Origin of the sequence: Rhodococcus sp. 06-1460-1B (assembly GCF_002258475.1) — a bacterium.
In the GTDB taxonomy this organism is placed as follows: Bacteria; Actinomycetota; Actinomycetes; order Mycobacteriales; family Mycobacteriaceae; genus Rhodococcoides; species Rhodococcoides fascians.
Window position 1 is genome coordinate 1 of the sequence record NZ_NOYS01000006.1, and the last position, 57,671, is coordinate 57,671.

The following is a 57,671-nucleotide window of genomic DNA, read 5'->3' on the forward strand; positions in this document are numbered from 1 at the left end:
CGACCAACATCGGAAAATCCCGCTCCGGCAGGCAATCGCCGTACCACGACGACTTCAACGACCCACCCCGGGAAAAGAAATCGATCAACGGCATCTCCAATGTCATCTCCGGCGTCGGCACCCCGACGAGGACAACCGTCCCGGCGAGATCGCGGGCGTAGAACGCCTGCTTCCACGTCTCCGGGCGACCGACGGCATCGATGACCACATCCGCCCCGAACCCACCCGTCAGCTCCTGGATGGCCTCGACCGCATCGACCTGCGAGGCATCGACAGTGTGCGTGGCACCGAGTTCGAGAGCCCAGTCGAGTTTTCCCTTGTCACGGTCGACGGCGATGATCGTCGACGCCCCCGCCAACCGGGCTCCGGCGATCGCGGCATCGCCGACACCGCCGCACCCGATCACCGCCACCGAATCCCCGCGCGAGACGTTCCCGGTGTTCATCGCCGCCCCCAACCCGGCCATCACCCCGCAGCCGAGCAACCCCACCACCGCCGGATCGGAGTCCGGGTCGACCTTGGTGCACTGGCCTTCGTGGACGAGGGTCTTGTCGGCGAACGCCCCGATCCCCAACGCCGGAGAGAGTTCGGTGCCGTCGGCGAGAGTCATCTTCTGCGACGCATTGTGGGTGTCGAAGCAGTACCAGGGGGTGCCTTTCTTGCAGGCTCGGCATTCCCCGCACACCGCACGCCAGTTCAACACCACGAAATCACCGACCTCGACATGAGTGACAGCGTCACCGATGGCCTCGACGGTGCCTGCGGCTTCGTGGCCGAGCAGGAACGGGAACTCGTCGTTGATGCCGCCCTCGCGGTAATGCAAATCGGTATGACACACCCCGCACGCGGCGATGGTGACCACGACATCGTTCGGGCCGGGATCGGGAATGGTGATCGTCTCGATCGAGACGGGCTCACCCTTCGCCTTGGCGACGACGGCATGAACGGTTTGTGACACAAGCACTCCTGGGGTCAGGTGATGTACGGAGGACGATTCACTCGCCGAGCCAGAGCCTGCGGCGGCACACCTCGAGCAACGCTGACATCGTGTCGCGGTCGAGGGTCGATTCTGTGTCGGGTTCGCGAAGCACTGCGGCGAGCCTGGTGAAGTATTCGGTCGGGCTGATTCCGAACCCGACCAGAATGTCCTCGGCCGGCCCGCCGCCGTAGGGCATCCACCGGGTCGCGAAGTCGATCATGCGCTTCGTTTCCGGGCAGCCGAGAGTCGACGCGAGGGTTTCGGTGGTCGTCCTCAACGGTGTTCCCTTCGTCGATGAATCCGATGTCCAGGTTGTCGTCCTACCGCGAGAAAAGAACCACGCACAACGGCTAGCAATCACTGGCCGAACGGACATCACACGACGCCGCTCCGAGCACTAGGATGCGCACGTGAGCAGCTCTGCCCCGTCGACCCCCGCCAGGTCCGAACCGACCGACTCGCTCGCCGCGCTTCGGGATGTCCTGACCGGTCCGCTGGTCGAGATAGCTGCTCGTTTTTCGTGGTGGTCGTCGCAGCGGTATCCGCACTCGGCGATGATCATTTTCACCAGGGAATGCACCGGCCGTCCGAGAAAAGTCAGTGGCGACGAGTCGATGACGAGCCGCGTGACGATCAAGGAGCTCGACGACCTCAAACAGTCGGTGCAGCAGAGTGGGCGCCGAGCTCTGGACGGCCCGGGGCGCCTGGCCGGTGCACAGCGACGTCTCGCGACGCAACTCGACGACACCACCGACACCCTGCTGGTCCTGGTGCCCAAATCGGCTGCGCCGCAGTTCGATCCGGATTCCGATGTTGGCGTTGCCTTCGGAATCGTAGCCACCTCCATCCGCCATCAGGTGGTACAGGCGAGTCCTGCGTATCTCGCCGAATCCCTGGCGGCCTCGAGCGAGCGTGCTCGGGTGATCTCGGAGATGGTCGACGCCCACGTCGATACCCTCACGTCCGTGCTGTCCACGCTGCGCTCGAAGGACCTCGATGACGCGCGAGCACGCGCAACCGCCAGCGATACCGCGTCGGCGGCACTGATCGAGCTTCGCTCCATCGAAGAAGCCAACCGTGAGCTGGGGCAGGAAGCAGTGACCACCGCCTTCGCCAGGCTGCAGGGGGAGCTCGCCACTGTGTTGGACCAGTCCTCGATCGACGTCGAATACGTCGCTCCCCCAGTCGACGGAAGACCGGTCCCCGGCGAGATCGCACGCGCGGCGCGAGCCGTGGTTCGGACCGTCGTACTCGCCTACGTGGCTCAGCCGGATGTTCGACGGGTACGTATCGCGTGGGATTGCGACGGAACCAACCTGCTGCTCGAAGTCCGCAACGACGGCCTGCACGCCTGCGACACCGAGACTCTGACCCAACAGCTCTCCGGACGCGTGCACACCCTCCGGGGATCGATCTCATTCGAATCCACCGCTGGGTGGGGATCACGCGTGAGCATCGCGATTCCTCTCGACCCGCCTCCCGCACGAGCCGACGAACAACTTCTCGCCGGCCTCAACCGTCGCGAGAGAGAAGTTCTCGGCTACCTCGCATACGGCAAGCGCAACAAGGACATTGCCGCGAGCCTCAACATCGGCGAGAGCACGGTGAAGTTCCACGTCGCAAGCATTCTGAAGAAACTCGAGGTCAAGACCCGCGGTGAAGCGGGTGCCGTGGGCATGAAGGCCGGAATCCGAGCATCGTGACGCGTTCGACCACTCGGGTGAACGACGACCCGTCTCGGCGTGGTCCGACCCAGCGTCGGCGCATCGGCATTCTGCTCTTCGACCAGGTCAAGATGCTCGACTTCGTCGGCCCGGCCGAGGTCTTCCTCGAAGCGAACCAGCGAGTCGACGGCTACGACATCGTCTTCCTCTCGATCGACGGCGGTGACGTGGTGACCTCGATGGGAATGACGGTGTCGGTGAACGCCGCCGTCGCCGACAGCGGCGACTTCGACACCCTCATCGTTCCCGGTAGCGAATCGGCTCCGGCCGTCTTCGAGGACCCGGCGTTGCTCGACGCGGTGGCGCTGCTCGCGCCCCGAGCGCGGCGGGTGGCGTCCATCTGCAGTGGGGCGTTCGCGCTGGCGGGATCCGGTCTGCTCGACGGCCGGAGTGCGACCACTCACTGGAAGTTCACGTCGGCTCTGGCGGAACGCTTTCCCGACACGCGTGTCCAACCGGATTCGATCTTCGTTCGCGACGGCGACATCTACACCTCGGCCGGGGTCGCTGCCGGAATCGATCTGGCGTTGGCGTTGGTCGAAAGTGATCACGGTGCCCCGATAGCCAGAACGGTCGCGCAACTACTGCTGGTGTACATGCAGCGCTCCGGCGGCCAGTCGCAGTATTCGGTGTCGCTGAAAGGTCCGCCGCCGCGGACCCAGGTCTCTCGCGCTATCACCGACTACATCCATGCCGACCCGACACGACCCGCGAACCTGAGCGCTCTCGCGGCACACGCCAATGTCAGTGTGCGACATCTCAATCGCATCGTGCGCGAGGAACTGGGCACGACGCCTCTCGATTACGTGACCGCGATGCGTCTCGATATCGCGGTAGCCGCACTCGAGTCCGGCTATTCCGTGGCCCGGGCCGCTGCCGACGCAGGATTCGGCACGCCCGCTGCTTTTCGGCGTGCGTTCGTCACCAAGTTCGGGGTGACACCGTCGGATTACCAGAGAAAGTTCCGCACGACCGATCCAGCCCAGTGATAGTCGGCCCCAACGCTTTCGTTCACCTCGGGAGGATCGAACACCGCCGGTCGAAGGTGGCCCTGGCAGGGTTACCGGACCGGCAACCGCCTGGATCTATGGTCGAATCATGCACAACGTGGAGGCGCTCGAGTCCTGGGCGTATTCGCCTGCGGTACTGCTGGATCGGCATCTGACCGTCGAATCGTCCACGATGCTCGCTCGTGCGGTGTCGCCGAGCTTCGCCGAGGGGGTCAATCTGGCCGTGTTCACATTCGTCGACGCCGGTTCGCTCTGCGGCGATCGAGACGATCCCGCCGCCGACCCGCCTGCCGGGTGGGAATCGTCGGCGGATCAGGTGGTCGCCATGCTTCGTGAGTCGTTGGATCGGCACGAGCCAGACGACTCCTTTCGCCGCATCGTCGGCGAACTGTCCACCCGTAGTTCGGCATTCGCGCAGAAGTGGGCCGGTGAGACCAGCGCGAGAAAAACCGGAACCATGACGATCGAACATGCCGTCGTCGGTCCGTTGATGCTCGACTACCTGTTGATGCCTGCCGCCGAGGACCACGTACTGATGGTGCTGCGGCCCCGAACAGCACAGTCGAGGGCAGCTCTACGTCAACTGGCCGACGCGGTCCGATCGTCCGAATCGGACCGAGGAACAACGAACTGAGTGTCGCGGCTGGGGACTCCGGCAACCAGATGCCGGATCGCCGATGCCGACCGACTACCGGGATCGGCGAAGTAGATGGTGATGAACTGCCCACCCTCGCCGACGATCTCCAAAGTCTGCGAACGGAATTCGACCAGACCGAACGGCTCCACCGGGACGACGGAGATGCTCGACGACAACGGCCGTACGTCGTGCTTGGCCCACATCCTGCGAAAAGCGCGGCTCTCCACCGACAATCTGCCCACCAACTCCGTCAGTCGCGGGTGACCCGGTGCCGCGTGGAATCGCAGCGCCGACACCATTCGCTGCGCCGTGACGGCCCAATCCTCCGGCGAGGCGGCACTGTGCTCGTGCGCGAACACATCGAGCATCAGGTTGGTACCCACTTTCAGGCCCGGCGTCATCAGCGCAGCCGGACCGTTGAGCGCAAGCAGATCGTGATGGCGGTCGGTGATGTACGCCGGCGTGTGGACCCACTGCTCCAACACCCGGGCCGACGCCTCGGTCACTCGCGGCGGAAGCGCCTCGACCACGGCCGGGCCGGACTGCGCGCGCGCCACCCGGTGGAAGTACGCCCGCTCGTCCTCGTCCAAACGCAGAGCCCGACTCAGCGCAGCCAGAACCTGCTCGGAGGGTTGATGATTGCGCCCCTGCTCGAGCCTCAGGTAGTAGTCGGCGCTGATATCGGCGAGCCGGGCGATCTCTTCTCGTCTCAGTCCGCGCACTCGGCGGTTGCCGTCGCGCACCAGACCCACCTGCTCGGGTTGCAGCGATTCCCGGCGCACCCGAAGGAAGTCCGCAAGCAACGAGCGTTCGGCCATCGTCAGGACCTCCTGTCGACAACCATCATCTCCTACCCGCCGTCCCGAATCGAGTACGAATCCGGCCCACTGTCGACCGTTTCAGGACACGACAGCCCGAGACTTGCGCAGATCGATGGTCAACAGCACGAACGCCACCGCCGCGAGCACCGCAATCACGACGGCGAACACCACCCCCGCCGTCACCAGGCCCCATCCGGTCGCCACGGCTCCGGCCCCGATCACCGGTACCGAGATCGCGATGTACAACACGACGAAGAAGGTCGAGGTGACCTCTGCCCGACGGTGCGGAGGAAGCTCGGCACCGATCGTGGACATGCCGTTGGCGAATGTCATGCCCTGACCGACGCCGCAGAGCAGCGCCGCTACCACCAGAACGGCCAACGAGGTCAGCAGCAGCGACGCGGCCAGGAACACCAGACCGAGCAGCAGCAGCGCGCATCCCCACCGCTGCGCCGACGCGGGATCGGCTGCGCGCAAAGCAATCTGGGCTGTCGCCGACGCAGCGAAGACCGTGAACACCACCACCCCGGTGACGGCGTGATTGTCGACTCCCAACACACCGCCGATGAATCCCGGCGAGACGGCAGTGAACAGGCCAAGTACGGCGAACCCCGCGAATCCTCCGATCGAGGCGCGCACGAAGGTGCCGCGCACCTCCGGTGGAACGGACAGCCGCTGCATGTGCGGGCGTGCTCCGCCGTCCACCCGCACCGTCTCGGGTGCGAGGAACACCGCCACTGCTGCCGCAGCCAGCAGAACCATGTCGACGACGAACGTCAGACGCAACGGTTGCGGTAGGTACTCCGCGAGCACTCCGGCCACCAACGGTCCGAGGCCGAGGCCCCCGATGTTCGCTGCGGTAGCGATCGCGGATGCACGGTCACGCCATCGTTCGGGTACCAACTCGATCAACGTCACCGTCGCGGTACCGACGAAGATGCCGGCCGAGATTCCCGACAACACGCGCCCGATCACCAGGGCCGTCAGCGAGCCGGCGGTGACGAACACCACGGCGCTGATCAACCCGAATGCTATGGCCGCCAACAGCATCGGGCGTCGTCCCAACGAGTCGGACCAGCGGCCGAACGCCAACAGAGCTGCGAGCACACCGACGGCATACGCCGCGAACACGAGGGTGACGACGAAGACGGAGAAGTGGAACTCGACCTCGTAGAGCGCATAGAGCGGCGTCGGCATGGTGGTGCCCATCATCGCCACCACGAACGCGAACGCAACTCCGACGAATGCCGTCGCACTCGACACCGACATGCGGGGCGACGACATGCGGGGCGACGACTTTTCGTCCGATCGGGTCACGCTGATCTCCTGTTCTGCAAGGGCCGTCCGTCCTGTGCCGTCGACAAGGAGATCGAACCAGAGCCGGCGAGTACGTGCTCACTCACCGTCCGCCGCCCTCGTAACGAAGGAGTGCGTCCCGCAGCGCGGACCGCGTGGTGATCTGCAATTTGGGAAACACTCGGTACAGATGACCGCCGACAGTTCGAGCCGAGAGATACAGCTGTTCGCCGATCTCCTTGTTGGTCAGACCAGCGGCAGCAAGCGACGCGATGCGCAGTTCCTGCCCGGTCAACCCCGAGCCCGCATCACCCTCACGCGGGTGCGGGCCGGCTCCTGCAGCCCGTAGTTCGTCCTCGGCTCGGCGCAGCCACGTGCGTGCACCCAGTTCTGCGAACAGATCCGCGGCGTATCTCAACCGACCGCGGCTTTCGATCACCCGGTGGTGGCGGCGCAGCCACTCGCCGTAGACCAGCGCAACCCGCGGCGCATCGAAACACCATCCTGCGGTGCGTAGTTCATGCAGACTCGCCTCGAAGAGCGCCTCGGCTCCGGCCTCTGCCAGCATCGCTTCGACTGCAGTCAGCAGCGCACTGTGGCGGGCTCCCCAGAAATCGGGCCGGGTTCGGCGCAGTCGGTCGAGATACGTGCGCGCCTCGTCCGACCGCCGCAGCCGTACACAGGATTCGACGTAGTCAAGTATTTCGAGTGGTCCGTACGGAGTGATCGAACAGTGCTCCGCCGAGAGATCGCGGCGGCGCATCCGCTCGTAGGCGACGTCGAAGCGGCCCAGTGCCACCGATTCGGCTGCGGTACAACTCTTCTCACCACCAGCGACAGCTGCCACCGAGGATTTCAGCAGGCCCTCCTGCGCGTCGAAGAGGCCATCCGGCAGTCCCGAGGAGACGGCCTCGGTGAACGCAGAGAACTGTCCGCGAGCGGCGAGTGCGGCGAGGTGCCGCAGCCGGGTCAGAGACTCGGCGGCCGGAAACCCAGCTGCGTCAGCGTCCAGCACGTCCGATAGCCGACAACTGTCGTTCGGATCCCACAGCAGGGTGGGCAACGCCAGCTGCAGCAGTACCGGTTTCCACGGGTCTCCGGTGCGCAGCGAGGCTCGTACCGCGTCCAGCAGCGCCGGGCTGTCGAGTGCCCTCACGTGCACTCTCGAACCCGAGACGCCGAGAGACCGCGCGACGAGCACGTTGACCGAATCGAGATGCTGTTCGTATTTGACCGCCCATTGCAGGGCCTGCGCAACGAGTTCGCTGTCACCCGTCAGTGCGCTGTACGCCAGAACCGAACCGATCAACTGGTCGACGACGTCCGGGGCGACCGCATCCGGCAATCGATCGAGAGCCTGCACGACGACGCCGAACGCAGCACGGGGGTCGCCTCCCCGGGCAACGCCGGCAAAGGCCCGGGCCGGAACGGTCTCGGACAGGGCCGCATCGGGATGTCCCGACCGCATACGGTCCAAGATCGCTACCGCGAGATCGACGAAGCCGGCGAATGCCGCCATGGACGCCGCCCGCACCTCGAGGGCTCGCGCGCGTCCACGATCGGATTCGAGCGCTACTGCACGGCAGAGCAACGCCACCGCCCGGCGGTAGCGATGCTGCGACGCCAGGTCGTGCGCCCGCTCGTCGAGCGCAGCGACGAGGCGCGCGTCGGGCGCTCGGGCTGCGAGTGCTCGATGCACCAGACGCTCGTCGGGCGTCAGCCGTGTGTCGACAGCCGATTCGAGGTGAACGGAGATGCGCTCCTCGGCGGTCGAGGAGGCAAGAATCCACAGTTGTGCGACAGTGTCGCCATGTGGGTGGGCGGCCACGGAGTCGCCACCGTGCTCGCGAGAGACGATGTGTCGCAACGCATCGCCGAGAATTTGACGCCTGGACTCCTCGTCGAGCCCGGCGACCTCGAACGCGCCGATGTCGGCGAGAGTATCGGTGAGGTGGGCGCGGTCGAGCATCGCACCGCCGACGGATGGATCCCGGTGCCAGATCGGCGCAGCGCGAGCGAGTTCGGTCGCGACGAGGGGGTTCCCTCGCGACAACTCGATGATCGATTGTCGTTGCGCCACTGCCGTTTCCGTGCCGTTCAACAAATCGCGCACCGCGTCGTCGGGCAGGGGTCGCACACGATGGAAGGCGAACTCCCGCCACAACGGCGGCGGGACGGTGTCGACGGTCGTGGCGATACACCGGACATGCGGGCTACGTACCGCCGTCTTCACCGCACGAGCGAGTCGGTCGCGCGAGCCCGCGGGCAACAGATGCAGGTCGTCGATCACCAGCAGCGTCGGCGTCGCGTCGGCCGCCACCAGATCGCCCAACAGCCCCTCGTCGAGTAGTCCCTCGCCACGCGCCCCCGCGGGTGAGTACGCGAGGCACGGCAGATCCACCACCCGGAAACCCAGCGCTGTCGCCTCGTCCGCGATGGTGTTGGCAACCGTGGACTTGCCGATGCCTCGCGCACCCGAGATCACCAGGATCCGCCGGTTCTCCGGCGAAGCGGACAAACACGAGCGGCCCTCACGCAGCACTGCGTCGCGATCCGGTGATGTGGGCATTCGTCCAATATATTTTCACCCGTGTCTGCGCAAGGGTGTTGAATATGGCCCTGGCAGGGACACACTGAACCGGCCGACCACGACTGCGACGGAGGTGACCCGAGCGATGACCGAGAACGCCTCCTCCGGCCCTACCGATCACGGCGTCACCCGCCTCGTCGACTTCGAGCAGCGCGTCGACATCCGAATGTCCCTGTCACCGCTGCGTCGGGGCCGCGGCGATCCCACCTACGAGTCCACGCCGGACGGTGCCGTGTGGCGGACGTCGCGCATGATTTCCGGCCCGGTCACGTACCGATTGGTGCAGGCCTCACCGAGCAGCGTCATGGTGCGAGCCTGGGGACCCGGTGCCGACGAACTGCTCGACGCTGCCCCGGCTCTGCTCGGCCGGGACGACGACCCCTCGAGCTTCGCTCCCGAACACCCGATCCTGCGCGAGGCACACAGACAACTTCCGCACCTACGCCTCGGCCGGACCGGTCTGGTGCTCGAGGCCCTGATACCGGCGATCATCGAGCAACGCGTACACGGCATTTCGGCGTTCGGCTCGTGGCGGTACCTGGTGAGCAAGTTCGGCGACCCCGCACCGGGCCCGACACCGAAGACGATGTTCGTGTTTCCCACCGCCGACGTGTGGCGACGCATCCCGTCGTGGGACTACCACCGCGCCAACGTCGACCCGGCCCGGTCGAAGACCATCGTCCGTGCCGCGCGCGCAGCCGGACGTCTGGAGGAGGCGTCGACGATGACGCCCGAGGATGCGCAACGCAGGCTGCGCGCGATCCCGGGCGTCGGCATCTGGACCGCGGCCGAGACCGCTCAGCGCGCCCTGGGGGATCCCGACGCGTTGTCGGTGGGCGATTACCACCTGGCCGCGGTGGTGGGCTGGTCGCTGTTGGGTAGACCGATCGACGACGCGGAAATGGTCGAGTATCTGCAGCCCTTGGCACCACATCGACATCGCGCGATTCGGCTCCTGTATCTCAGCGGCAAGGCGACCAAGCCGAAATTCGGGCCACGGACCGCGCTGGTGGACCACACCTGGCACTGATCCCGGCCTACTCGTACAGTCGAGTTGTTCGCCGACCTAAGGAGTAGTTCGTGGTTGCTATCGGCACGTCCGATCTGGATATCTTTCCGCTTGCCCTCGGCGGGAACACCTTCGGCTGGACCAGCGACGAGGACACGTCCTTCGACATCCTGGACGCGTTCACCGCAGGAGGTGGCAATTTCGTCGACACGGCCGATTCGTACTCGGCATTCGCCGACGGCAACTCGGGCGGCGAATCCGAGACGATCATCGGCAAGTGGATGACAGCCCGCGGCAACCGCGACGACGTCGTTCTCGCGACCAAGGTGAGCCAGCATCCCGAGTTCCGCGGTCTGGCACCCGACAACATTCGGGCCGCAGCCGACGCATCCCTGTCCAGGCTGCAGACCGATCACATCGACGTCTACTACGCGCACTACGACGACGACAAGACGCCGTTGGTCGAGTCCCTGGCCGCGTTCGACGACCTGGTCCGGGCAGGCAAAGTTCGGCACGTCGCCATCTCGAACTACTCCCCCGCGCGGGTCCGCGAATGGCTGGGCCTGGCGAAAGACAACGGTTTTGCGGCACCGATCGCACTGCAACCGCACTACAACCTCGTTGCCCGTCGCGACTACGAGGGCGAACTGCAAGCCCTCGCCGTCGACAACGGCCTCGGGGTGTTTCCGTACTTCTCCCTCGCCGCCGGCTTCCTGACGGGTAAGTACCGCACCCGGGAGGATCTGGCCGGTACCCAGCGCGAGCGACTGACGACGGGCTACTTCTCCGATGCAGGCCTGGCTGTGGTGCAGGGCCTGCAAGAGATCGCCGACTCCCGCTCGGCCGAGCTGTCGAGTGTGGCTCTCGCCTGGTTGCTCGCTCGACCGGGCATCACCGCACCGATCGCGAGCGCGAGCTCACTCGCTCAGGTACCGGCTCTGCTCGACGCGCCGACACTGCGTCTGACCAGCCACGAGGTGGACACACTCACCGGACTGTCCGACGCGGTGGCATAGAACACGAAAGTTGTAGTCAGCAACGGGAACAGAATCAGCTCCCGCGCTGCTGACCTTCGGGTGGCCCCAGCATCGAACACATCCGTAACCAGCGCGCAGGTGACCGACACGCGCGAGAGCAGCACGTCGGCTCCCACAACCGAGCCGACGTCACGCGAGCGCCTCCGGGTGATCCTCGTACTCGGCGCGCTCATCGCCCTCGGTCCACTGACCATCGACATGTACCTGCCGGCGCTTCCTGCCATCGCCGAGGATCTGAACACCCCGTCGTCTGCAGTGCAGCTCACGCTCGCGGGTACGTTGGTCGGCCTCGCGCTCGGCCAGCTGGTCATCGGGCCGCTGTCGGACATCGTCGGCCGACGACTGCCCCTCATCGTGGGCACCGGAGTGCACATCCTGGCGTCGCTCGCCTGCATCGTTGCTCCCAACATCGCCGTACTCGGCGGCCTGCGTGTGATTCAGGGCCTCGGTGCCGCAGCTGCTGCCGTGGTCGCCATGGCCATCGTCCGAGATCTGTTCAGCGGGCGCGCCGCCGCGACCGTCCTGTCTCGCCTGATGCTCGTCATGGGCGTCGCTCCGGTTCTGGCACCGTCGCTCGGCGGTGCGGTACTTCTCGTCGGTTCCTGGCGGCTCGTGTTCGCCGCGTTGGCGATCATGGGCGTGGCGTTGATGACGCTGGCAATCGTGTCGCTGCGCGAGTCCCTGCCGCCCGAGCGTCGTCGGGCCAGTGGCGTCATGCCCGTTCTACGGACCTACCGATCGCTGCTGCGGGACACGCAGTTCGTCGTCCTCGTCATGGTCGCTGCCCTGGCCATGTCGGCACTCTTCGCGTACGTCGCCGGTTCGTCGTTCGTCCTGCAGGAGGAGTTCGGCCTCGACGAGCAACAATTCGCCATCGTCTTCGCGGCCGGTGCGATCTCTCTGATCGGCGCATCCCAGCTCAACGTCCTGCTGTTGGGACGCTTCGCACCGGTGCAGATCGTCCTGTCGGCGCTGTCCTTCGGCGTCGTCGCCGGCGCGATCATGGTCGTCCTGGCGGTCACCGAGGTCGGCGGCATGGCTGGGTTCGTCGTCCCGCTGTGGTTCGTACTCGGGGCCGTCGGGTTCGTCATGCCCAACGCGCCCGCGCTGGCGCTGTCCCGCCACGGTGAAGCGGCAGGCGGCGCAGCTGCACTACTCGGTGCCGCACAGTTCGGACTCGGGGCGATCGTCGCACCGATCGTCGGTGCACTGGGCAACGACGCGATCGCCGTCTCGACGACGATGGTCGCCACCTCGGCGGCAGCGCTGATCGCACTCGGGTCGGTGACCGTCCTGTCCGCACGTCGGTGACCTCACTCGCGTCATCGTGTGGGCCATGGCGGTCACCCCACTAGGGTGACCGCCATGGCCGAACGCGAGCGCGACCCGCAGGGCAAGCCCCTCAACGCCCGGCCGCGCGACGGCCTCGGCCGCCCGCTGGCCCGCGGCGGCACCGGAACACCCCGGGTTCCCGACGATCTCCGTCTTCCACCGGACGCCGCGCTCACCGAAGCGCAACGATTCTTGGACGCACGTATGCCGTTTCACGCCCACGAGGTACTCGAGGGCACGTGGAAGAGCTGCGTCCCGGACGAACGCGAGCTGTGGCAGGGCCTTGCACAACTGGCCGTCGGATTGACGCACCTGATGCGAGGAAACCGCGTAGGTGCCGCTTCGTTGCTTCGCCAAGGACACGACCGCCTGATCGGTTACGAGGTCGAGCCCCCACACCGGATCGACGTGACGGGTCTGCTCGGCTGGTCCGAGGACCTGCTCGAGGACCTGGAGACGGGAACGCTACCGACCTCACCAGGCGTTCCCGCACTGCGCCGGGCGGTGGAATCGGGATCGGACGGGGGCGTCCTGGCACACCGGCCGGACTCGAGCTAGCCTGAGGGAATTAGGTAAGGCTAGGACAATCTTCACCGGAAGTGGGGTTCCTCGGCGTGACCGTGTTCGCACCGCTGAAACTCGCCCATCGCGAGACGATCAGCCCAGCTCAGCTCGGACGTACCTTCTGCACCGAGGTCGCCGAACAGGTTCCCTATTGGGTCGCTGTCCTGACCCCGGCCGAACGTCCGCTGCAGGTCACGCCGTCTCCACTCCGTGAGCGCACCATGGTCACGCTGTCCGTTCCCACGAACACGCACCGGCTCGACGCTCGGCTGCTCGCCGCGCTCGGATCTGCGGTGTCCACGTGGCAGCGAGACAACCGCCGCGGCTCGTCGTCGGGCGTCCTGGTCGATATCGACGTCGACGACACCGGATTCGTCCATCCCGTCCGGCTCCCCGCCGTTCCGGTCGACGCCCTCACCGAATCCGCCCGCGCCTCGTACCTCGTCGACGACGTCTGCAGACGGCTGGACTCGGCACCTCACGGTGGCCGCGACTACCCGCTGACCCGGAACTACCCCGCGCTGGCCTGCCGCCCGGGAGCGCAGATTCTGTTCCGCCACGATGTATCCGAAGCCGACGCCGGCCATGGCGAGCCCAGCGGCTACGCCATCGACATCGCGATCGGCGAGACGGAATCAGGGCTCGTGTCGGCCCGAATCACCTGGTCCACCGGCATCGAGGGAATGGACGAACTGGTCCGGCTGTGGGCCGCAGCGACCACCGAGCTGACGGCAGTGCCCTCGTAACAGCCGGATTCACTACAGGCTCTTCAGCAGCCTCACGTCGTCGTCGATTCCCTCGGCCGGAGTTTCGAGGATCACCGGTGCATCGGCGGCGAGCGCGACGGCCGTCAGAATGTCCGCGTCGATGGTTCCGGTGCCCAGGTTCGCGTGCCGGTCGCGGGCAGAGTCGAACTCGTCGCGTGAATTGTTCAGATGCACCAGGTCGATTCGTCCGGTGATGGCCTTGATGCGATCGACCACGTCGATCAGGTCTTCGCCGCCGGCCCACGCATGGCAGGTGTCGAGACAGAAACCGGCACCGAACTCCCCGATGGCGTCCCACAACCGCGCGATGTCGTCGAAGCGCCTCGCCATCGCCGAGTCACCGCCGGCAGTGTTCTCGACGAAGATCGGTACGCCGAAACCACCCTGCTCGGCCTGACGCTCGAACAGCTTGCGCCAGTTGTCGATTCCCTTGGCGGTGTCCTCGCCCTCCCGGACGTGACCGCCGTGCACCACCAAACCGATGGCACCGATCTCGGCAGCTGCTGCGGCCTGTTCGACGACCGCCTTGCGGGACGGGATTCGGATGCGATTGTTCAGGCTCGCCACGTTCAGAACATAGGACGAGTGCACCACCACATCGACGTCTCCGGTCAACAGAGCCTCACCTTGGGGGTGCGGGGTGAGCTTGTTCCACTTCTGCGGATCCGTCAGAAACATCTGGACCAGGTCGACGCCGAGCGTCTCGGCCGTGCCCAGAGGGTCGCTGCTGTCGCGGACATGTGCTCCGATGCGCATGACGCCCATCATAGGGGTCGAGTTCAGGGTCTCCCCTGATAGCGACCGGGCCCGAACACTGAAACACTGGCACCCATGAGCGACATTGCCGCACGTGCGGTCGACGTATCGAAGGTCTACGGTTCTGGCGACACCCAGGTGCACGCACTGTCCGGGGTGAACGTCGAGTTCGCCCGCGGAGAATTCACCGCGATCATGGGCCCGTCCGGCTCGGGCAAATCCACACTGATGCATTGCCTGGCCGGGTTGGACACCGCGTCCTCGGGCACGGTCACGATCGGCGACACCGAGCTGACGGCGCTGTCCGACAAGGAGATGACCGGGTTACGAAGGGACCGAATCGGTTTCGTGTTCCAGGCCTTCAATCTGGTGCCCACCCTGACCGCACTCGAGAACATCACTCTGCCGCTCGACATCGCCGGACGCACCCCGGATCAGGGCTGGCTCGATACCGTCGTCGACCGACTGGGACTGCGCGACCGCCTGGGCCATCGCCCGAGCGAACTCTCGGGTGGGCAGCAACAGCGCGTGGCGTGCGCTCGTGCACTGGCCGGTCGACCCGACATCGTGTTCGGCGACGAGCCGACGGGCAACCTGGACTCTCGTTCGTCCGGTGAGGTGCTGTCGATTCTGCGCACGGCCGCAGACGAATTCGATCAGACCGTCGTCATCGTCACCCACGACCCACGAGCGGCCAGTTACGCCGACCGCGTCGTGTTCCTGGCCGACGGAGCTGTCATCGATCAACTGGCGTCGCCCACCGCCGACGCCGTCCTCGAGCGCATGAAGAAGCTGGAAACGGTCCACTGATGTCGCACTCGGTCGCCAAGAAATCGAATCCCGACAAGGCCCCGACGCGGGCCGCGTCGGGCAACCCCATGCGTAAGGTGTCGCTGCGAAACCTTGCCGCCCACAAGGTTCGGCTGGCACTGACAGTTCTGTCCGTCGTACTCGGAACCGCTTTCGTCGCAGGCTCGTTCGTCTTCACCGACACGCTGCAGCGCACGTTCTCGTCACTGTTCGCCGACACCGCACAGGGAGCCGACGTTCGAGTCGCCCCCGAGGATGCGCGATCGAGCGGAGTACCCAACGAGGACATCGCCGCCATCTCGGCGCTTCCCGGCGTGCGTGCTGTCTCTCCGTATGCAGGAGGACAACTCGTTCTGCTGGGTAAAGACGGTGCCGCAGTGCAATCCGGCGGAGCACCGACGATCGGCGAGTCCTACCTGCCGGACGAGCAGCGGCTCGGCGATCCGGCGACATTCGTCTCCGGCTCGGCCCCCACCGCGCCCGGCCAGGTCGCGATCAACGCAGGTGGCGCCGATCGAGCGGGCCTGAAGGTGGGCGACGCGACCCAGGTACTCGTGCCGTCCAAGGGGATCACCGACATCACGATCTCCGGAATCTATTCCACTGCAACAGAATCCGGTGGTTTCATCGGGATTCAGTTTGTGCAGAGCCAGGCGAACGAGTTGTTCACCGACGGTGCGCACGTGCAGTACATCGACGTCGCGGGCAACGATCTCGCCGCACAGGGCAAGACGCAGAGCGACCTCAGGGACGAGATCGCCGCCGCGTTCCCGGATCTGAAAGTGCAGACCGCTGCCGACGTCCAGGCCGAAACCAAGGCCGAGGTCGAGTCGGCACTGTCGTTCATCACGTACTTCCTGCTCGCGTTCGGTGCCATTGCACTGCTCGTCGGCACGTTCATCATCTACAACACGTTCTCGATGATCGTCGCTCAGCGGGTACGCGAACTGGCGCTGCTTCGCGCCATCGGAGCCAGCCGTGGGCAGGTCAGTCGCTCGGTCGTACTCGAAGCGGTCGTCGTCGGCGTCATAGGAAGTGTGCTGGGGTTCGCCGGCGGCGTGGGACTTGCGTACGGATTGCGCGCTCTGCTCAATGCCTTCGACCTCGGGTTGCCGTCGGGCCCACTCGCCCTCGAACCACGCACCGTCGTCGTCGCCTTCGCGGTGGGCATCATCGTCACCGTCCTCAGCGCCTACGCACCGGCGCGGCGAGCCGCCAAGATTCCACCGGTGGCCGCAATGCGCGAGGAATTCGCGTCCGCCGGCGACACCCTGCGAACCCGGACGTTCATCGGCGTCGGACTGGGTATTGCCGGAGCGGCAGCGATAGTCATCGGCGCTCAGTCGACCGGCGGCGCTGCCGCAGCAACCGTCGGCGTCGGCGCGGTGGCGGCGATCGTGGCCACGGCCCTGGCCGCACCGTCGTTGTCACGGCCCGTCGTGGGAGCACTCGGGGCCGTCCTCACCCGACCGTTCGGTGCCATCGGCCGCTTGGCCAGAACCAACTCGGTGCGCAATCCGCGCCGCACGGCAGCCACCGCATTCGCGTTGATGCTCGGCCTCATGCTCGTCACCGTCATCGGGGTACTCGGGTCGACGGCGAAGGCGAGTGTCGATTCGCTCGTCGACACCGGCGTCGAAGCCGACTACATCCTGTCCGGTCCACAGTCGATCGGTGTGCCGGCCGGAGCAACGGCAGCCGCACAACAGGTCCGCGGGGTGGAACGCACCGCTGTGCTGCATCCGGTGTTCGTCACGATCGCCGGAGAAGAAGAATTCGGCGCTGCCATCGACGGCTCCCCGGAAGGACTGCTCGACCTGTCCATGGTTCGGGGCACCGCAGACCTCGAGAGCAACGGCTTCTCGGTGTCCGAGACCGAAGCGTCCACCAAGGGCTGGGACATCGGCACCCAGGTCGTGTTCGACTCCGTCGACGGAGCTTCGGTTCCCGTCACCGTCACCGGTGTGTTCACCGACAACCCACTGATCGGCAGTTGGATCGTCTCGGGCGACATCTACGAGAAGGTGACGCCGTCCATCACGCGGTCGGATCTGCTGGTCCTCGTCAAAGCCGCGCCCGGAACCGACCTCGGTACGCTGCGCACCGACCTCGAGGCTGCGACCAAACCGTCCGTGGTGGTGCAGGTACAGGACGTCGAAGAGTTCAAGGGCAGCCAAGGCCAGCAGATCGACACACTGCTCGCGGTGCTGTACGGACTGCTCGCCCTGGCCGTGGTCATCGCAGTGCTGGGCATCGTCAACACCCTCGCCCTGTCGGTCGTCGAACGCCGACGCGAGATCGGCATGCTCAGGGCGATAGGAATGCAGCGACCGCAGGTGCGGCGCATCATCTACCTCGAGTCGCTGCTCATCGCCCTGTTCGGTGCCATCGTCGGCGTCGCCCTCGGCATCGCCTTCGGGTGGGGCTTCGTCCAGACCCTGCGCGACGAGGGCCTGGGTGCCATGACGGTGCCCTGGGGGCAGGTCGTCGCAATGCTTCTCGGGTCCGCGGTGGTCGGAGTGCTGGCTGCTCTGTGGCCTGCCGTTCGGGCCGCGCGCACCAAACCGCTGGAGGCGATAGCCGACCTCTGATCAGGGTCGCCCCGACACCGGGCATTTCGTAACGACACCCGTTCGTTACGAAATGTCCGGTTTTCGGCTTGCGCGGAAAGACGGCCCGCGTCTACTTTAGGGGTGGTAAAACAGTCTTCAAGTAGGTTTGGGTACCGCAAACGAACCTTTACCTCGTGGGTCGGGCTCGTGCAAGGAGAATCATGACGATTCAGGACGCGTACGCGCCGACCCGATCTGTGCCGACGGTATCTGTGTCGAGCCGAGCTGTGTCGACGGGACCTGTACCGGCACGATCCGCGCTCGCCCCGCTGTGTCGTCCCGACGGCCGCGACACGCTGATGGCGCGCTACCGCGAGGTAGCGCACGCCATGCCGGACGCGGCCGCGTTGCACGCGGCAGGGACGTCCCTGACCTTCGACGAGTTGCTGCATCGCGTGTATTCGCAGGCACGCAAGATCGCTGCCCTGCGCCCGTCCGATCACCGGCCCCTCGCCGTCGAGGCGGACGCGTCGGTCGACTCGATCGTGCTGATGCTGGCCGTCATCGCTGCAGGCCACCCATTGGTTCCGCTGGATCCGCAACTCCCCCGCGAGCGCCGCGACCGCATCGTCGAACAGGCCAAGGCCTCGACCCTCGATTCGATGACCGTCGACGCAGCGGTCGATTCCTGCGTACCGCTGCCGACGGTCTCGGGCGGCCACACCGCGGTGATCAACTTCACGTCCGGGTCCACCGGTACGCCCAAAGGCGTCGTACTCAGTCATCGCATGTGCCTGACCAAGGCGTACGAGGTATCGACCGCGCTGGGGTTGGGCACCCACGATCGCGTCGGCGATGCCCTTCCCGTCAGTTTCGGCGCGGGCCTGAACACTCTGTTCGCCGGGCTGCTCAGCGGTGCCACCGTTCACTGCCGTGACCCTCGATCCGGCACGGTCGGCAGCATCGCAGAGTGGGTAGCGGACCACTCGCTGACTACGTTGCACTGCTCGTCGTCGCTACTGCGCGCCGTTGCGGGCCAAGTCACCGTACCCACGCTGCGCGTCGTCACCACCTACGGAGAATCACTGCACGCCGACGACGCCCGCCGCTTCCGCCTGGCTTCCGACAACCGCGCCACACTCGTCAATTGGTACGCGACCACCGAGGCCGGGGCCGTCGCGTTCAGCGAGTACCCCCTCGACCGTGCGCTACCGTCCGGCTTTCTGCCCGCGGGCACACCCGTCGCGGGAAAGCTCGTCGAGGTCGTTGCTGCCGATGGCTCCCCGTGCGAACCCGACGTCATCGGCGAGGTGCGCGTCACGTCGGCGTGCCTGGCCGACGGCTATCTCGAGGATGTCGGCGTGGACTCGGAGAAATTCGCCGCCCTCGGCGACGGCCTGTTCCGCTACCGCACCGGCGACCTGGGCCGGTTCGATCAGGACGGAACATTGCAGCTCGCCGGGCGCATCGACGACGCAGTCAAGGTACGCGGCTACCTCGTCGAACCGGCCGAGGTGGAGGCAGCACTGCGCGCGCTGCCGAACATCGACGATGCCGTGGTGATCGGCAGGAGATCCGGTGCCGATACCGACCTCGTCGCGTACATCTGCTCCGACCGCACCGTCCGGGCGAGCCAGGCCGACATCAGGGCAGCCCTGCGCCGAACCCTGCCGGAATGGATGGTGCCCACCCACATCGTTGCGCTCGACGCCATGCCCCGCAACGAACGCGGCAAGATCGACCGCAGAGCACTGCCCGAGCCGTCCGACCGACGCGTCGAACGCACCGCGGTCGGCCCCACCGAATACATCGTCGCGGAGGCCGCTCGCACTGCACTCGGACTGGACGCCATCGGGCGGGACGAGGATTTCCTCGAACTCGGTGGCAACTCGCTGACCATGACGGCGATGCTCGCCCACTTGCGCGAGAACCTGAAGATCGACCTCGATCCGCAGGACGTGTTCGCGTCGACCACCGTGCGAACGCTGGCGACCACCGTCGACGCTCGGCTTCGCGACACCGCCGCCGCACGTCGGCGCTCGTCCGGTGTCCACGACGTTCTGGTCCCGCTGCGCACCGGGGGTACCGGAGCTCCGATCTTCCTGATCGGTGGTGCCGGTGTGGGCGCGATGGCGTTTCTCGATCTGGTCAAGCACCTCGACGCCGACCGTCCCGTCTATGCCCTGCAGGCACACGGCCGAGGCACACGCGGGCGACCGGACCGGACCATCAGAGCCACTGCGGCACGGTATGTCGACGCGATCCGCACGGTGGCCCCCGACGGCCCGTTCCATCTTGTCGGCCACTCGCTCGGCGGCTGGATCGCCATCGCGATGGCAGAGAAGATCAGAGATTCCGGCGTCGGTACCCCGCATCTGTTACTTCTCGACACCCGGCTGTTCCGTCATCTCCTGGACCGGCTTCCCGGGGGTACGTCTGTCCCGGCAGCGCCGCCCGCACCGACCAGAGAAGACGCCGGCTTCCATCTGGGCCGTGTCGGTACGGCCGCGCTGTGGCTGCGTATGCAATTCGCTGGGCTGCTGCGGTATCCGACGACCATGGAATGGTTGGTGTTCGCCAGCATCGGGTACGTGGCGTTGAACAAGCATGTGCCGACTCCGTGGTCGGGGTCGATGACTGTGGTTCGCACCACCGAGAACGTCAAGGACCTCCGGTCGTGGCGAGCAGTCGCTCACGGCGAGCTGACGTTCGTCGATATCACCGGCCACCACGCGAACATGTTGCGCGGACCGATGGCGAAGGAACTGGCCGACATCATCGACGACACCGTCGACAACGCGCGCTGACTGGGAATATCACCCGCGACGGCCTGTCGCGGTGGCGGCACAGCTTGTACGTTTGTGCCGGACGGCTAATTAGCCGAGCCACCGGCCCGAACCGAGACAGGGAGGTCGACCATGAGCGCATCGTACGAACTGCAGTCGGTGGAACTACACAAGGACGTCTTGCGGTACGTCGATATCGGCGACGGGCCGCCCGTGATTCTCGTCCACGGGCTGCTCGGATCGCACAAGTCCTGGGGCCCGCAGATCGAGCGACTGTCGGACCGGTATCGGGTCATCGCACCCGACCTGTTCGGGCACGGTGACTCCGACAAACCGTCCGGCGACTATTCACTCAGTTCGCACGCGGCCACCATCCGCGACCTGATGGAGTACCTCAACATCGACTCGGCACCACTGGTCGGCCACTCGCTCGGCGGCGGCATCGTCATGCAGATGACGTACCTCTTTCCCGAACGGGTCGATCGCCTCGTGCTGGTCAGCAGCGGCGGGCTCGGCCCGGAGGTCAGCCTGCTACTCAAAGCCGCGACGCTACCCGGCAGCGAACTGGTGCTTCCGATGTTGGCCTCGGATTGGTTCCGCAGGAACACCGAAGGTGTGCTGGCTCGACTGGGCAAGTGGGGGGTTCCGGTAGAGCCCGGCCCCAGCATGGCCGAGACGTGGCGCTCGTTCCGATCGGTCGCAGACCGGTCGACGCGGGAGGCATTTCTGGCGTCGACGCGGGCCGTCGTGGGTCCTCGCGGCCAAACCGTCAGCGCCAAGCAGCATTTCGAGAAGTTCGAGTCCATTCCCTCGCTGCTGATCTGGGGCGGCAAGGACCGCATGATTCCCGCCAAGCATGCGGACAACATCCGACGCGAGGTACCCAACAGTCGCGTCGAGATCTTTCCCGACGCCGGCCACTTCCCGCAGCTCGACGAGCCGGACTTCTTCTTCCGGCTACTGGACGAGTTCTTGGCCGCCAACCACACCGACTCGAGCGACGCGGACCACAGCGCGCCGACGGAGATCACCCCGGCAGCCATGCCGCTGCAGCGCCCGTGAGCGTCATCCCGATGTTCCCGCTCGGCAGCGTGTTGCTGCCGGGCGAACGTCTCCCGTTGCACATCTTCGAGCCTCGATACCAGGCACTGGTACAGGACTGTCTCAAGATGGACGATCCCCGTTTCGGCGTCGTTCTCATTGCCCGGGGGCACGAGGCAGGCGGCGGCGACGTCCGACACGACGTGGCGACGATCGCCCACATCATCGGTCACGAGGCCATCGGAGACGGCAGGTATCTGCTCGAATGCGTCGGCGGTGAGCGGATCCGCATCGACGCGTGGCTCCCGGACGACCCCTACCCACTGGCCGACGTCCGCGCATGGCCCGACGCAGACGTCGATGCCGTCATCGCCGACACGCAATTCGCCGCTACCTGGACCAAGGTCGAGGATCTGTACGAGCTGATCGGTCGGCTCGAATCCTCCGGGGACATCCTGACGCCGGGCGTTCCGGATTTTCTGAGCCTCCCGATTTCGGCCGTCGAGAAGATCTGGTCACTGGCCTCGTTGATCCCGATGGGCCAGTCCGACCGACTCGACATCCTGTCGGCACCGGACGCCCCGTCGCGCTTGAAGGCACTCGACGACGCGATCGAAAACGTCACGGCCGTCGTGCAATTCAGACTTCAGCCCTGACCGGAGCCAGCCCGGCGAACCCAGAAAAGAAATCAGGCCCGGCACCATCGGTGCCGGACCTGATCTTCGTAGTAGCGGGGACAGGATTTGAACCTGCGACCTCTGGGTTATGAGCCCAGCGAGCTACCGAGCTGCTCCACCCCGCGTCGGGTGATACCCACGGTACATGCCGTCGTGGCAGACTCCCAATCGCCAGGTCAACGCTCTACGGTTCTTCTATGCCCACCGAGTCGTCACCCGTCCTGTCTTTTCCACACCAGGCGGTCGCACAGATCACGCTGAGCAACCCTCCGGTGAACGCCTTGACCCAGCCTGCGACGCGACGTCTGCGGGCGATGCTTCGCGAGCTGGCCGACAACTCCTCCGTCCGGGCCGTCGTGCTCACCGGCGACCGGGTGTTCAGTGCCGGTTCGGACATCTCCGAAATGCCCGCGATGCAGGCGGCAGGCGACGTCCTCGAACGCAAGAGCAATGTCGAGAACGCGACCCTCGAATTACTGGCCGACCTACCGCTCCCGACGGTCGCAGCGATCGACGGCTTCGCCCTGGGCGGTGGGCTCGAGATGGCGCTGTGCTGCGATCTCGTCGTCGCCGACGCGGGTGCCCGCCTCGGCTTGCCCGAGATCGATCTGGGGCTCGTCCCCAGCAGTGGCGGGACCATGCGTGCGTTGCGGCGGGTGGGTCAGTCGCGCGCAGCCGAACTGGTGTTGCTCGGCGAGCCCATCTCTGCCGAGACCGCTCTGGAATGGGGTCTGATCAACAGGGTGGCTCCACGCGGTGGGTCCTTGTCGATGGCACTGGACCTGGCACACGTGCTGGCCGCGAAGTCCCGCTCGGCCGTGCACGCGAACAAACGAGCTCTCGCGCTCACGTTCGGGCAGTCACCACACGAACCGGCACGACGCGCACTGCCGGTGTTCGAGGAAGCCTTCGAGTCGGCCGACGGCCGAGAGGGCGTACGGGCCTTCCTCGCCAAGGAATCACCGAACTTTCGATAGCCGGGCCCGCGCGAGAAGTGCTGCACCGGTGACGATCTCCCATCCGATGATGGTGTAGACGGAAATCCGCTCGAACGCTCCACCGCCGAGGATGCCGGTATCGGCGAGAAACAATGCGAAACCGGCCAGCCCCGCGACACCGGCGACCGCGCTGGCCGTCGTGTACCAGCGAGGTGCGCCGACGCGTCCGCCGTACCGGCCTGCAGCCAGGAGCACCAGGTTTCCACCGATGATCGCCATACCCGCGCCCGCTGCATGGGGAGTCGATGCTCCGTCGACCGAAGCATGCGCGAGCCCGACCACGATGCTGCCGACGCCGTGCACGACCGACGTGCCCAGCACGATCCAGCGCGCTCGACCCTCGAACAACACCGACAATCCGAGGCCGGCAAGAACGAACAGCGTGCCGTCGACCACGAAGCCGGTGTTCATCACCGGGTGCCACGGTGAGATGTCCGGAATCCCGAGGTCACTGATGTTGTTGCGCGCGTAGCTGTACGGTCGGTCGGTCCAGCCCAGCGCCGAAATCGCTTCGGCAGCGAGGTAGGTCACCCCGCCGGCAAGAAAGGCTCCAGCGGCCAGGACGGTAGTTCTCTTCACGACTGCAGTATTCACCGCGCTCTACCCGATGGGTCATTCCGCAGGCTCCACTCCCGGCCACCCCGATGCACCGGGCTTGTACCGATTGGTACAGTACCGGCTCATGAGCGATCGCCACGACGTGGTGCCGATACTCGCAGGAGTGTTCCGCGACCACGGGTTCGACGGGTCGTCCCTCGCGGTCATCAGCAGATGCACTGGACTCGGCAAAGGCAGTCTCTACCACTACTTTCCGCGGGGAAAGCAGGAAATGGCCGAGGCAGTCCTCGACGACGTCGAGCTGTGGTTCCACCACAACGTCTTCGAGCCGCTGCGGCACGGAGACGACGCGGCGTCGACGACCCACGACATGTTCGAGCAGACCGCCCGCTATTTTCGGTCCAATCGCCTGGTGTGCCTGTTCGGCGCGTTCACGCTCGGGCTCGAGCGTGCCACCTTCTCCAGCCGTGTCGCCGCGCATTTCACCCAGTGGATCGAGGCACTCACTCCGGTGCTGCAGCGGCTCGGACACGGCGACGCGGCGGCCGAACTGGCCGAAGAGATCGTCGCCGGGATCCAGGGGGCGTTGGTGCTGGCGAGGGCATTCGACGATGCCACACGATTCGACCGGGTGCTGGGCCGACTCGAAGCCTCGGCCGCACGCGTGTCGGCGGGAGTGCACGCATGACACCTGACGACACGACGCCCAAGCCGGCACCCGAGCTGAAGACCTTCGGGATACGAGAGTTGTTGCGACTGATCGTGATCGGGTCGGTGCTGACGTACTTTCAGTTCGTCGCCATCGGCCGCTGGGTTCGTGCGCCGCGGCGCGGCTGGCCGGTTCACGCCTCCAAGGCCGTCGTCGACGCGTTCTTCGTGCTCGGCCCCACCTTCGTCAAGGTGGGGCAACTGATGGGTTCGTCGCCCGGACTGTTTCCCAAGGTCCTCGCCGACACCTGTCTGCGATGCCTGGACGAGGTGCCGCCGTTTCCCGGGTCGCAGGCCCGCGCGGTGATCGAGGCAGACCTGGGCCGGAGCGTCGAGGAGTTGTTCTCCTCGTTCGACGACGTACCTCTCTCGTCTGCCTCGGTCGCCCAGGTACACCTGTGCGTGCGCCGCGACGACGGCCGCGAAGTGGTTATGAAGGTGCAGCGGCGAGGCATCTACCACCGCATGAAGATCGACCTGCGAATCGCGTATCTCATCGCGCGCGGTCTCGAGAAGTTCATTCCGTTCTTCGCCACGGCCAACGCGTCGGCCATCATCGTCGACCTGCACGCCGCGACGTTCGCAGAACTCGACAGCGCAGTGGAAGCCAAGCGCCAGCACAGCTTTCGCAGTGCAATCGGGGCATTCGGCGACAACAAGCACGTCACCGCACCCGAGGTGTTTCTCGACTACTGCGGTGGACGCGTGATCTGCATGGAACGCATGCACGGCTCGCCGCTGGACCGGTACCGGCCCGGTGAGCAATCGGAGCTGATCGTTCGCCGTGCCGCCAAGGTCTGGATGGAGGCCCTGGTACTGCACGGCCTGTTCCACGGCGACGTGCACGCGGGAAACGTCTGGGTGCTCGACGACGGCAGAGTGGCCTTTCTCGACTTCGGCGTCATGGGCGAGGTGGACGAGCAGTGGCGCGCGTTGTTGCTCGACCTCTTCCACGCCACGGTGATCGACGGCGACTTCACCCGCCTCGCCGGTACCGTCAAACGTCTGGGAATCGTTGCTCCGCAGATGGGTTCGGACGCCGAGGTCGGCGCGATTCTGCAGTCGGTGTTCGCGCCGATGCTCTCGACCACCCTCGCCCACTTCAGCCTGGCGGATTTCATCCGGGCGTTGGTCGGCATGGGCAAGCAGTACAAGACGTCCAGTCCCGAGGAACTGATCCTGGTGGCCAAGCAGCTCGGCTACTTCGAGAGGTATGCCATCGAACTCGCACCGAACTGGGCGTTGGGCACCGACCCGTTCGTGTTCAAGAACGTCTTTCCCGCCGAGATCGCAGCGCTGTCCGAGGCACGGGGCATCGAGCTGCCGGAGTGATCCGGCAGCCCGCGCACCCGATCACAGACTGAAGTCGAGTACCACTTTGCCTGCTGCCGTTCGGTTTTCGAGCGAGGCGATCGCTGCTGCCGCGTCGGAGACGGGGAAGACGGACGGCTCGGGAGCCACGAGCGAACTGTCCGCGAGCAGCGGTTCGATCTCGGCCCACTGAGTGGCCAGGTAGCCGGGGCGCGTCATCCACCACGCACCCCACCCGACGCCGACGACATCGACGTTGTTCAACAGCAACCGGTTGACCTTGACGGTCGGGATCTCGCCACCGGTGAAGCCCAGCACCAGGATTCGGCCCGACGGCGCGAGCGAACGGATACTGTCGGTGAATCGGTCACCGCCCACCGGATCGACGACCACGTCGACGCCACGGCCACCGGTCAGCTCCTTGACCGCGTCCTTCCAGCCGTCGACCAGTACGACGTCGGTGGCTCCGGCGGCTCGCGCGATGTCTGCCTTTGCTTCCGAGCTCACCACTGCGATCACCCGTGCTGCCCCGAGCACCGGAGCCATTCGCAGAGCGGAGGTTCCGATCCCGCCCGCCGCGCCGTGCACCAACACCGTCTCGCCCTGCGCCAAGCGGCCGCGCTCGCGCAACGCGAAGTGCACCGTCAGATCGTTGAACAGCAAGCCCGCGCCCGCAGTGAGCGACACGGACTCGGGCAACGCGAACACCGTGTCGGGCGAGACGACGGCGACCTCTGCCATACCGTCACTGAGCCCCGTCAACGCTGCCACGCGGTCTCCGGCCGAGAAGCCGGAATCCGCCGGAGCCGACCGCACGATGCCGGCGATCTCGCTGCCCGGAACGAACGGCAACTCGGGCTTGTACTGGTACAGCCCACGGGTGAGCAACGCGTCGGGGAACGCGACGCCCGCGGCCCTGACCTCGATGACCACCGACCCATCACGCGCGGTGGGTTCGTCGATATCGGCAACGGTCACCGAATCGGGTCCATCGAGACTGGAGATCTGTACCGCGCGCATGAAGTGTCCTCTCGGTCGGGATCGTTCCCTGCCTGCCACGGTACAAAACTGCCGTACTCACCGCCGCTACCGGCATCCACTCCTGGTGATGTGCTCCAATCGAGGGGTGAACACCACTCCCCTCACCGTCGTCTCGCCCGACGGCACCGCCCGCGGCGGCGTCATCGTCATCCAAGAAGCCTTCGGGGTCACCGACCACATCGTCGACGTCTGCAATCGGGTCGCGGCCGCAGGCTGGGTAGCCGTGGCTCCGCATCTGTTCCACCGGCAGGAGGGTGTGAGCGTGCTCGACTACTCGGACATGGATTCCGCCATGGCGGCCATCGGGAAACTCGAGGCGGACGAGGTGGACTCCGACGTGGACGCGGCGGCGAGTGCGCTGGCCGAACTGGGGTTCGAGCCCTCGTCCATCGCGATCGTCGGTTTCTGCATGGGCGGGACCGTGGCCTTCCATACCGCGGTTCGACGGCAACTCGGTGCGGCCGCCACGTTCTACGGTGGCGGAATCACGAAGGGCCGCTTCGGTTATCCCGCGATGGCCTCGGTGGGCGACGCCCTCCAGACACCGTGGCACGGCTTCTTCGGAGATCTGGACGAGGGCATTCCGTTCCAGGACGTCGAGACACTGCGGGAGATCACCGCCACGGCACCGGTCGGCACCGAGATCACCCGATACCCCCACGGCAAGCACGGCTTTCACTGCGACGACCGCCCTGCCGTGTTCGATGCCGCAGCCGCAGGCGACGCGTGGACCAAGACCCTCGAGTGGTTCGACGCGCATGTCGCACGCTGAGCACCCTCGCTCCGACGCCGAACTCGCGGAGGAGACCGAACGCATCGTCGCGTTCTGGACCGAGCTGGCGTTGCCCGGTCTGTTCGACGTCCACACGCACTTCATGCCGAAGAACGTGATGGACAAGGTATGGAGCTACTTCGACAGCGCAGGCCCGCTGACGGGCAGCGTCTGGCCCATCTCGTACCGCTTCGCCGAAGACCGGCGGCTGCAGGTGATTCGAGGGTTCGGCGTGCAGCGATTCACGTCGATGATCTACCCGCACAAACCTGCGATGGCAGCCTGGCTGAACTCCTGGGGTGCCGACTTCGCGGCCCGCACCCCCGATTGCCTGCAGACTGCGACGTTCTATCCCGAGGACGGAGCCACGCAGTACGTCGAGCAGGCGGTGACGAACGGAACCCGAATCTTCAAGTCGCACATCCAGGTCGGGAACTACTCGCCCAACGACCCGCTGCTCGACGGCGTCTGGGGCACCATTTCGGATGCGCAGATTCCGGTGGTCATCCACTGCGGCTCCGGACCGGCACCCGGCTCGTATACCGGCCCCGAGCCGATCGCCGCACTGCTGCAGCGGTTTCCGACGCTACCGCTGATCGTCGCGCACATGGGCATGCCCGAGTACATCGACTTTCTCGATCTGGCCGATCGATACGAGAACGTACGCCTGGACACCACCATGGCCTTCACGGATTTCTCCGAAGCCGCTGCGCCGTTTCCCCGGCACGAGATGCCGCGGCTGCTGGACCTGCAGGATCGCATTCTGTTCGGGAGCGACTTCCCGAACATCCCGTACCCCTACCTGGACGCGCTGCAGGCGGTGAGCCGTCTCGGACTCGGCGACGAGTGGGTTCGCGCCGTGTGCTGGAGCAACGGCGCGGCCCTGTTCGGCTGAGTCCCGTTCGCGGGTCTCAGCCCACCCAGAATTCGGCGATACGCTCGGCGATGGCGGTGCCCTGCGCCCGGCCCGCTGTTGCCGCCGCTGCGCGCACGGCGATGTCGGTGGGGTCGGGTCCGATCGCAGCCGACGAAGCCGCGTCGGGAACGATCACTTCCACCTTCGAGCCGCCCTTGACCAATTTTCCCCGTTCGACCTCGAAGGGGTCGCCTTCCAGGTCGAGTGCACCGACCTTGAGCACCAGCACCTTCTCGAAACCCACCGCCAGATCGGCGTTCTCGCTCGCACGGATACCGCCGTCGACGTAGCGGTGATCGCCGATCGTCACCGGCGGCCACATGCCCGGGATCGCGCAGCTCGCGGCCACGGCGTCGATGAGCTCGACGCCCGATCCCCGGTCCAGTACTCGATGGCGCCCTGTCAGGGCGTCCACGGTGACGATCCGCAGATCACGGTCGGGCCACGAGTGCTTCGTCAGTCGGCGGGCGATGATGGCTCGTCGTTCCCGTTCGCTGATCGTCGATGTCGCCAGAGCTTCGGCACCGATGCGCCTGCGGGTGTCCAGCGCACTGCCGTCCGAGTTCTGGGCTGCTCGGGCCAACATGGTGACGAGCTCGTCGATGGTGGCCTCGGCGTGTGGCTCGTTGTCCTGCTTCGACTCGTCCGCCTGACGCTCGAAGAACTCCGACACCGGGGTGCCGCTCGAGATCTGAGCGGCCACCGAAGAACCGGCCGACGTTCCGAGCAACATCTCGGCGTCGCTGACATCGGCCCCGGCCTCGGCCAGTCCCAGAAGGACGCCTGTCTGCCACGCAATGCCCGCTACACCGCCGCCGCCCAATACGAGCGCTCGTCTGGCCATGGTCGTAACCCCGTTCTTCCGCTGGACCCGTCAGGAACTTACAGCCCCGCCGCCGACCCGCGGACGTAACCACGTGATCAGGTCGTCGAGCACGCGTTCCTGCTCCGGCTCGTTGAAGACTTCGTGGAACAACCCGTCGTAGGTTTTCAAGGTCAGGTCCTCGGATCCCGCCAGTTCGACGATCAGCTCGCTGCCCGAGACATCGGCCAACCGGTCCGCGGTTCCGTGCTGCAGCAACACCGGAATGGTCAGCGACGGCAATCTGGCGGGATACGTACGACTCTCCTGCAACAGTGCTGCCGCGAGCCCGGCCGTGACGCTGCCGTGATAGCCCAGCGGATCGGCGACATAGGCGTCGACGACGGCCTTGTCGCGGGAGACGTCGTGGGGGTCGAGTTTCAGCACCGGCAGCGACGGCACGAACCTGCCGAGGACTGCACCCACCGCGACCAACGCTTTCGGCTGGCCCACGGACGGGTTGACCGCAGGCCCGGACAGCATCAGTGCGTCCAGATCACCCTGATGGTCCAGGGCGTAGGACAGTGCGATGGCACCGCCCATGCTGTGTCCGAGGAGGAAGGTGCGGCTGCCGGGGTGCTGCTCCGCCGCGATGCCGAAGAGTGTGTGCAGGTCGTCGGTGAAGTCCGACCACTTCGCCAAAGAGACTCGTTTGCCGCCGGATCGCCCGTGCCCGCGGTGGTCGGGTGCGTAGACGACGAGGCCGAGCGAGCCGAGCCGCTCGATCACGTGTCGGTACCGACCTGCGTGCTCGGCCAGGCCGTGGGCCAGCACCAGAACGCCGGTAGGCGAATTATCGGCGGCGACGTCCGGGGTCCAGACGTCGTAGACGATACGAGTTCCGTGTACCCCGGCGAACGACGACTCGACATGCTGCATTCGGTCACCGTACAAGGACCGCGACGCCTTCGACGGCCCATCGCTCGAACCCCACAGATTCGTCTAGGTAACTATCCTCAGAGGCGTGGCGATGTACTTGTGACAGACCACCACCGCACCCCCTCGTACCGCGTGGGCAGCCTCGAAGATCAGGAGTGAGTTCACGCATGCCCGACAAGGACGCCGCAGGGGCCTCGCCGACGTGGCGCGATCCCAAGCGTTATCTCTGGCCGCTCGGCCTGACGATTCCGCTGAGCCCGTTCCTGGCGTGGGGCTTGGTGACACTCCTCGGACCCGGCGCATTCTGGGCACTCGGGCTGATGATCATGGGCATCGCGCTGCCCCTGGTCGACAAGTTCGCGGGCGTCGATCGCAGCAATCCACCCGACGAGGCTCTCGCAGCACTCGACAAGGACAAATACTACCGGTGGTGCGTCTACCTCTTCCTCCCGCTGCAGTACGCCGGCCTGGTGGCCGCGTGTTACCTGTGGGCCCACGGCCCACTCGGCACACCGGAGAGGATCGGTCTGGCCGTCACTGTGGGCGTCGTCGGCGGCGTCGGCATCAATGCCGCGCACGAACTGGGGCACAAGCGCGAGAACGTCGAGCGGTGGCTCTCCAAAGTCACTCTGGCGCAGACGCTGTACGGCCACTTCTACGTCGAGCACAACCACGGCCACCATCTGCGCGTCGCCACCCCAGAGGATCCGGCGTCGGCGAAATTCGGTGAATCGTTCTGGAAGTTTCTGCCACGCACGATGATCCACGGTCTGCATTCGGCCTGGGATCTCGAAACCCGTCGACTCGCACGGTCGGGCTCGTCACCGTGGACGCTGCGCAACAACCTTTTCAATGCGGCCGCGATGAGCATCGTTCTGTTCGGGGCACTGATCGCAGTGTTCGGTTGGATCGTGTTGCCGTACCTACTGATTCAGGCCGCCATCGCCATCGTCCTGTACGAGGCTGCCAACTACCTCGAGCACTACGGCCTGATGCGCACCAGGCGTCCGGACGGTCGCTACGCCAAGCCCTCGCACCGGGACAGCTGGAACAGCGATCACCTGTGGAGCAATCTATTTCTGTACCACCTGCAGCGCCACAGCGATCATCACGCGAATCCGGTGCGCCGCTACCAAGCACTACGAACCGTCGACGAGTCCCCGCAACTCCCGGCCGGATACGCGGTGATGATCTTTTGCGCGATGGTTCCGCCCTTGTGGCGCAAGGTGATGGATCAGCGCCTGATGGACTTCTACGACGGCGACCCGAGCCTCGTCAACGTCGACCGCACCGATCGCACCGCGGTCCGCCGCCTCGAGAAGCTGACCGGGGCGCGAGCGCAGTCGTAGCGTCGACGCCTCAGACCGCGGCGGGCTCGTCGGTTTGCGCTCTCAGGTAGCGCCCGAAATGCGGCACCGTGAACGCGATCGTGCCGCGCTCGGCCGAGTAGATCAGGCCCTTCTTGATCAAGCCGTCGCGGGCAGGCGACAGTGATGCCGGCTTGCGTTTGAGCTCGGTGGCCACGGCCGAAGTCGGCACCGAACCGTCGTCCACCGACAGTTCGGCCATCGCGCGCATGTATTCGCGTTCGGCGGGCGTCGCGCGTTCGTAGCGCGAACCGAAGAATCCGACCGCCAATTCCTCCTCCGCTGTCGGAGCGGCAACACGCACGTCCTCGGCGGAAATCGGGCTGTCGGCGGCGAGATCCCAGGTCGCTTTGCCGTAGGCCTGCACGAAGTAGGGGTAGCCATCGGCGGCTGCGTAGAGCGCGTCGAGTGCCTCGGGGGTGAATTCGACGTCCTCGCGGTCGGCCGGCGCGATCAACGCGAGGTCTGCTGCGGCACGCTCGAGCCTGCCGATTCGGTGGTAGCTGAACAGGCGCTCGGAGTAACTCTTGGATGCCGACAACACAGCCGGTAGGTGCGGTAGTCCGGCCCCGACGATGATCAGCGGCGCGGTGTCCTGACTGAGTTCGTGGCAGGCCGCGCACAGTGCGGAGATGTCAGCGGGCCCGAGGTCCTGCATCTCGTCGATGAAGATGGCGATACCCACACCCACGTCCCCGGCCAGTGCGGAAGCGTCGAGCAGCAGTTCGACGAGGTCGATCTCGATGTCGCCGGAATCGGCGCGGCCGGTCTTGGCCGGGACGTCGATGCCCGGCTGCCACCGCTCGCGCATCCCCTTGTCCGCGGTGGCGCGCAGCGCGAAGGCCTTGAGGACGCCGAGAAACTCGTCGACGCGTTCGGGGTCTCGATGCGAGGCCGCGATGCCGCGTACCGCCATGTGCAGCGCCGACGACAGGGGCCGGCGCAGTTCCTGGTCGGGGCGAGCCTCGATCTTGCCGGTGCCCCAGCCGCGCGCGATGGCCGCGGATCGGAGGTGGTTGAGCAGCACCGTCTTGCCGACGCCGCGCAGCCCAGTGAGCACGACGCTGCGTTCCGGTCGGCCGCGGGTGATGCGTTCGAGCACGACGTCGAAGGCGTCGAGCTGCTTCTTTCGACCGGCGAGCTCGGGTGGGCGCTGGCCTGCGCCGGGAGCGTAAGGGTTACGCACGGGGTCCATGGGGCCAAAGTTACAACGAATCGTGCGATATATGCGGACATCTAGCTCGTGTCCTAGAGATCCGTATTCGTTCGATACTTGCGGGACGCCCGAGGCCGGGGCTACTGTCGGCTCCGTGAAGCGCATTCTCGTAGTACGCCGCCGTAGCGGGGTCTGATTCGGACCGACCCCTCGCTGCGGGTCGTCGTGCTCTCTCGGTCCTCCCTTCACATTCGCCAGGACCACCTTCATGAATTCACTCGCTTCGACTTTCGCCACAGATCCGTTCCATGCTCGCTTCGGCTGCGCCCTGCCGCGCACGATGCGCGACGAGATCTCCGGGCAACACATGTCGTGGACGGCCTTCGTCGACCGCTTCTCGCCCACCACCGGGCCCCTCCGGCTGGGCTCTTGGTCCGGCACTGGGGCCACCGGGGGCAAGATGTCGTTCGACGCCACCTTCGGCATCGGTGACACCATCTTCGCTTGTGCCGCAACAACATACGGACCGATCGAGGCGTTGACGTCGATGCTCCACGACGCCGGATTCCGCATCGAGATCCTCTCGTTCCACCAACAGCGCATCGGCGACGAGACCGCCACCTTCGTCCTGGCCGAGCACGACGGTCGCCGCGAATGGTCGATGTCCATCGAGCCCGACGCAACCCTGTCGTCGATCCGGGCCATCGTCGCCGGGGCCAATCTGCTGCATCGGTAGCCCCGACCAGTGCCGAGTTCGCAGTTGTGTAGGCCGAAACGCCCTCATCGCCTGCACAACTGCGAGCTCGACACGCCCCTCGCGTTGGTAGCGCTCTCTTCGCCTCTCTACCGTCCAAGCAATACAGGCGAAGATCTCACTAGGGCATCTCCACTGTCTGCGCGCGGTGAATTTCGGCCAGTGCGCGGCGCACATACGTTTCGGCGCGGCTTCGACGAATCGCGAGCAGATCCGCCACCACCAGCAGGGCGTGCGCAGGCCGCGGCCTCGAACGTGATTGTTCGTCGACGTCCGTCACACCCAGCGCGCCGGTGAGCACCTCGACGAATCCGGCGATGTCCACGCTCGGGAGCCACTCGGCTCCGCGGACGGTTCGGCCGAGTACTTCCTGGACGTTCTCCCCGGTCAAGCCATCGCTGTATACCTCTTCGAGCAAACTCCGTACCATCTCCGCATGCACGTTCCCGGCCTTGGCCGCGTCCGAGCGGTCCAACAGTTCGACGGCCTCGTCGAACGCGATCGGATCCTGCGCCACGACAGCAGCAAGGGCATCGACTGTGGCGTCCGCGATTCGACGCACATCGACGGGCCACTCGGTGGGCCAGGCCACGGGCACGCTGCTCGGGGGAACAGCCACTGGGGAGGGGTCGGTCATCACAGAAGTCTCTCACTGTCCACCGACATGGTTCCTTTTACCTGTAACCGATGTTTATACTAAGTCGCGCACTGTGGCAGCGGCCACATCGTGGACGTGGAGGAGGTCGACTCGATGAACGAGCGCAACGCCGTCGCATCGGACCCGGGCGAAGTGATGCTTCAGGCCAGGAACGTCAAGTTCGACTGGAGCGATCTGCCGATGCACTGGGTGCCCGGCGATCCGTACACCACGCACGTCCTCAACGTGCTGCATCTACTACTCCCGGCCGGCGAGCACTGGTTCGTCGACACGTTCAAAGAGGCCCTGCCCTACATCGACGACGAGAAGCTGCGCGACGACGTCATCGGCTTCATCGGGCAGGAAGCCGTGCACGCCGAGGCCCATACCGGCGTTCTCGTGCATCTGCAGAACAACGGACTCGACCCCACCCCGTTCACCGATCAGATGGAATGGGCCTTCGGCAAGGTCCTCGGATCGGATTCGGTGACGAGTCTGCGTTCGAAGAACAACCTCGTCGAGCGGCTGGCCCTCATCGCGGCCATCGAGCACGTGACGGCGTTCCTCGGTGATTGGGTACTCAATGCCGACGGTCTCGACCGCGCCGGCATCCATCCGACGATGCTCGATCTGCTGCGGTGGCACGGTGCCGAGGAAGTGGAACACCGCTCGGTCGCGTACGACACCCTTCGTTACTTCGACAAGCGCGAGGTACGTCGCCTGCGCACGTTCGTCGTGGTCGTTCCGTTGATGGGGTACATCTGGATGCGCGGCATCATCTTTCTGATGAAGAACGACCCCGAGCTGCAGAGCGCCCCGAAGTCGGTCCGCAAGCCCCGATCGGCCCTGTGGCGCAAGTCTGTTCGCCGCGGCACGCTGCCGGCGCTGACGCACGTCGGCCGCAGTATGTCTCGCTACCTGAAGAAGTCGTATCACCCGAGCCAGGAAGGCTCGACGGCTCAGGCCGTGCGCTACCTGGCGTCGTCCCCGGCCGCGCAGGCTGCGGCGCGGTGAAGCTCTCGACGGGTCGCGTTCCGCGGCTGTTGCCCAAGGACGCGCCACCGGATCTCCGCGGACGCCCCCGCGCCGATCGCTCGATGCAGATGCTCGGAACGTTCCTCAACGGCTACATGCATGCGACTGCCGGCAAGGAGTACGACGACGCGGTAGCCGGCCACAATCCCGATTCCGCGCTGCGGCTGGTGGTCGTCGACCGCGAGATCATCGCCGAGGACGAGAACGTCGCCGCTCTGACCCTCGCCTCGCCGACGGGGGAGCAGCTGCCGAACTGGCATCCCGGCTGCCACCTCGATCTACATCTGCCGTCGGGTCGCCGTCGGCAGTACTCGCTGTGCGGCGATCCATCCGACCGTAGTTGCTACCGTATCGCCGTGCGCCGAATCCCCACCGGCGCAGGTGGATCCATCGAGATGCATGCACTCGAGCCCGGAACCGAGGTCATCGTACGCGGCCCACGGAACGGCTTTCCCTTCGTCGCCGAGGGCAGCGCGCTGTTCGTCGCCGGCGGCATCGGCATCACCCCCATCATCGCGATGGTCCGTGCCGCAAGGATTCTCGGGATGGATTGGCAGTTCGTGTACTGCGGTCGCTCCCGGGACACGATGCCTTTTCTCGACGAGATCGAGAGCTGGGAATCGGATCGCGTGTTCGTCCGGACCGACGACGTGCACGGGTACCCCACCGAGGGTGAATTGCTCGAGCGCGCACCCGCAGGCGGTGCGGTCTACTGCTGCGGTCCTACCCCCATGCTCGACGCCGTCCGCCGCGACTTCCGCCAATGCGCCGCCACCGCATTGCATTTCGAACGCTTCGGCCCGCCGCCGATCCTCGACGGCACACCGTTCGAGGTGCAGCTGATCAGCAGTGGAGCCGTGCTCGACGTCGCCGCCGACGCCTCCGTGCTCACGGCCGTCAAGCAGCAGAAGCCCAATATCGCGTACTCGTGCCAACAGGGCTTCTGCGGTACCTGCAAGGTGCGGGTGCTCGCCGGCGAGCCCGAACACCTGGAATCGCGATTGACCCCGGAAGAGCAGCGCGACCACATGCTCATCTGCGTCTCGCGCGCTCGAAGCGCCCGTCTCGTACTCGATCTATAGAACGGAAAGACAGTGAGCAGCAACGCAGTTCGCATGACGGTCGTCAACGAAGGCATTCGGCTGGCGGTGTTCGAGAGCGGAAACCCCGAGGGCGAACCCATCGTCCTCGTTCACGGGTGGCCCGATACTCACGAACTGTGGAGCCACATCGTCCCGCAACTCGAAGACCGTTTTCGGGTGATCAGCTACGACTCGCGCGGAGCCGGCGAGAGCACGGTGCCGGTCGAGCAGTCGGCGTACAAGTTGGCCCGGTTGGCGGCGGACTTCTATGCCGTGGCAGATGCGGTCAGCCCCGACGCTCCCGTTCACGTGCTCGCGCACGACTGGGGCGCCGTCGAAGTATGGGAGGCTGCAGCCCAGCCCCAGGCGAAGGATCGAATCCGTTCGTACACATCGATTTCGGGACCCAACCTCGATCACCTGGGTAAGTGGTCGCAGTCGCGCCTGCGTCGTCCCACTCTTGCCGGAATCAAGCAGGTTCTCGCCCAGACCCGAGCGTCCTGGTACACCGTCACCTTTCACATCCCCGGCCTGTCGACGCTGCGCATCAAGCGACAGTTCGCCAAGGGCTGGCCGGCATTTCTACAAGAATTTTCCGGCGTCGATCCGAAGCTCGTCACCCAGAACCCCACGCTGTGGTCGGACGCAACCAACGGCACCAACCTGTACCGCGCCAACATCATTCCGATTCTGACCAATCCGCGAGATCGGTACATCGACATCCCCGTGCACCTCATCGTCAACACCGAGGACGTCGCGGTGCGGCCGTACCACTACGACGACACCGGCATGTGGGTGAAGAACCTCACGCGCAACGACATTCCGGCGGGTCACTGGTCGCCGATCTCCCATGCGGACGACATCGCACGATTGACGACAGAATTCATCGACTCGCTGGACTGAACCTTCAGGTCATACGGTCAGATGCCCGCGCAGCGTGGACGACGTGTATTCGGATCGAAAGAGGCCGCGCTGCTGCAGGATCGGGACCACGTGTTCGACGAAGTCGGCGAGTGAGTCCGGGTAGCGCGGGCACATCAGGTTGAAGCCGTCGGCACCGCGGCCGATCCACGATTCCATCTCGTCAGCGATGGACTCCGGTGTGCCGATCATCGTGGCGTGCCCACCGCCGGCCGCCAGCGTGCCGAGCAACTCACGCACGGTGGGGTCATCCTTCTCGACGATGCGCAGAATCGTCTCGTAGCGGCCCTGCGGTCCGGTGAACTCTGCTGCCGGCGGTAGCGGGGGCACCGGTTCATCGAGTTCCCAGGCAGCACAATCCTGCCCGGTGAACGTCGAGAGCATCGCCAGGGATTGTTCCGTCGGCAGCAAGACGTCCAGTTCGGCCTTCTTGCGACGGGCCTCGTCCATCGTCGAGCCGATGTACGTCACCAGTCCCGGCATGATGCCCACTGTCGCACTGTCGCGACCAGCACTGTCGATGCGAGACTTCACATCCTCGTAATAGCTCTGCGCGGCAACGAGATCGTAGGCGACGGCGTAGATCGCCTCGGCATACTTCGCCGCCAGGTCGCGGCCCGGGCCCGACGCCCCGGCCTGAAACAGAACCGGCCTGCCCTGCGGCGACCGCGGCACCGTCAGCGGGCCGTCGACTCGAAAGTGTTTGCCGTCGTGGTCGATCGAGTGCACCTTGGCCGGGTCGGCGTACATCCCGGTGCGATCGAGCGTCAGGGCATCGGGCTCCCACGAATCCCAGAGTGCCAGTGCAGTATCGACGAACTCTGCTGCGCGTGCGTAGCGCTCCTCCCGAGCCGGGATGGCGTCCATTCCGTGATTGCGTGCTTCGGCGTCGAACATGGAGGTGACGACGTTCCAGCCGGCCCGTCCGCCGCTGATGTGGTCCAACGACGCCAGCATGCGCGCGGCATGGAACGGTGTGTAGAACGTCGACGACACGGTGGTAACCAGACCGATGTGTGTGGTCGCTCTGGCTATGGCCGACAGCGCCGTGATCGGTTCGAGAAACCAGGTTCCTGCGCCGGCCGGATCGCGAACGGAATGCCCGTCGGCAAAGAACACCGCGTCGAACTTTCCCCGTTCGGCCAGCTGCGCAAGTTCCTCGTAGTACGCGATGTTGCCCAGGTCCTCCACTCGCGAATCGGGATGCCTCCACGCTGCGCTGTGATGTCCGCAGCCGTACAGAAACGCGTTGAGGTGCATATCAGTTCTTGACCAAACCGCCGTCGACAACGAGGTTCTGACCGGTCACCGACCGCGCCCACGGGGAGGCGAAGAACAGCAGAGCATCGGCGAATTCCTCCGGCGTGGTGACGCGTTGCAGCGGGGTCGAGGCCGCGATGAAGTCGAACACCTCGGCCGGGGTCGCGGCACTGGCATCGGTGGTGCGCAGCAGTCCGCCCGAGACCATGTTGACGGTGATGTTGTCCGCGCCCAGGTCCACGGACAACGTGCGCGTCAGCGAGAGCAGGGCGGCCTTGGAGGCAGTGTAGTCGTGGTACGGCACCACTGGATTCTGGAACAAGTTGGTGCCCACGTTGATGATTCGGCCGAAGCCCGCCTCACGCATTCCCGGCAGGGCCGCCTGCGTGGTGAGCAGTGCCGCGCGAACGCTGCCCCGCAGTTGAGCGTCGAACCGATCCCAGGTGATGGTGTCGGCCTTGGGGCGGGCATCTCCGTCGAAGGAGAAGTCGGCCAATGCGTTGTTGACGACTGTGGTGATCGGAGTGCCGAAATGCGCACGGGCCGAGTCGAACACCGAGGCCACCGCGCTCTCGTCGGTCACGTCGCCCTGAACCGCGAATGCACGGTCGCCGAGCCTTTCCGCCAACGCCTCCGCTGCCTCTTTGCTGGTGCGGTAGTCGATCACCACACGTGCGCCCTCACCGGCGAACGCCGCGGCGATCGATGCTCCCAGTCCGCGGCCGCCGCCGGTGACCAACACTGTCTGCTCGTCGATCTTCACGTGCATCGCCTCTCGTTCGAGGTCGGGACCGTCGCGAGGGACAGGAAATACCGAAACGTCACGACATTCCCTTCGCTGGTCCTAACCAGATCAGGTTCGACGGGTGTGATCTCAGCCCTGACGGGCACCCCGTGTCGCGGTCGACTGTACCTGTAGGTCTCTCTACTGCTTTCTTGCGCTCGACGTAGATAGCCGAATACAGCCGTATGCAGCGATCAGCCGATGACAGCCCAGCCGTGGGGAGGAACGCTTACCCGTCCGTCGTTCAGGTGCGCCTCACCGGCCAGCACTTCGCTGCCCTGGGCCGGGTAGTCGATGGCCTCGTCGCCGAGGTTGAGCGCCACCGTCATCGAATTGTCGTCCGCGTACACGCGGTAGAGCAGTGCGGTGTTGGTGAGCTCGAGTGTCTCGGTGCGCGCGGAGTACAACCACGGATTGCGACGCCGAACTGCGATCAGCTCCTGATGCACTCGGTAGACGGGCCAGCCGTACGGGGCGAGATCCTCGGAAGTGTCCGGGTATTCGGGACGCACCTCGTCATCACCGCCGACGCGATCTTCCTTGATACCGCGGAATGCCTGCTCGTCGCCGTAGTAGATCATCGGCATCCCGCCCACGGTGAACAGAACCACCAACGCGTGCAGCAGATGTCGCTCGTCCTCGATGACGCTGGCGATGCGATTGACGTCATGATTTCCCACGAACGTGGCGGGCACGAATGCGTCGAGCCAGCCGTTGTGACGCTCCAACGCGTGCGAGAGCTCGAAGAAGTTGAGCTCGCTCAGGCCACTCCAGATCGCCTTCCACAGTTCGTACTGGGTCACCGAGTCCAACGTGGACGCCGAGACGATCCGGTCGTAGTCACCGTGAATGACCTCGCCGAGAAAGTATGCTGCCGAATGCTTCTCGCGAACCTTCGGCATCACCGCAGCCCAAAAGCGCGGCGGTACCGCGTAGGCCGCGTCGAGCCGCCAGGCGTCCACGCCGCGTTCGAGCCAGTGCGACAGCACGTCCACCACGTACTGCTGCACGTGCGGGCTCTCGTGGTTGAGCGCGACCAGTTCGTCGTGGCCCTCGAAATTGCGATGCGTCGGCTCGTCCCCGGACCAGTCGAGGTGGAACCACTCCGCGGCCTCGGAATCCGGGCCCTCGGCCAGAGCCTCACGGAACTTCGGGAAGCTCTGCGCGACATGGTTGAAGACGCCGTCGAACATGATCTTCAGGCCGCGGGAATGCGCCGCAGCGATCAGCGAATCGATGTCCTCGTCGGTGCCGAGCCGACCGTCGACGTGGTAGTAGTCGACAGTGTCGTAGCCGTGCTTCTCCGACTCGAAGATCGGACCGAGGGCGATGCCCGACGCACCGAGCTCGAGGGCGTAGTCGAGCCACTTCTCGATTCTGTTCAGCCGGTGCAGATCCGACTGCGATTCACCGTCCCATCCGTGTACCGGAGCGCCGGTGAAGCCGAGCGGGTACAGGTGCCACCAGATGGCGTGCTTCGTCCACTCCATCAGGACGCCTCGATCGAGTCGCGACCGAGCTCGCCCGCGCCGGTATGGCCGGACAGGCTGGTCACCAAGTCGAATTCGGCCAGCAGGCAACGTAGTACGTGTGCAACACCCTCCTGCCCGCCGAGGGCGAGACCGTACAGGAACGGGCGGCCGAGAAGAACCGCATCGGCACCGAGCGCCAGCGCCTTGGCCATGTCGGCACCGGTGCGCACACCGGAGTCGAACAGGATCGTCAGTTCGTCACCGACGGCCTCGACGATGGACGGCAACGCGTCGAGAGACGGCCTGGCACCGTCGATCTGACGGCCGCCGTGGTTGGAGACGACGATGCCGTCGACTCCGTGGGCGGCCGCTTCTCGGGCGTCGCCGACGGTGCAGATGCCCTTGAGCACGATCGGGCCGTCCCAATGCTCTCGCAGGAACGCCAGGTTCTTCCACGACAGCCCCGGGTTGGGGAACATCTGCGCCCAATGCATCGCGGCTGCAACGGGATTCTCCTCGACGGGCTGAGCGAGTCCGGCTTGGAACGCCGGATCGCTCAAATAGTTCTCGATGCCGAGGTTCGCCAAGAACGGGAGGTACCCGCGGTCGAGATCGGCGGGCCGCCAGCCCAGCAACGTCGTGTCGAGCGTCAGCACCAACGTGGTGAATCCGGTGTCCTTCGCGCGCTGCAGGAAGCTCAGCAGAACCGATTCGTCCGTCGGCCAGTACAACTGATACCAGCGCGGCGCATCTCCGCCCGCCTCGGCGATCTGCTCGAACGAATGCGACGCCTGCGTCGAATGTATGTACGGCACACCGAGTTCCGCAGCCGCGCGAACCGTCGCGAGTTCACCGTCGGGATGGGCGAGAGTCTGAATACCCACCGGAGCGATCAACAGCGGTGCAGGCATGTCGGTGCCGAGCACGGTGCACGCATGATCACGCGAGGCCGAGCTGCGCAGCATCCGCGGCGTGATGGCCCACCTGTCGAAGGCGGCCCGGTTCGCCCGCGCCGTCGAGCCACTGCCCGCGCTGGCGACGATGTAGCCGAGCGCCTCGGGCGAGAGCTTCTCGGCAGCCTGGTCCTCCAGCCGCGCCAGATTGGTGGTGATCGACGGTGTCTGCTGGGCGAACATTCCGGCGGCGTAGATGCCGAGTTGGTGATCGCTGAAGTTGCTGGGCCTGGCCTCGGTCATCGTTCGACCCTACCGGGGCACCGCCGAGGATCGGGCGAGAAATGCGTCCAGCAGGGCCGAGCACCGCTTGCGAGCTGCTGCTTCGGAGTCGGCAATGTCTTGCCTGATCTGGTGCACGTCCACCGCGTGTTCGACGCCGTCGCGCTGCCACGCGGCCGCCCATGCATCGTAGGTATCGAGGTCGATCTCGGGGTGGAACTGCAACCCGAGGTGTGGACCGAGAACGAAGGCCTGTTGCGCTGCCTCGTTGCGGGCGATCACCGTCGCCTCCGGCGGTGCGACGAACGTGTCACCGTGGAATTCCATCCACGGGCCCGGGGCGATGAGCTCGGGATCGGACGTCTCGACCTCGACGAATCCGTATTCGGGATGCTCGGACTTGCGTACCGATCCACCGAGCACCCGGGCGAGCAACTGGCCGCCGAAGCAGACGCCGAGGATCGGAACACCTGTGTCGATCGCGTCCCGCACATACGCGATCTCCGGCGCGAGCCACGTCAGCGTGTCGTCGTACGCGGCGTCGGGTGAGCCCATGACCACCACCACCTGCGCGTCGGACAGCGTCGGTGGTGCGACATCGGGACTGTGGTCGAAGGAATGCACGTCCAACCGGAAACCCCTGGTGTGCAATTCGGCGGCGAGGGTGCCGATGTCGCGACGCGCCAGGGACGGGTCCCGGTCGTGGACGAGAACTACGGCGCGCGGGTTGTTCGGGTATGTCACAGGGCTCCTTTACGGTGTTCGTGCACACCGTACGACAGACTGGATCCGATGCCACCTCGTAAACGCACTGCCCGATCCACCACTGCCCGCACCGTCAAGGCCGGGCAGAGCAGCGCTGCGCGAAAGTTCGCGGCTGCGAAGAACGGTGAGCCTGCGGCGAAGAAAGCTGCCCCGAAGAAGGCCGCACCTCGCAAGAGAGCAGCCCCGCGCAAGACCTCGCCCCGCAAGTCCGCCGCCCCCGATCTTCGGGTGCCCGATCCCGGCGAGCGCGTGTGGGTGTTGGACGTGCCGTTCGAGGATCGGTCCGCGGCGGGCGCAGCGGGAGCGCGCTGGTACCCCGGACCGCGCGTGTTCGCGTATTACGGAACCGAACTGCCCGAGTACCTGCAGCCGTACGAATCGATGCCGTACAGCCTGCAGCGGTGGCTCGAGGACGACGCGAACGACAGTTGGCGCGACGAAGAGGTGCGCGAACGGGCGATGCAGCCTCGCGACACCCAACTCGAATCGGTCCGACGCCATCTGGCCGCGCTCGACGCCGGCTTCCCGTACTTCGCGCAGATGGATTCGACGGGTCTGGGTAAGACGTTGGCCGTGTGCGAGGCCGTGCGGCAGATGTCGGCCGCCGAGATCGGCACGGTTCTGGTGGTGGCACCCAAGGGTGCGCTGCCGGGGTGGCGTCGCACCATTGCAGACAGCGAGGCGGACATCGAGCCGTCCGACCGCAAGCGTTGGTTGCTGATCACCTATCAGTCCACCAAGAAGCTGCTGTCGGTTCCGCCCGAGACCGATCTGGGCAAACGTAAACGGACGCAGAACAAGCGGACCATCTCGCTGGGCGAGCTGCGGTTCGACATCGACGTGGTGATCGCCGACGAGTCGCATGCGTTGATGAACATCGAATCGCAGCAGTCGCAAATTCTGTGGCGGTATCAGGAGGCGGCCCGATCCGTCGTGTGGATGTCTGCCACTCCCGGCTATCAGCCGCTGCATTTCGCGTACATGGCCCGTGCCGTGGAACGCAGCCGCGGCGTCGAGATCCTCGGTGACGACGAGTATCTCGGGTATGCCGTGACGATGAAGTGGGCGGAGTTCCTCATCGAGTCCGGGTTCGCCGTCAAGGCAGGGAAGGCGACGACGGGGTTGACCACGTGGCGGTGGGAGCCCGAGGACGCGACGACGCGAGCCCGCGACATCGCGTCTGTGCACGGTTGGTTGTCGGGAGGCGCTGTGCCGTGGTCTATTTCGCGGCCGTCCCCACCGACTCCGCGGGAGCCCCTCGGCCAGGAACTCACGGCCGCGCAGAAGCGGCTGTACAACTCGGCGTGGGTGGACTACCGCAAGGAAGTCGGCCTGCCGATCTGGAAGGCCGTCGGCGGAAAGAGAGTGCTGCAGAAGAATCCGAGTACTCGTGCGGCGACGCTGCGATTTCGCCAGAAGTGCTCGTACCTGCGCATTCCCGCGTCTGCGGATCAAGTCCGGACGTGGGTCAAGGCAGGCAATCAGGTGTTCGTCTCGATGTTCTACCGCGAGTCGGTCGCTGCTCTGGCCCAGACACTTCGAGACGAGGGGCTCGAGGTCGCCGTGGTCGACGGGAGCATGAGCAGTCCCGAGCAGGAGGCGTCGATCCGCCGTTTTCAGACCGGCGACGCGTCGGTCATCGTCTCGACCACCACGAGCGCGATCAACCTGCACACCAACGAGTTACTGCTCCCGGAGGGGACGGTCTCCACACTCGCACCGCGCGTGACGCTGATTCACGATCCTCGGTGGACACCCATCGACATCAGGCAGATCGAGGGCCGCGCCAATCGCATCGACAACGACCACAACCACACCACGTCGACCTGCTACTACGGCTACGCCGAGGGCACCGTCGAGGAGGAGATGGTGCTCACCGGGATCGAGCGCATCGCGGATCTGGGATCGATCGTGGGGCAGGCGGATCTGATCGATCCGGAGGCTTTCCTCGCGGCGAAAGTGGATGCCGGAAAATAGCGACAATTGTGAGCAATCGTCCACGCGCCCGAGTAGGTTCGGTCCCATCGACAATTCGTCGATAGTGGGCTCACTTTGGCACCAGGAGTAGTCATGATCGTTCTCGGAATCATCCTCGCCCTCATCGGCTATTTCGCCGGCATTTCAATTTTGACGACTATCGGCATCATTCTGGTGGTCGTCGGCGCGGTACTGACGTTGCTCGGTTCGATGGGGCGCGCAGTCGGTGGCCGCAAGACGTGGTTTTGACATCCACGTTAGAACATACGTTCGATTTCTGTTAGTCTGAGCGGGCCCCCGGAGTTGGCGATGCGGCCAGCGGAGCCACTTCGGGCGGTCCATATCGGACGGTAGACAGTGTCGAAGGCGGTTGCGCGCGATGGCATCCGACGAGCGCGACACCGACCCGGTTGCCGGGTCGCTCTACCGCGTCGGCGATCGGTGGGCAGAACGAGCACCTACTCACTGCACCAACGGCCATCCGCTTGTCGCCGGTTCGGTATTGGTGGGTTCACGTGCTTGCTCGTGTGAGCGGGGGCATCACCGTACCCATCAATGCCAGAGGTGCAATCTCGTGCGGTTCACCCCAGAACTCGGTGCCACGTGCAGCGACGCCAGCTTCGATTCTCGCGCGGCGCGGTCACGTCCGGCGATCGTGGACAATCGGGGGCATGAGCAACAGTGAAGCCGTCGTCGACCTGGTGCAGCTGAGGCACGATTTCACCCGCTTCATGATGAGTTACAAGTTCGGAATCGACGAACTGATCACCAAGATCAACATCCTGAAGCAGGAATTCACTCACATCCACCGCTACAGCCCCATCGAGCATGTCTCGTCGCGACTCAAGACGCCCGAGAGCATCGTCGACAAGGCTCAGCGCAAGAAGTGCGCACTGACGCTCGACGCCATTCGCGAGAACATCTTCGACGTCGCAGGTGTCCGCATCACGTGCAGCTTCATCTCCGACACCTACCGCATCGCGGACATGCTCAGTAGTCAGACCGACGTTCGAGTCGTCGAGGTCAAGGATTACATCGCGAACCCGAAAGCCAACGGCTACAAGAGTTTGCACCTCATCGTCGAAATTCCGGTGTTCATGTCCGATCGCGTCCAACCGGTCTTGGTCGAACTCCAGATCCGCACGATTGCCATGGATTTCTGGGCGAGCCTCGAGCACAAGATCTTCTACAAGTACCGCGGCCAGATTCCGCCCACCCTGTTGGCGGAACTGACCGAGGCCGCCGAGACGGCCAACACACTGGACGAGAAGATGGAAAGCCTGCACGACGAGGTGGAGGAACTGAACGGCGATTCCGACAACTCGATCACCCTCGGCGCGATGCCTCCGATGGCATTGCCTCCCGAGCTGCTGCACATGTTGCTCACCGCGCAGGCCGAAGCAATCGACCCGGACTGACGATGCCTTCGAAGAACGTCAACCCCGCTGCTCGACGGCTGAGCAGCGGGGTTGTCGGTTCGTGCCTGCGTTATCCGATATGTACCGGGGTGTCGCCGACGGGCAGGTCGTCTTTCTTCGCGCGGACGAGCAGCAACACGACCGGGCTCACCAGCGCTACGAGGATCGCGGCGGTACCGAATGCCCAGGCGTAGCCGGAGACCTCGGCCGAGAACGCGTGGTCGATGGTCGCGAGCACGAAGTTGCGGATCGGCTCCGGCAGCGCGGCCAACATCTCGTCGCTGGGCACTTCCTGGCCGGCGAGAGCTTCCGCAGGAACTCCGGCGGGCGGAGTCGGTGCCGGATTCTCGGCCAGGTACGAGGTCTTCGACGAGGTGTAGACGGTGGTGAACACCGCAGCACCGAGTGCACCACCGACCTGCAGGGTGGCGTTGATCAGCGCCGATGCGGCACCTGCGTCGTGATCGGGAACGCCGATCAGTGCGACGTTCTGCATCGGAACCATCAGCAGACCGAGGCCGAGGCCGAGCAGCACGACGCCCGGCAGGACGTGCGTGAAGTACGAGGTGTCGACGCCGATCTGGGTGAGCAGCAGCAGGCCGACTGCGGAGACGACCGGACCGACGGCCATCAGCGGCTTGGGTCCGATCTTCGGCACGAGTGCAGAAGCGAGCGCGGCCGTGATCAAAATGCCGCCGGTCATCGGGAGCGACGCGACGCCGGCGATCACCGGGCTCATCTCCAGCACGATCTGGAAGTAGAACGTGAGGTACAACGTGCCACCGAGCAGGGCAGCGCCGATGACGGCCGAGCCGATGTACGCGGCACCGCGGTCACGGTCGAGCAACACACTCAAGGGGAGTAGCGGGTTGGCGGACTTGGACTCGACGACGACGAACGCGGCCAGCAGAGCGAGGCCGAGCGCGATGAACGAGATGGTGGGTACCGTCGCCCAGCCGTCTTCGGCCTCGGTGAAGCCGTAGACCAGCGATGCCAGACCGAGAGCGACGAGGATCGCGCCGGGCAGGTCGTAGCGGGTGTCTCCGTGAGCCTTGCTCTCCTTCACCAGCGGCACCGCTGCGGCGATGGCGAACACTGCGACCGGGATGTTGACCAGCAGGCACCAGCGCCAGTTCGCGTATTCGGTGAGCACTCCGCCGAGGAGTAGGCCGACCGCTGCGCCGCCACCGGCAATGGCGCCGAAGACGCCGAACGCTTTGGCGCGTTCCTTGGTGTCGGTGAACGTCACCGTCAGGATGGCCAGTGCTGCCGGGGCGAGCAGCGCAGCGAACACACCCTGGCCGGCGCGCGCGATGAACAGCTGCCAGCCTTCCTGAGCGAGTCCGCCGATAGCGGAGGCAACGGCGAAGCCTGCCATGCCGACGATGAACGAGCGCTTGCGTCCCCAGTAGTCGGCGATGCGTCCGCCGAGCAGCAGCAGTGCGCCGAACGACAACGCGTAGGCAGTGATGACCCAGGCGCGGCTGCTGTCGCTGATGCCCAGGTCCAGCTGAGCCTGCGGCAGCGCAATGTTGACGATCGTGCCGTCGAGCACGATCGTGAGCTGCGTGATGGCGACGATGCACAGCACCAGCCATCGGCGCTCGTAGTTCGGATTCAGATCCGGCGCTTCGCGCTCGGAGAGCTGCGACATGTTTCTACCCCACTCGTACTCGTTGATTCTGGGCACGAAAAATGTCCCGAGCAAAAAGGTAGGCGACCCAGAACCAATAGTCAAACGAACTAGTTGGTTGGGGGTATGGTGACCGCCATGAAACCTGACGCCATTGCGACCCGCGCCCGCATCGTCGTCGCCGCCCGGGACGAGTTCTCGGTACACGGGCTGGCCGGGGCCCGCGTCGATCGGATCGCGGCCGCGGCCAAGGCCAGCAAGGAACGTCTGTACGCGTACTTCGGGGACAAAGAAGCCCTGTTCCGGGCCGTCGTCGAGGACGGGTTCGCGCGGTTCATCGACGAAGTACCCTTCGCCGTCGACGACCTCGGCGGATACGCAGCGCGCGAATACCTGCACCTCGCTGCGCATCCCGAGGAGCACCGCCTCCTGCTGTGGACTCAGCTTCAGGGCGGTATGGCGACCTCGGGCACCGACGACATCCACTCGGTCATCGCCGAGCGACACAGGGCCATGGCCGACGCCCAGCGAGACGGACTGATCTCCGACGCCTTCACCGTCGAGGATCTGATCACCATGATGTTCGGCATCACCTCGGCGTGGATGACCGCGCCGAGCCTGCACTGCGAGCCTGCCGACAACGCCGAAATTCAGCGTCGGGCGTCGAAAATCGAAGCCGCCGTGCGTCGACTCTGCGCTCCGTAGCGCTGTCTATCCATATCTAGCATTCGTGCAAGAGTGCGGAATACTGGGGTAGCGGCCCCCACTTCCGCAAACGCGCGCGCGTTTGCCAGACGCGCACAAAGTAGACACCGATCACGTCGCTATTCTGCGCGCATCTGGCAAGTGCGCTCGCGTTTGTCACCCCGGTCGGCGCGTCCTCGACCGCACACACGCGGGACGCCCCACCACGCCGAGTGCACGTGGTGGGGCGAGTCTCGAACTATGGACGGCATCTACGCCGCACTACACCGGGAGTTTCTCGCGTCCGGTTTCCTTGATGGTCAGCACCGTGAGCACGCCGATCACGCAGACACCCATGACCCAGTAGGCGGGTGACATGGCGTTGCCGGTCGACTCGACCAGTTGAGCTGCGACGTACGGTGCTGTTCCGCCTGCGGCGATGGTGCCGATGTTGAAGCCCAACGACACTCCGGTGTATCGAACTGCCCGGGGGAACAGCTCGGTGAACAGTGGGAACGCGGGTACCTGCACGACTCCGTTGAGAACCATGTAGACGAAGTACACACAGCCCACCACGATGATCGACGACGTCGCGCCGAGGATCATGAACACCGGCAACGCAATGACGACATACGCAACGTAGCCGCTGAGCAGTACCGGTTTGCGCCCGAATCTGTCTGTGAGCATGCCGCTGAGTGGGAAGGTCGCACAGGCCAACGCAATTGCGATCGCCGATGTCCAGTAGACCGAGTCCTTGGAGAATCCCAGGTCGTTGATCAGGTACACGCTGAAGTACGTCAGACCGATGTAACCGGAACCGTTCATCGCAATGGCGATACCGACGACACGTAGCACCGACCACGGCTGCTTCTTCACGACATCGCTGAGCGGGCTTTTCGCAACCTCGTTCTTGGCTGCCATTTCCTCGAACTCGGGGCTGTCTTCGAGCTTCAGCCGCACTCGCAGACAGACGAATGCCAGCGGGAGAGCAAGCAGAAACGGAATGCGCCAGCCCCACGACGACATCTGGTCGTCGGTGGTGATGAGGGCGACCACTCCGACAACGGCTGCGGCGACCGCGAATCCGAGGGTGGAACCGACCGGGGTGAACGACCCGAAGAAGCCGCGACGGTTCGGCGGTGCAGACTCTGCGATATAGGTTGCTGCACCGCCGATTTCACCTCCTGCAGAGAATCCTTGGGCGAGTCGGATGATGACGAGCAGAATCGGTGCCAGCACGCCCACACTCGAGTGTGTGGGCAGCATTCCCAGGACTCCGCACGCGATGCCCATGCAGACCACCGTCACGACCAGAGCCTGTCGACGACCCTTTCTGTCGCCGAGGCGTCCGAAGAAGATTCCACCGAGCGGACGTGCGACGTATGCGACTCCGAATACCGCCAGGGTCGCGAGGATGGACACGCCGGGGCTGGTGGACGGAAAGAACAGTGGCGCAATGACTACGGCGAGAAATCCGTAGACGGCGAAGTCGTAATACTCGATGAGCGTGCCGACGCCACCGGCGAGCGCGGCACGGCGCGCGGTGGTGGTGTCGGCTTTCGGTGCGCTGGTGACCGCAGAAGGCTGGTCGACGTTCGTCATCGCGCTGTTCCCTGTCCTGTGAGTGGTTGCTTGCTTCGGTGTTCGGCCAGAAGTAGTTCGTACGATCCGCCGGCCTCGATGACTGCGACAGTACGAGGGCTGGGCGCACTACCTACCAGGGATCGCCCATCGGCAGTGGTCAATGCTGCTCGTCGCCAATCGAGTTCGACGGCATCACCGGTGACGACCGCGCCGGAGACATCCGGAATGGTGATGAGGGGTACTCCGTTGAACGTCTCTCCGCGCCAGAATCCCGGCGAGAACGACTCGGCCACGATGGCCTGGATACCGGCGTTGCGCAGAGCCACCATCGGCGGATAGTGCGGGTGGCCGTAGCCGAAGTTCCGGCCGCCGACGATGATGTCGCCCGGCCGAACGCGATCGACGAAACCCGGATCGTATGCGGTCATGCAGACCGACTTCAGATGCTCGGGATCGTACGACTTGATATTCGCTACGCCGACAACGAGATCGATGTCGAAGTCGTCGCCGAAGACCCAGGCAACTCGGCCGGAGATGACGTCGGGCGGGGGTGGGTAGGCGCTCACGAGCCCACCTGCTGGATCGTGCCGGCCAGCGCGCTGGCGGCGACGGTGTACGGAGAACCCATGTAGATGTTGGCGTCCGAGCTACCCATCCGGCCGGAGATGTTGAGCACGCCGGTCGATATGCAATTCTCGCCCGCCGCCAACGGCTTCTGATAGCCGAAACAGAAGTCGCAGCTCGACACTGCAATGTGCGCACCAGCCGCGCGCAGTACGTCGAGCAGCCCCTCTCGCTCTGCCTGATCGTGCACCTTCTGCGACGTGGGCACGACATTGAGCTCCACACCGGGAGCCACGGTGCGTCCGTCGAGCACGAGTGCCGCGGCCCGCAGATCCTCGATTCGTCCACTGGCACATGATCCGATGAACGCCTTGGTGATCGGAGTGCCGGCGAGTTCGGCTGCAGTGTGGGTGTTGGCTGCACGCGCCGAGCCGGGCTGCACGACCTGCGGCACGATCTGGGCGAGGTCGATGGTGTGCCGAGCTGCGTAGGTCGCATCGGAGTCTGGGTGGACCGGCGTGAACGACTGTCGCGCAACATCGTTGGCGTAGGCGAGTGAGGTTTCGTCCGGTTCGAATATCGCGGACACGGCTCCGGTGAACATCGCCATGCCGCACAATCCCTGCCGGTGATCGATTTTCATCGACCGGGCACCGGGGCCACCGAATTCCATCACCTGGTGTGCGCACCCGTCGGCCCCGACGAGGTCGATGATGGTGTGCACCAGATCGCGACTGTCCACTCCCGGCGCGAATTCTCCGTACAGGTCGAACCGCGTCGTCGCTGGGATATCCACGTAGAGTTGGCCGGTCACCCATGCCTCGATCAGATCTCGGCGGATACCCCAGCCCAACGCACCGAACGCCCCGATTCCGCTGATGTGGCCGTCGAAGTGGACGAGGAAGTCACCGGGGATGGCCAGGCCGAGTTCGGCGGTGAGTTGGTGCCCGATGCCGCGGCCCTCGTGCAGCTCGATTCCGTAGTACTCGCACCACTCTCGGGTGACCTGGTGTACTTCTTGTTCCCGGTCGTTGCGCTTGGTCAACATGTGATCGATGAAGACGACGTACCGAGACGGGTCCTCGAGTGAGGTGATACCGAAGTCGTCGCGCATCTGCCGGAACATCACATCGGTGTACCCGGGAAAGTCGTACGCGATCATCCGCGCCGGTCGTACCGCATGGTTCTCACCGGCACGCACTGGGTCACCGCCACAGGTCCGACCGAGGATCTTCTCGACCATCGTGAACGCGGCCGATGTCATCGGTTCGCCTCTGCAGGAAGGTACTTACGCTGCTGCGCTTCGACTTCGGGAAAACCGATGAGGTCCACGAACTCGTGGTGCTGCAGCGCGTCGGCACTGACGTCGGCGGGAGCTTCGCCTGCGGCCAGGCGACGCAGAGTCTCGCGTGCGGCACCGGTTGCGGCCATCAGCACCTGAGTGGGCAGCAGGGCCAGCCGCACTCCGATCTGTGCCAGAACCTCCGGAGTGAACTCCCGCTCGGTCCAGGTCGACGCGGTGAGCGTGGCCATCAGCGGAACCCCGACCGCTCGGTGACAGTTCTCCCACTGCTCGACGGTCTCGAACGTCTTCGTCACCGGCATGATCATGTCGGCTCCGGCGTCGACGTAGGCCTGTGCGCGCATGATCGCCTCGTCGCCACGTGCGTCGGTGCGTGCGATGAGCAGAACGTCGTCCGGCATGGAATCACGCACCGCCCGAACCTTGCCCGACGCCTCCTCGACGGAGATCAAGTCCACCGGCTCGCCGACGCAGATCGGGCATTTCTTCGGCGACAGCTGGTCCTCCATGAACACACCCTGGACGCCGGCCTCGGCGAACCGCGTCGCGGTGCGCGCGGCGTTGACGGCGTTTCCGTAGCCGGTGTCGATGTCCGCGACGAGGGGCAGAGACGATGCCTCGCGAATGGTCCGGACGGCCTGCAGGTTCTCGGTCATGGTGTACAGCTCGGCGTCGGGCAGTCCGAGCGCAGCCGATACGGCGAAGCCGGACGCGCACAGCGCCGAGAAGCCCGCCTGCTCGGCCAGCTTGGCCGTCAACCCGTCCCAGACGCCGGGCGCATACACCAGGCCTTGTTCGGTCAGGCCTCTCAAAGTCATCGTCACGAGCACTCTCCGTTTCGTATTGCGGAACGCCTTCCGAATTTAGAGTGGCTCGGATCACAAGTCAATACCCGTGGATCGATAGCGCATCGCGCGTCGGTTCGTAGGATGGCGACGACGCTCCACCCGACCGGAAGGAACAACTCGTGGCAGTTCCCACCGAGTCCGACGCCCAGGCCGGCCGCGACATCGTCGGTGCCGTCGTGAAGGCATGCGCTCTGCTCGACCATTTCGACACGACGCATCCTGTGTGGACGCTCAACGACCTGACGACGGCGAGTCGAATGAACAAGACGACCGTGCATCGTCTGATGACGACGTTGATCCATGCCGGCTGGGTGGACAGAACAGCGGAGGGTTCGTACCGGATCGCCATGCCGGTGTTCGAGATCGGATCGTCCGCGTTGACACAGCTCGACATCCGCGGTGCCGCCCAGCCGTATCTGTCGGACATCGCCCAAAAGTTCGGCGACACCGCCTATCTGATGGTTCCCGCTGACGAGGGCGCGGTGTGCATCGACCGCCACGAGGGCAGCAATCCCCTTGTGGTAGCTGGCATTTCGATTGGATCCGTTCTTCCGTATCACGCCACGGCCGGGCCGATGGCGATGCTCGCGTTCTCCGCTCGCATTCGCGACCGCTGGCTCGGCGGAGAGCTTGCTGCATACACGAGCCGAACACTGACGTCACCAGACCAGTTGATGGATCATCTCGACCGGATCCGAACGCAGGGATACGCGCTGAGCAACTCCGACTACCTGGCCGGCGTCGCGGCGGTGGGCGCACCGATTCTCGGACGCGACGGGGTGGTCGTCGCGTCGATCAGCGTCGGTGGCCGCGTGGAGACCTTCGAGGGCGACGCCTTGGCGGACAAGGTGGAGACAATTCTCGCGGCGGCGCGCAGCCTTTCACGTGTCGCAGAGGCTCTACCTGCATCGAGTCAGTAGCTACACGAGTATTCGCTCCTCTAGATTCGATCCTAGAGAGACGAATACTCAGCTACCGACGCGCTCGATGAGTTTCATGGCGTCGAAGGGTGCGTAGCCCTTGATGTCGTTGTCGAAGTACACGAAGACGTCCCGGCCCGCCGACGTCCACTCGGAGATCTTGGTGGCCCATCGATCGAGAGCGTCGTCGGTGTAGCCGCTGGCGTACAACTCTTCGTCTCCGTGCAGTCGCGCGTACATGAAATCCGCTGTGGGGGTGTCGATGTACGGGTACTTTCCGGCGGTGTCGGCAACCACGATCGCAATATCGTTCTCGCGCAACAGTTCCACTGCCTCGTCGGAGGCGAAGCTTGCATGTCTGGCCTCGATACAGTGCCGCAGTGGCCGAGACGACGCAGCCGGCAACAGCACTCGATCCTCGGCCAGTTTGTCGTCCCGCGACTCCGCCAGAGTTACTGCGGCAGAGACAGTTCTGGGCAACAGCGCGCAGAAGTCCGTCATCTTCTGCGCGTCGAACTCGAGATTGGGTGGGAGCTGCCACAAGAATGGCCCCAGCTTGTCACCGAGGGTGAGGACCCCGGTGGCGAAGAAGTTCGCCAATGCCGACTCGACGCCGACGAGCCGCTTGATGTGCGTGACGTACCGCCCACCCTTGATGGAGAACACGAAGTCATCCGGCGTTTCGTCGTGCCACTTGGTGAAGCTCGACGGCTTCTGCATCGCATAGAACGTGCCGTTGATCTCGATCGACGTCAGGTGCTCGGACGCGTACCCGAGTTCCTTGCGATGCGCGAGACCGCTCGGGTAGAAATCCCCTCGCCACGGCGCGTACGTCCAGCCGGAGATACCGATCAGAACCCGAGGGCGATGCTGCGCGGACATGAGCCGACTGTAGCCGGGCAGCCCTGCGGTTTCCGCGGCTCCGGCGCTGGTATCGGTAACCTCGATGGCATGAAGCGCCCATCGGCATTCGGCTCCTTGGCGCTGACCTGTGTGCTGCTCGCCCTCACCGGTGCCGATGCGGCTGCCGAGCGCCGCGACCAGCCGACGCCTCGCCAGGCGGCTGCGGTACCGGGGATCGGTTTGACGACGGTGCCCGCGGCGATCACCACGTCCATGGTCGCGGGTGTCGCAGACGCGCCGAATCCGCCGACTCACGAGGTCGGTGTCGAGTCGTCGACGACGGAGATGCGAACCTCGGGGTGGGACGAATATCCCTATCTCCGCTACACCGCGACGTTCGCGCCGGGTACGGACACGGCGACGCTGACGTGGTCCGGCAGATCGGTGAACACCAACGATCTGGCGTTGCATGTATGGGACCAGTCGGGCAACACGTGGGGCCCGGCCATTGCCACGGCCGACCCGGTTGCGCCCGGCGGTCAGGTGGAATTGAGTGCCGAGATCTCCACCGAGAGAGGCACTGTCGAAGTACTGGTCATCGACAACCCGCGTGCAGATCGTTCTTTCGCAGAAACCAACGCGCGCCCCGACAGCAGCTTCGCCGATCCGAGCACGTACGATTTCGCGCTTCAGCACATCACCGACACGCAGTACATAGCCCGCGACGATCCCGGTGTGTATTCGGAGATGACGCAGTGGACCGCCGACAACGCCGACGAGCTGAAGATCGACTACAGCATGCACACCGGCGACCTGATTCAGAGCTGGATCAGCCCGGGGCGTCCGGATACTCAGGCGCGCAAAGAGTTCGAGGCCGCCAGCGAATCGATGCAGATCCTCGAGGATGCCGGCATCGCCCACGGGGTTCTGCCCGGTAACCACGACAACATCTGGAACGTCGCAGGCAAGTTGGTCCCGGGGGAGCACGAGAAGAACCACGCGCTCTACAACGAGTACTTCGGCCCGCAGCGTTATCGGGATCAACCCTATTGGGGCGGTTCGTTCACCGACGAGGACAATTCGGCGCACTACGACCTGGTCGATATCGCCGGAGCCAAGTTCTTGATGCTGTACATCGGCTACAACCCGCCGGAGAAGGTCATGCAGTGGGCCGAACGAGTTCTCGACGAGAACCCCGACCGCAATGTCGTCATCGGCACGCACTACTACCTCGACGAACTCGGCGAGAAGAAACTGATGGGGTTCGGCGACATCGGGTCGAGCTCCGGCCAACAGATCTGGAATCGACTGGTCGTTCCACACGAGACCGTCTTCCTCGTCCTGTCCGGGCACGTCGACGGCCAGGTCGCGGTCGTGGACGAGCATGTCGGAGAGACCGACCGCTCCGTCGTGCAGCTGCTGGCCGACTATCAGTACTTCGAGGTCGACGGCGAACGCAGCACCGGCTTCCAACGTCTGCTCCAATTCGACATCGACGGTGGCTCGATGGCCGTCACCACCCATTCGCCGTCACTCGACGCGTTCGACGTCGAGAGCTACGACATCAAGAATCGATACGGGCCCGAAGACGGCGAATTCGTCACCGACTTCACGTTGCGCGCCGACGTTCCCCGAGCGGTGATCGCAGACTGACTGGCACGGCGCTCGGCATCGGACCATAATCGATTTTCATGCAGTCGGGTGGGCGAGCGTGGGTACTGACGCTGGTCGCCGCCGGTGTCTGGTTCCTCGCCACGCCGCTGAGTCCCGGAATTGTCGGCACCGACGTCCAGCTGCAGGCCCCCGAGGTCACGCCTGTCCCCGTCGTCGAGCCGCCCCCGCTCACTCTCGAGGACCTCTCGGCGCGAGTGAACCCCACCGTCGTCACGATCTCCGCCACCGCCGGCTACTCCGGCGTCGCAGGTACCGGCTTCGTCGTTGCCCCGGACGGCCTGGTGCTCACCAACTTCCACGTCGTCGAAAACGCGACCGAGATCAGCGCGGTGCACATGGGCAACGGACTGATCTACGACGCCACCGTGCTCGGTTACGACAAATCTCGTGACCTGGCGGTCATGCAGTTGCTTTCCGCGGCCGACCTGCCGGTGGTCGAGTTCGCTCCGGACTCACCTCCCGAGGTGGGGGATGCGGTCACCGCCGTCGGGAATGCCGCTGGCGCAGGTGTTCTGGTGCCTGCGCCGGGTGCGGTGACGGCTCTGGATCAGCAGGTGCGTACCCGTAGTTCGGTGGACGGTTCGCGGAACACTCTGGATCGGATGATTCGAGTCGATGCCGATGTGCGAGCGGGTGATTCGGGTGGCCCACTGTTCGATGCCTGGGGTCGTGTGGTGGGCGTCAATACAGCGGGCCTCTCGGACGAGGCGCGCACCGGCTCCGAGAGCAGGCCTCCGCAGGCCCCCGAGGCGTATGCGGTTCCGATCACGGAGGCTGCTGCCGTGCTCGATCAGGTCGTCGCGGGGCAGTCCGGCGGGACGGTTCATGTGGGTCCGACCCCGTACTTCGGGGTGTCGGTGCGAGATGTGTCCGTGTTCGACAACAAGCCGGCGATGGGTGCCGAGGTGGTGACGGTGGCTACCGATTCTCCGGCCTCGGCAATCGGACTGTCCGGCGACGATGTGATCGTCGCCTTCGACGGTGCCGGTGTCGGTTCGTCGTCGGATCTGGCCCAGGCCCTCATCGGACGTCACCCCGGTGATGTCGCCGTCGTCGAGTGGGTCGATCCTCAGGGCGTACGACGTTCCGCGACAACGGCTTTGGCGGAAGGAACCCCGGCTGCCTGAGCGGTCGAGTTCAGTCCTGCAGCACCGACAACACGTTGCCCGCGGGATCGGTGAACCAGGCGATGAGCGGTCCGCCGTGCCGGAAGATCCCCTTCTCGTCGGTGCCCATGTCCGGATACTGTTGGAACACCACCCCTTTGGCGATCAATGCATCGACTGCGGCCTCGATGTCGACCACCGGGAAGTTGAGGATGGTGTACTGCGCCGGCACGTGACCGGGCCGGGGATAGATGAGTACCGTCGCCGCTCCCAGGT

Annotated in this window: 54 protein-coding genes, 1 tRNA gene and 1 riboswitch (1 of these 56 running past the window's edge); of the genes, 30 read left to right on the forward strand and 25 right to left on the reverse strand. The window is 65.3% G+C overall.

Annotated features, from left to right (window positions below):
- Together CH268_RS01805 and CH268_RS01810 are read right to left on the reverse strand one after the other, a co-directional pair.
- Positions 1-958 (reverse strand): S-(hydroxymethyl)mycothiol dehydrogenase (locus CH268_RS01805; RefSeq protein WP_094662216.1); only part of this gene is annotated, 958 nt, incomplete at its 3' end.
- Between the two features lie 37 nt (positions 959-995).
- Positions 996-1,256, reverse strand: coding sequence for a DUF3263 domain-containing protein (locus CH268_RS01810; RefSeq protein WP_230074136.1), 261 nt, complete (start codon positions 1,254-1,256; stop codon positions 996-998).
- A 133-nt stretch (positions 1,257-1,389) separates the two neighbouring features.
- Between CH268_RS01810 and CH268_RS01815 the strand changes: the two genes are divergently transcribed.
- The 3 genes from CH268_RS01815 to CH268_RS01825 all read left to right on the forward strand — a co-directional run bounded on the left by CH268_RS01815 (position 1,390) and on the right by CH268_RS01825 (position 4,347).
- Complete coding sequence (locus CH268_RS01815; RefSeq protein WP_255182267.1) at positions 1,390-2,682, forward strand: LuxR C-terminal-related transcriptional regulator; 1,293 nt, start codon at positions 1,390-1,392, stop codon at positions 2,680-2,682.
- Positions 2,679-3,692, forward strand: coding sequence for a GlxA family transcriptional regulator (locus CH268_RS01820; RefSeq protein WP_255182268.1), 1,014 nt, complete (start codon positions 2,679-2,681; stop codon positions 3,690-3,692). The genes CH268_RS01815 and CH268_RS01820 overlap by 4 nt, the downstream gene beginning before the upstream one ends.
- 109 nt (positions 3,693-3,801) lie before the next feature.
- On the forward strand, positions 3,802-4,347 hold the full coding sequence (locus CH268_RS01825) for an MmyB family transcriptional regulator (protein ID WP_094621896.1): 546 nt from the start codon (positions 3,802-3,804) through the stop codon (positions 4,345-4,347).
- Here CH268_RS01825 and CH268_RS01830 read toward each other — a convergent pair.
- The 3 genes from CH268_RS01830 to CH268_RS01840 all read right to left on the reverse strand — a co-directional run bounded on the left by CH268_RS01830 (position 4,293) and on the right by CH268_RS01840 (position 9,036).
- Positions 4,293-5,168, reverse strand: a complete 876-nt coding sequence (locus tag CH268_RS01830) for a helix-turn-helix transcriptional regulator (RefSeq protein WP_094662218.1) — start codon at positions 5,166-5,168, stop codon at positions 4,293-4,295. The two genes, CH268_RS01825 and CH268_RS01830, sit on opposite strands and share 55 nt — an antisense overlap.
- A gap of 81 nt (positions 5,169-5,249) precedes the next feature.
- Positions 5,250-6,488: an MFS transporter gene (locus CH268_RS01835; RefSeq protein ID WP_255182269.1), complete on the reverse strand. Its 1,239-nt coding sequence runs from the start codon at positions 6,486-6,488 to the stop codon at positions 5,250-5,252.
- Between the two features lie 82 nt (positions 6,489-6,570).
- Positions 6,571-9,036 carry a LuxR C-terminal-related transcriptional regulator gene (locus CH268_RS01840; protein ID WP_094662220.1) on the reverse strand — a complete coding sequence of 822 codons (2,466 nt, stop codon included), beginning with the start codon at positions 9,034-9,036 and terminating at the stop codon, positions 6,571-6,573.
- Between the two features lie 106 nt (positions 9,037-9,142).
- Between CH268_RS01840 and CH268_RS01845 the strand changes: the two genes are divergently transcribed.
- The 5 genes from CH268_RS01845 to CH268_RS01865 all read left to right on the forward strand — a co-directional run bounded on the left by CH268_RS01845 (position 9,143) and on the right by CH268_RS01865 (position 13,745).
- Complete coding sequence (locus CH268_RS01845) at positions 9,143-10,087, forward strand: DNA-3-methyladenine glycosylase family protein (RefSeq protein ID WP_048318792.1); 945 nt, start codon at positions 9,143-9,145, stop codon at positions 10,085-10,087.
- Positions 10,088-10,137: 50 nt separating this feature from the next.
- Positions 10,138-11,082, forward strand: a complete 945-nt coding sequence (locus CH268_RS01850; RefSeq protein WP_094662222.1) for an aldo/keto reductase — start codon at positions 10,138-10,140, stop codon at positions 11,080-11,082.
- Positions 11,083-11,181: 99 nt separating this feature from the next.
- Positions 11,182-12,414 carry a multidrug effflux MFS transporter gene (locus tag CH268_RS01855; RefSeq protein ID WP_027495206.1) on the forward strand — a complete coding sequence of 411 codons (1,233 nt, stop codon included), beginning with the start codon at positions 11,182-11,184 and terminating at the stop codon, positions 12,412-12,414.
- Between the two features lie 54 nt (positions 12,415-12,468).
- Complete coding sequence (locus CH268_RS01860; protein WP_045841731.1) at positions 12,469-12,993, forward strand: DUF309 domain-containing protein; 525 nt, start codon at positions 12,469-12,471, stop codon at positions 12,991-12,993.
- Between the two features lie 56 nt (positions 12,994-13,049).
- A complete protein-coding gene (locus tag CH268_RS01865; RefSeq protein WP_141215075.1) occupies positions 13,050-13,745 on the forward strand; it encodes a hypothetical protein in 696 nt (231 codons plus the stop codon).
- Positions 13,746-13,757: 12 nt separating this feature from the next.
- Here the strand turns inward: CH268_RS01865 and CH268_RS01870 are convergent, their stop codons facing one another.
- Entirely contained in the window at positions 13,758-14,522 is a 765-nt protein-coding gene (locus CH268_RS01870; protein ID WP_027495204.1) for a deoxyribonuclease IV, read from the reverse strand.
- Between the two features lie 75 nt (positions 14,523-14,597).
- Here CH268_RS01870 and CH268_RS01875 point away from each other — a divergent pair, with 75 nt between their 5' ends.
- From CH268_RS01875 to CH268_RS01895, 5 genes are all read left to right on the forward strand, one after another.
- Positions 14,598-15,332 (forward strand): ABC transporter ATP-binding protein, encoded by a 735-nt coding sequence (locus CH268_RS01875; RefSeq protein ID WP_032367760.1) that lies wholly within the window; start codon positions 14,598-14,600, stop codon positions 15,330-15,332.
- 68 nt (positions 15,333-15,400) lie between these two features.
- On the forward strand, positions 15,401-17,923 hold the full coding sequence (locus CH268_RS01880; RefSeq protein WP_094662435.1) for an ABC transporter permease: 2,523 nt from the start codon (positions 15,401-15,403) through the stop codon (positions 17,921-17,923).
- Between the two features lie 182 nt (positions 17,924-18,105).
- Complete coding sequence (locus CH268_RS01885; RefSeq protein ID WP_094662226.1) at positions 18,106-20,691, forward strand: alpha/beta fold hydrolase; 2,586 nt, start codon at positions 18,106-18,108, stop codon at positions 20,689-20,691.
- A 111-nt stretch (positions 20,692-20,802) separates the two neighbouring features.
- Entirely contained in the window at positions 20,803-21,732 is a 930-nt protein-coding gene (locus CH268_RS01890; RefSeq protein WP_027495200.1) for an alpha/beta fold hydrolase, read from the forward strand.
- Entirely contained in the window at positions 21,729-22,367 is a 639-nt protein-coding gene (locus CH268_RS01895) for an LON peptidase substrate-binding domain-containing protein (RefSeq protein ID WP_094662228.1), read from the forward strand. Before CH268_RS01890 ends, CH268_RS01895 begins: the two co-directional genes overlap by 4 nt.
- A gap of 72 nt (positions 22,368-22,439) precedes the next feature.
- On the opposite strand, the gene CH268_RS01900 is transcribed toward CH268_RS01895, so the two are convergent.
- A tRNA-Met gene (locus tag CH268_RS01900) sits at positions 22,440-22,513 on the reverse strand.
- A gap of 72 nt (positions 22,514-22,585) precedes the next feature.
- Between CH268_RS01900 and CH268_RS01905 the strand changes: the two genes are divergently transcribed.
- Positions 22,586-23,365, forward strand: a complete 780-nt coding sequence (locus CH268_RS01905; RefSeq protein ID WP_027495198.1) for an enoyl-CoA hydratase/isomerase family protein — start codon at positions 22,586-22,588, stop codon at positions 23,363-23,365.
- On the opposite strand, the gene CH268_RS01910 is transcribed toward CH268_RS01905, so the two are convergent.
- Positions 23,348-23,965 (reverse strand): DUF998 domain-containing protein, encoded by a 618-nt coding sequence (locus CH268_RS01910; RefSeq protein ID WP_176457822.1) that lies wholly within the window; start codon positions 23,963-23,965, stop codon positions 23,348-23,350. The genes CH268_RS01905 and CH268_RS01910 overlap by 18 nt on opposite strands.
- Positions 23,966-24,068: 103 nt before the next feature.
- On the opposite strand from CH268_RS01910, the gene CH268_RS01915 reads away from it, so the two are divergent.
- Together CH268_RS01915 and CH268_RS01920 are read left to right on the forward strand one after the other, a co-directional pair.
- Positions 24,069-24,632 (forward strand): TetR/AcrR family transcriptional regulator, encoded by a 564-nt coding sequence (locus tag CH268_RS01915; protein ID WP_176457823.1) that lies wholly within the window; start codon positions 24,069-24,071, stop codon positions 24,630-24,632.
- Positions 24,629-25,984 (forward strand): ABC1 kinase family protein, encoded by a 1,356-nt coding sequence (locus CH268_RS01920; RefSeq protein WP_094662232.1) that lies wholly within the window; start codon positions 24,629-24,631, stop codon positions 25,982-25,984. The genes CH268_RS01915 and CH268_RS01920 overlap by 4 nt, the downstream gene beginning before the upstream one ends.
- 21 nt (positions 25,985-26,005) lie before the next feature.
- On the opposite strand, the gene CH268_RS01925 is transcribed toward CH268_RS01920, so the two are convergent.
- Positions 26,006-26,983 carry an NADPH:quinone oxidoreductase family protein gene (locus CH268_RS01925; RefSeq protein ID WP_094662234.1) on the reverse strand — a complete coding sequence of 326 codons (978 nt, stop codon included), beginning with the start codon at positions 26,981-26,983 and terminating at the stop codon, positions 26,006-26,008.
- A gap of 106 nt (positions 26,984-27,089) precedes the next feature.
- Between CH268_RS01925 and CH268_RS01930 the strand changes: the two genes are divergently transcribed.
- Together CH268_RS01930 and CH268_RS01935 are read left to right on the forward strand one after the other, a co-directional pair.
- Positions 27,090-27,776, forward strand: coding sequence for a dienelactone hydrolase family protein (locus tag CH268_RS01930; RefSeq protein WP_048318810.1), 687 nt, complete (start codon positions 27,090-27,092; stop codon positions 27,774-27,776).
- Positions 27,763-28,671 carry an amidohydrolase family protein gene (locus tag CH268_RS01935; protein WP_094662236.1) on the forward strand — a complete coding sequence of 303 codons (909 nt, stop codon included), beginning with the start codon at positions 27,763-27,765 and terminating at the stop codon, positions 28,669-28,671. Before CH268_RS01930 ends, CH268_RS01935 begins: the two co-directional genes overlap by 14 nt.
- A 16-nt stretch (positions 28,672-28,687) precedes the next feature.
- On the opposite strand, the gene CH268_RS01940 is transcribed toward CH268_RS01935, so the two are convergent.
- On the reverse strand, positions 28,688-29,536 hold the full coding sequence (locus CH268_RS01940; RefSeq protein WP_094662238.1) for a patatin-like phospholipase family protein: 849 nt from the start codon (positions 29,534-29,536) through the stop codon (positions 28,688-28,690).
- Positions 29,537-29,566: 30 nt separating this feature from the next.
- Complete coding sequence (locus tag CH268_RS01945; RefSeq protein ID WP_094662240.1) at positions 29,567-30,433, reverse strand: alpha/beta hydrolase; 867 nt, start codon at positions 30,431-30,433, stop codon at positions 29,567-29,569.
- 167 nt (positions 30,434-30,600) lie between these two features.
- Between CH268_RS01945 and CH268_RS01950 the strand changes: the two genes are divergently transcribed.
- Positions 30,601-31,782, forward strand: coding sequence for an alkane 1-monooxygenase (locus CH268_RS01950; RefSeq protein ID WP_094662242.1), 1,182 nt, complete (start codon positions 30,601-30,603; stop codon positions 31,780-31,782).
- Positions 31,783-31,792: 10 nt separating this feature from the next.
- On the opposite strand, the gene CH268_RS01955 is transcribed toward CH268_RS01950, so the two are convergent.
- A complete protein-coding gene (locus CH268_RS01955; RefSeq protein ID WP_032367752.1) occupies positions 31,793-32,995 on the reverse strand; it encodes an ATP-binding protein in 1,203 nt (400 codons plus the stop codon).
- 229 nt (positions 32,996-33,224) lie between these two features.
- On the opposite strand from CH268_RS01955, the gene CH268_RS01960 reads away from it, so the two are divergent.
- The gene (locus CH268_RS01960) at positions 33,225-33,692 is read left to right on the forward strand and encodes a 2-isopropylmalate synthase (protein ID WP_094662244.1); all 468 of its coding nucleotides are present in this window, start codon (positions 33,225-33,227) and stop codon (positions 33,690-33,692) included.
- Between the two features lie 139 nt (positions 33,693-33,831).
- Here CH268_RS01960 and CH268_RS01965 read toward each other — a convergent pair whose 3' ends face one another.
- Positions 33,832-34,347, reverse strand: coding sequence for a hypothetical protein (locus CH268_RS01965; RefSeq protein WP_094662246.1), 516 nt, complete (start codon positions 34,345-34,347; stop codon positions 33,832-33,834).
- Positions 34,348-34,461: 114 nt separating this feature from the next.
- On the opposite strand from CH268_RS01965, the gene CH268_RS01970 reads away from it, so the two are divergent.
- Genes CH268_RS01970 through CH268_RS01980 form a run of 3 tightly spaced genes read left to right on the forward strand, consistent with a single transcriptional unit; the run spans position 34,462 to position 37,367 of the window.
- Positions 34,462-35,361 carry a metal-dependent hydrolase gene (locus CH268_RS01970; protein ID WP_027495186.1) on the forward strand — a complete coding sequence of 300 codons (900 nt, stop codon included), beginning with the start codon at positions 34,462-34,464 and terminating at the stop codon, positions 35,359-35,361.
- Positions 35,358-36,464, forward strand: a complete 1,107-nt coding sequence (locus tag CH268_RS01975; RefSeq protein WP_094662248.1) for a PDR/VanB family oxidoreductase — start codon at positions 35,358-35,360, stop codon at positions 36,462-36,464. Before CH268_RS01970 ends, CH268_RS01975 begins: the two co-directional genes overlap by 4 nt.
- 12 nt (positions 36,465-36,476) lie before the next feature.
- Complete coding sequence (locus CH268_RS01980) at positions 36,477-37,367, forward strand: alpha/beta fold hydrolase (protein ID WP_441346959.1); 891 nt, start codon at positions 36,477-36,479, stop codon at positions 37,365-37,367.
- 9 nt (positions 37,368-37,376) lie between these two features.
- Here CH268_RS01980 and CH268_RS01985 read toward each other — a convergent pair whose 3' ends face one another.
- From CH268_RS01985 to CH268_RS02005, 5 genes are all read right to left on the reverse strand, one after another.
- On the reverse strand, positions 37,377-38,645 hold the full coding sequence (locus CH268_RS01985) for an LLM class flavin-dependent oxidoreductase (protein WP_094662250.1): 1,269 nt from the start codon (positions 38,643-38,645) through the stop codon (positions 37,377-37,379).
- A 1-nt stretch (position 38,646) separates the two neighbouring features.
- The gene (locus CH268_RS01990; protein WP_094662252.1) at positions 38,647-39,414 is read right to left on the reverse strand and encodes a 3-oxoacyl-ACP reductase; all 768 of its coding nucleotides are present in this window, start codon (positions 39,412-39,414) and stop codon (positions 38,647-38,649) included.
- Between the two features lie 43 nt (positions 39,415-39,457).
- A riboswitch (TPP riboswitch) is annotated at positions 39,458-39,550 on the reverse strand.
- A 73-nt stretch (positions 39,551-39,623) separates the two neighbouring features.
- A complete protein-coding gene (locus CH268_RS01995) occupies positions 39,624-40,919 on the reverse strand; it encodes an alpha-amylase family glycosyl hydrolase (protein ID WP_094662254.1) in 1,296 nt (431 codons plus the stop codon).
- On the reverse strand, positions 40,919-42,097 hold the full coding sequence (locus CH268_RS02000; RefSeq protein WP_057474506.1) for an alpha-hydroxy-acid oxidizing protein: 1,179 nt from the start codon (positions 42,095-42,097) through the stop codon (positions 40,919-40,921). The genes CH268_RS01995 and CH268_RS02000 overlap by 1 nt, the downstream gene beginning before the upstream one ends.
- A gap of 9 nt (positions 42,098-42,106) precedes the next feature.
- Positions 42,107-42,820: a type 1 glutamine amidotransferase gene (locus CH268_RS02005; protein WP_094662439.1), complete on the reverse strand. Its 714-nt coding sequence runs from the start codon at positions 42,818-42,820 to the stop codon at positions 42,107-42,109.
- A 48-nt stretch (positions 42,821-42,868) separates the two neighbouring features.
- On the opposite strand from CH268_RS02005, the gene CH268_RS02010 reads away from it, so the two are divergent.
- The 3 genes from CH268_RS02010 to CH268_RS02020 all read left to right on the forward strand — a co-directional run bounded on the left by CH268_RS02010 (position 42,869) and on the right by CH268_RS02020 (position 46,236).
- Positions 42,869-44,818: a helicase-related protein gene (locus CH268_RS02010; protein ID WP_255182270.1), complete on the forward strand. Its 1,950-nt coding sequence runs from the start codon at positions 42,869-42,871 to the stop codon at positions 44,816-44,818.
- Positions 44,819-44,911: 93 nt separating this feature from the next.
- Entirely contained in the window at positions 44,912-45,067 is a 156-nt protein-coding gene (locus CH268_RS27690) for a DUF6131 family protein (RefSeq protein ID WP_094611554.1), read from the forward strand.
- Between the two features lie 422 nt (positions 45,068-45,489).
- Positions 45,490-46,236 carry a GTP pyrophosphokinase gene (locus CH268_RS02020; RefSeq protein ID WP_027495176.1) on the forward strand — a complete coding sequence of 249 codons (747 nt, stop codon included), beginning with the start codon at positions 45,490-45,492 and terminating at the stop codon, positions 46,234-46,236.
- 70 nt (positions 46,237-46,306) lie between these two features.
- Here the strand turns inward: CH268_RS02020 and CH268_RS02025 are convergent, their stop codons facing one another.
- Positions 46,307-47,926: an MFS transporter gene (locus tag CH268_RS02025; RefSeq protein WP_230591034.1), complete on the reverse strand. Its 1,620-nt coding sequence runs from the start codon at positions 47,924-47,926 to the stop codon at positions 46,307-46,309.
- An 81-nt stretch (positions 47,927-48,007) separates the two neighbouring features.
- On the opposite strand from CH268_RS02025, the gene CH268_RS02030 reads away from it, so the two are divergent.
- The gene (locus CH268_RS02030) at positions 48,008-48,574 is read left to right on the forward strand and encodes a TetR family transcriptional regulator (RefSeq protein ID WP_176457824.1); all 567 of its coding nucleotides are present in this window, start codon (positions 48,008-48,010) and stop codon (positions 48,572-48,574) included.
- Between the two features lie 261 nt (positions 48,575-48,835).
- Here the strand turns inward: CH268_RS02030 and CH268_RS02035 are convergent, their stop codons facing one another.
- From CH268_RS02035 to CH268_RS02050, 4 genes are read right to left on the reverse strand one after another with little or no spacing between them, the layout of a single operon-like run.
- Positions 48,836-50,155, reverse strand: a complete 1,320-nt coding sequence (locus tag CH268_RS02035) for an MFS transporter (protein ID WP_094662258.1) — start codon at positions 50,153-50,155, stop codon at positions 48,836-48,838.
- Positions 50,152-50,703 (reverse strand): 3-isopropylmalate dehydratase, encoded by a 552-nt coding sequence (locus tag CH268_RS02040; protein WP_094662260.1) that lies wholly within the window; start codon positions 50,701-50,703, stop codon positions 50,152-50,154. Before CH268_RS02040 ends, CH268_RS02035 begins: the two co-directional genes overlap by 4 nt.
- Positions 50,700-51,965 (reverse strand): 3-isopropylmalate dehydratase large subunit, encoded by a 1,266-nt coding sequence (locus tag CH268_RS02045; protein WP_371828224.1) that lies wholly within the window; start codon positions 51,963-51,965, stop codon positions 50,700-50,702. Before CH268_RS02045 ends, CH268_RS02040 begins: the two co-directional genes overlap by 4 nt.
- The gene (locus CH268_RS02050; protein WP_027495170.1) at positions 51,962-52,822 is read right to left on the reverse strand and encodes an isocitrate lyase/PEP mutase family protein; all 861 of its coding nucleotides are present in this window, start codon (positions 52,820-52,822) and stop codon (positions 51,962-51,964) included. Before CH268_RS02050 ends, CH268_RS02045 begins: the two co-directional genes overlap by 4 nt.
- 149 nt (positions 52,823-52,971) lie before the next feature.
- Between CH268_RS02050 and CH268_RS02055 the strand changes: the two genes are divergently transcribed.
- Entirely contained in the window at positions 52,972-53,772 is an 801-nt protein-coding gene (locus CH268_RS02055; RefSeq protein ID WP_027495169.1) for an IclR family transcriptional regulator, read from the forward strand.
- A 48-nt stretch (positions 53,773-53,820) separates the two neighbouring features.
- Here CH268_RS02055 and CH268_RS02060 read toward each other — a convergent pair whose 3' ends face one another.
- Entirely contained in the window at positions 53,821-54,654 is an 834-nt protein-coding gene (locus CH268_RS02060; RefSeq protein ID WP_032367739.1) for a DUF72 domain-containing protein, read from the reverse strand.
- A gap of 69 nt (positions 54,655-54,723) precedes the next feature.
- Here CH268_RS02060 and CH268_RS02065 point away from each other — a divergent pair, with 69 nt between their 5' ends.
- On the forward strand, positions 54,724-56,268 hold the full coding sequence (locus CH268_RS02065) for a metallophosphoesterase (protein ID WP_094662262.1): 1,545 nt from the start codon (positions 54,724-54,726) through the stop codon (positions 56,266-56,268).
- A gap of 38 nt (positions 56,269-56,306) precedes the next feature.
- Complete coding sequence (locus CH268_RS02070; protein ID WP_094662264.1) at positions 56,307-57,416, forward strand: S1C family serine protease; 1,110 nt, start codon at positions 56,307-56,309, stop codon at positions 57,414-57,416.
- A gap of 10 nt (positions 57,417-57,426) precedes the next feature.
- Here the strand turns inward: CH268_RS02070 and CH268_RS02075 are convergent, their stop codons facing one another.
- Positions 57,427-57,671: the 3' portion of a VOC family protein gene (locus CH268_RS02075; RefSeq protein WP_032389367.1), read on the reverse strand. It continues 133 nt past the right edge of the window; only the last 245 of its 378 coding nucleotides appear in the window; the start codon falls outside the window, past its right edge; the stop codon is at positions 57,427-57,429.

Coding starts and splice junctions, on each gene's coding strand:
- CH268_RS01995 (WP_094662254.1), bottom strand. CDS start 40,919: ATGGAGTGGACGAAGCACGCCATCTGGTGGCACCTGTACCCGCTCGGC.
- CH268_RS01985 (WP_094662250.1), bottom strand. CDS start 38,645: ATGCACCTCAACGCGTTTCTGTACGGCTGCGGACATCACAGCGCAGCG.
- CH268_RS02065 (WP_094662262.1), top strand. CDS start 54,724: ATGAAGCGCCCATCGGCATTCGGCTCCTTGGCGCTGACCTGTGTGCTG.
- CH268_RS01950 (WP_094662242.1), top strand. CDS start 30,601: ATGCCCGACAAGGACGCCGCAGGGGCCTCGCCGACGTGGCGCGATCCC.
- CH268_RS01825 (WP_094621896.1), top strand. CDS start 3,802: ATGCACAACGTGGAGGCGCTCGAGTCCTGGGCGTATTCGCCTGCGGTA.
- CH268_RS01890 (WP_027495200.1), top strand. CDS start 20,803: ATGAGCGCATCGTACGAACTGCAGTCGGTGGAACTACACAAGGACGTC.
- CH268_RS01970 (WP_027495186.1), top strand. CDS start 34,462: ATGAACGAGCGCAACGCCGTCGCATCGGACCCGGGCGAAGTGATGCTT.
- CH268_RS01945 (WP_094662240.1), bottom strand. CDS start 30,433: ATGCAGCATGTCGAGTCGTCGTTCGCCGGGGTACACGGAACTCGTATC.
- CH268_RS01830 (WP_094662218.1), bottom strand. CDS start 5,168: ATGGCCGAACGCTCGTTGCTTGCGGACTTCCTTCGGGTGCGCCGGGAA.
- CH268_RS02020 (WP_027495176.1), top strand. CDS start 45,490: ATGAGCAACAGTGAAGCCGTCGTCGACCTGGTGCAGCTGAGGCACGAT.
- CH268_RS01935 (WP_094662236.1), top strand. CDS start 27,763: ATGTCGCACGCTGAGCACCCTCGCTCCGACGCCGAACTCGCGGAGGAG.
- CH268_RS01990 (WP_094662252.1), bottom strand. CDS start 39,414: ATGCACGTGAAGATCGACGAGCAGACAGTGTTGGTCACCGGCGGCGGC.
- CH268_RS01860 (WP_045841731.1), top strand. CDS start 12,469: ATGGCCGAACGCGAGCGCGACCCGCAGGGCAAGCCCCTCAACGCCCGG.
- CH268_RS01960 (WP_094662244.1), top strand. CDS start 33,225: ATGAATTCACTCGCTTCGACTTTCGCCACAGATCCGTTCCATGCTCGC.
- CH268_RS01955 (WP_032367752.1), bottom strand. CDS start 32,995: ATGGACCCCGTGCGTAACCCTTACGCTCCCGGCGCAGGCCAGCGCCCA.
- CH268_RS02000 (WP_057474506.1), bottom strand. CDS start 42,097: ATGACCGAGGCCAGGCCCAGCAACTTCAGCGATCACCAACTCGGCATC.
- CH268_RS01880 (WP_094662435.1), top strand. CDS start 15,401: ATGCGTAAGGTGTCGCTGCGAAACCTTGCCGCCCACAAGGTTCGGCTG.
- CH268_RS01920 (WP_094662232.1), top strand. CDS start 24,629: ATGACACCTGACGACACGACGCCCAAGCCGGCACCCGAGCTGAAGACC.
- CH268_RS27690 (WP_094611554.1), top strand. CDS start 44,912: ATGATCGTTCTCGGAATCATCCTCGCCCTCATCGGCTATTTCGCCGGC.
- CH268_RS01870 (WP_027495204.1), bottom strand. CDS start 14,522: ATGCGCATCGGAGCACATGTCCGCGACAGCAGCGACCCTCTGGGCACG.
- CH268_RS02030 (WP_176457824.1), top strand. CDS start 48,008: ATGAAACCTGACGCCATTGCGACCCGCGCCCGCATCGTCGTCGCCGCC.
- CH268_RS01885 (WP_094662226.1), top strand. CDS start 18,106: ATGACGATTCAGGACGCGTACGCGCCGACCCGATCTGTGCCGACGGTA.
- CH268_RS01940 (WP_094662238.1), bottom strand. CDS start 29,536: ATGGCCAGACGAGCGCTCGTATTGGGCGGCGGCGGTGTAGCGGGCATT.
- CH268_RS01915 (WP_176457823.1), top strand. CDS start 24,069: ATGAGCGATCGCCACGACGTGGTGCCGATACTCGCAGGAGTGTTCCGC.
- CH268_RS01965 (WP_094662246.1), bottom strand. CDS start 34,347: ATGACCGACCCCTCCCCAGTGGCTGTTCCCCCGAGCAGCGTGCCCGTG.
- CH268_RS02050 (WP_027495170.1), bottom strand. CDS start 52,822: ATGACTTTGAGAGGCCTGACCGAACAAGGCCTGGTGTATGCGCCCGGC.
- CH268_RS01840 (WP_094662220.1), bottom strand. CDS start 9,036: ATGCCCACATCACCGGATCGCGACGCAGTGCTGCGTGAGGGCCGCTCG.
- CH268_RS02010 (WP_255182270.1), top strand. CDS start 42,869: ATGCCACCTCGTAAACGCACTGCCCGATCCACCACTGCCCGCACCGTC.
- CH268_RS01925 (WP_094662234.1), bottom strand. CDS start 26,983: ATGCGCGCGGTACAGATCTCCAGTCTCGATGGACCCGATTCGGTGACC.
- CH268_RS02035 (WP_094662258.1), bottom strand. CDS start 50,155: ATGACGAACGTCGACCAGCCTTCTGCGGTCACCAGCGCACCGAAAGCC.
- CH268_RS01845 (WP_048318792.1), top strand. CDS start 9,143: ATGACCGAGAACGCCTCCTCCGGCCCTACCGATCACGGCGTCACCCGC.
- CH268_RS02045 (WP_371828224.1), bottom strand. CDS start 51,965: ATGACATCGGCCGCGTTCACGATGGTCGAGAAGATCCTCGGTCGGACC.
- CH268_RS02070 (WP_094662264.1), top strand. CDS start 56,307: ATGCAGTCGGGTGGGCGAGCGTGGGTACTGACGCTGGTCGCCGCCGGT.
- CH268_RS02060 (WP_032367739.1), bottom strand. CDS start 54,654: ATGTCCGCGCAGCATCGCCCTCGGGTTCTGATCGGTATCTCCGGCTGG.
- CH268_RS01905 (WP_027495198.1), top strand. CDS start 22,586: ATGCCCACCGAGTCGTCACCCGTCCTGTCTTTTCCACACCAGGCGGTC.
- CH268_RS01875 (WP_032367760.1), top strand. CDS start 14,598: ATGAGCGACATTGCCGCACGTGCGGTCGACGTATCGAAGGTCTACGGT.